Origin of the sequence: Evansella tamaricis (genome assembly GCF_019042215.1) — a bacterium.
Lineage (GTDB): Bacteria > Bacillota > Bacilli > Bacillales > Salisediminibacteriaceae > Evansella > Evansella tamaricis.
On sequence record NZ_JAHQCS010000110.1, the window covers coordinates 1 to 57671 of the forward strand.

At 41.9% G+C, this 57671-nt stretch carries 44 protein-coding genes (1 of these 44 running past the window's edge); 7 read left to right on the top strand and 37 right to left on the bottom strand.

The window, feature by feature from the left end; all coding sequences use genetic code 11:
* Positions 1-243 precede the first annotated feature (243 nt).
* From KS419_RS13610 to secA, 29 genes are all read right to left on the bottom strand, one after another.
* Positions 244-1320 carry a tetratricopeptide repeat protein gene (locus KS419_RS13610; RefSeq protein WP_217066939.1) on the bottom strand — a complete coding sequence of 359 codons (1077 nt, stop codon included), beginning with the start codon at positions 1318-1320 and terminating at the stop codon, positions 244-246.
* A gap of 253 nt (positions 1321-1573) precedes the next feature.
* A complete protein-coding gene (gene hisIE / locus KS419_RS13615; RefSeq protein ID WP_217066940.1) occupies positions 1574-2266 on the bottom strand; it encodes a bifunctional phosphoribosyl-AMP cyclohydrolase/phosphoribosyl-ATP diphosphatase HisIE in 693 nt (230 codons plus the stop codon).
* Positions 2263-3021: an imidazole glycerol phosphate synthase subunit HisF gene (gene hisF, locus KS419_RS13620; RefSeq protein WP_217066941.1), complete on the bottom strand. Its 759-nt coding sequence runs from the start codon at positions 3019-3021 to the stop codon at positions 2263-2265. The genes hisIE and hisF overlap by 4 nt, the downstream gene beginning before the upstream one ends.
* Positions 3022-3765, bottom strand: coding sequence for a 1-(5-phosphoribosyl)-5-[(5-phosphoribosylamino)methylideneamino]imidazole-4-carboxamide isomerase (gene hisA / locus KS419_RS13625; protein WP_217066942.1), 744 nt, complete (start codon positions 3763-3765; stop codon positions 3022-3024).
* 6 nt (positions 3766-3771) lie between these two features.
* A complete protein-coding gene (hisH, locus tag KS419_RS13630; RefSeq protein WP_217066943.1) occupies positions 3772-4398 on the bottom strand; it encodes an imidazole glycerol phosphate synthase subunit HisH in 627 nt (208 codons plus the stop codon).
* Positions 4395-4988 (bottom strand): imidazoleglycerol-phosphate dehydratase HisB, encoded by a 594-nt coding sequence (gene hisB, locus KS419_RS13635; protein WP_217066944.1) that lies wholly within the window; start codon positions 4986-4988, stop codon positions 4395-4397. The genes hisH and hisB overlap by 4 nt, the downstream gene beginning before the upstream one ends.
* On the bottom strand, positions 4981-6273 hold the full coding sequence (hisD, locus tag KS419_RS13640) for a histidinol dehydrogenase (RefSeq protein WP_217066945.1): 1293 nt from the start codon (positions 6271-6273) through the stop codon (positions 4981-4983). Before hisD ends, hisB begins: the two co-directional genes overlap by 8 nt.
* The gene (hisG, locus tag KS419_RS13645) at positions 6270-6926 is read right to left on the bottom strand and encodes an ATP phosphoribosyltransferase (protein ID WP_246594068.1); all 657 of its coding nucleotides are present in this window, start codon (positions 6924-6926) and stop codon (positions 6270-6272) included. Before hisG ends, hisD begins: the two co-directional genes overlap by 4 nt.
* A complete protein-coding gene (locus KS419_RS13650; protein WP_217066946.1) occupies positions 6923-8113 on the bottom strand; it encodes an ATP phosphoribosyltransferase regulatory subunit in 1191 nt (396 codons plus the stop codon). Before KS419_RS13650 ends, hisG begins: the two co-directional genes overlap by 4 nt.
* 593 nt (positions 8114-8706) lie before the next feature.
* The gene (locus KS419_RS13655; protein ID WP_217066947.1) at positions 8707-9231 is read right to left on the bottom strand and encodes an acyltransferase; all 525 of its coding nucleotides are present in this window, start codon (positions 9229-9231) and stop codon (positions 8707-8709) included.
* 53 nt (positions 9232-9284) lie between these two features.
* Positions 9285-9986, bottom strand: coding sequence for a pyrophosphatase PpaX (ppaX, locus tag KS419_RS13660; protein WP_217066948.1), 702 nt, complete (start codon positions 9984-9986; stop codon positions 9285-9287).
* Between the two features lie 502 nt (positions 9987-10488).
* Positions 10489-11472 (bottom strand): nucleoside recognition domain-containing protein, encoded by a 984-nt coding sequence (locus KS419_RS13665; RefSeq protein WP_217066980.1) that lies wholly within the window; start codon positions 11470-11472, stop codon positions 10489-10491.
* Positions 11473-11738: 266 nt separating this feature from the next.
* Positions 11739-12635 (bottom strand): prolipoprotein diacylglyceryl transferase, encoded by an 897-nt coding sequence (lgt, locus tag KS419_RS13670; RefSeq protein WP_246594073.1) that lies wholly within the window; start codon positions 12633-12635, stop codon positions 11739-11741.
* Positions 12636-12810: 175 nt separating this feature from the next.
* Complete coding sequence (gene hprK / locus KS419_RS13675; protein WP_217066949.1) at positions 12811-13749, bottom strand: HPr(Ser) kinase/phosphatase; 939 nt, start codon at positions 13747-13749, stop codon at positions 12811-12813.
* A 322-nt stretch (positions 13750-14071) separates the two neighbouring features.
* A complete protein-coding gene (locus KS419_RS13680) occupies positions 14072-14428 on the bottom strand; it encodes a phage holin family protein (protein WP_217066950.1) in 357 nt (118 codons plus the stop codon).
* A complete protein-coding gene (locus KS419_RS13685; protein WP_217066951.1) occupies positions 14428-14622 on the bottom strand; it encodes a PspC domain-containing protein in 195 nt (64 codons plus the stop codon). Before KS419_RS13685 ends, KS419_RS13680 begins: the two co-directional genes overlap by 1 nt.
* A 128-nt stretch (positions 14623-14750) precedes the next feature.
* Complete coding sequence (locus KS419_RS13690) at positions 14751-15863, bottom strand: DUF4097 family beta strand repeat-containing protein (protein WP_217066952.1); 1113 nt, start codon at positions 15861-15863, stop codon at positions 14751-14753.
* 314 nt (positions 15864-16177) lie between these two features.
* Positions 16178-16429 (bottom strand): hypothetical protein, encoded by a 252-nt coding sequence (locus tag KS419_RS13695; protein WP_217066953.1) that lies wholly within the window; start codon positions 16427-16429, stop codon positions 16178-16180.
* 352 nt (positions 16430-16781) lie between these two features.
* The gene (gene uvrA / locus KS419_RS13700; protein WP_217066954.1) at positions 16782-19667 is read right to left on the bottom strand and encodes an excinuclease ABC subunit UvrA; all 2886 of its coding nucleotides are present in this window, start codon (positions 19665-19667) and stop codon (positions 16782-16784) included.
* A gap of 7 nt (positions 19668-19674) precedes the next feature.
* On the bottom strand, positions 19675-21678 hold the full coding sequence (gene uvrB, locus KS419_RS13705) for an excinuclease ABC subunit UvrB (protein ID WP_217066982.1): 2004 nt from the start codon (positions 21676-21678) through the stop codon (positions 19675-19677).
* 504 nt (positions 21679-22182) lie between these two features.
* A complete protein-coding gene (locus KS419_RS13710; RefSeq protein ID WP_217066955.1) occupies positions 22183-24576 on the bottom strand; it encodes a PDZ domain-containing protein in 2394 nt (797 codons plus the stop codon).
* Positions 24577-25343: 767 nt separating this feature from the next.
* Positions 25344-26837, bottom strand: a complete 1494-nt coding sequence (locus KS419_RS13715) for a S41 family peptidase (protein ID WP_281419807.1) — start codon at positions 26835-26837, stop codon at positions 25344-25346.
* Between the two features lie 601 nt (positions 26838-27438).
* Positions 27439-28797: a murein hydrolase activator EnvC family protein gene (locus tag KS419_RS13720; RefSeq protein WP_217066956.1), complete on the bottom strand. Its 1359-nt coding sequence runs from the start codon at positions 28795-28797 to the stop codon at positions 27439-27441.
* A gap of 138 nt (positions 28798-28935) precedes the next feature.
* A complete protein-coding gene (gene ftsX / locus KS419_RS13725; protein ID WP_217066957.1) occupies positions 28936-29829 on the bottom strand; it encodes a permease-like cell division protein FtsX in 894 nt (297 codons plus the stop codon).
* A complete protein-coding gene (ftsE, locus tag KS419_RS13730; RefSeq protein WP_217066958.1) occupies positions 29819-30505 on the bottom strand; it encodes a cell division ATP-binding protein FtsE in 687 nt (228 codons plus the stop codon). The genes ftsX and ftsE overlap by 11 nt, the downstream gene beginning before the upstream one ends.
* Positions 30506-30976: 471 nt before the next feature.
* A complete protein-coding gene (locus KS419_RS13735; RefSeq protein WP_217066959.1) occupies positions 30977-31318 on the bottom strand; it encodes a c-type cytochrome in 342 nt (113 codons plus the stop codon).
* A 78-nt stretch (positions 31319-31396) separates the two neighbouring features.
* Entirely contained in the window at positions 31397-32254 is an 858-nt protein-coding gene (locus KS419_RS13740) for a YitT family protein (protein WP_380087686.1), read from the bottom strand.
* Positions 32255-33858: 1604 nt separating this feature from the next.
* A protein-coding gene (prfB, locus tag KS419_RS13745; RefSeq protein ID WP_217066961.1) for a peptide chain release factor 2 occupies positions 33859-34960 on the bottom strand; the annotation gives its coding sequence in 2 pieces (ribosomal slippage) (positions 33859-34887 and positions 34889-34960; 1101 coding nt in all).
* A gap of 216 nt (positions 34961-35176) precedes the next feature.
* Positions 35177-37690 carry a preprotein translocase subunit SecA gene (gene secA, locus KS419_RS13750; protein ID WP_217066962.1) on the bottom strand — a complete coding sequence of 838 codons (2514 nt, stop codon included), beginning with the start codon at positions 37688-37690 and terminating at the stop codon, positions 35177-35179.
* Positions 37691-39289: 1599 nt separating this feature from the next.
* On the opposite strand from secA, the gene glcT reads away from it, so the two are divergent.
* Both glcT and ptsG read left to right on the top strand, forming a co-directional pair.
* Positions 39290-40123, top strand: a complete 834-nt coding sequence (gene glcT / locus KS419_RS13755) for a glucose PTS transporter transcription antiterminator GlcT (RefSeq protein ID WP_217066963.1) — start codon at positions 39290-39292, stop codon at positions 40121-40123.
* Between the two features lie 277 nt (positions 40124-40400).
* On the top strand, positions 40401-42482 hold the full coding sequence (gene ptsG, locus KS419_RS13760) for a glucose-specific PTS transporter subunit IIBC (RefSeq protein WP_217066964.1): 2082 nt from the start codon (positions 40401-40403) through the stop codon (positions 42480-42482).
* A gap of 339 nt (positions 42483-42821) precedes the next feature.
* On the opposite strand, the gene hpf is transcribed toward ptsG, so the two are convergent.
* Positions 42822-43376, bottom strand: a complete 555-nt coding sequence (gene hpf / locus KS419_RS13765) for a ribosome hibernation-promoting factor, HPF/YfiA family (RefSeq protein ID WP_217066965.1) — start codon at positions 43374-43376, stop codon at positions 42822-42824.
* 458 nt (positions 43377-43834) lie between these two features.
* A complete protein-coding gene (gene cspD / locus KS419_RS13770) occupies positions 43835-44032 on the bottom strand; it encodes a cold-shock protein CspD (protein WP_217066966.1) in 198 nt (65 codons plus the stop codon).
* A 467-nt stretch (positions 44033-44499) separates the two neighbouring features.
* Between cspD and asnB the strand changes: the two genes are divergently transcribed.
* The 5 genes from asnB to KS419_RS13795 all read left to right on the top strand — a co-directional run bounded on the left by asnB (position 44500) and on the right by KS419_RS13795 (position 51216).
* A complete protein-coding gene (asnB, locus tag KS419_RS13775; RefSeq protein ID WP_217066967.1) occupies positions 44500-46440 on the top strand; it encodes an asparagine synthase (glutamine-hydrolyzing) in 1941 nt (646 codons plus the stop codon).
* An 821-nt stretch (positions 46441-47261) separates the two neighbouring features.
* Entirely contained in the window at positions 47262-48005 is a 744-nt protein-coding gene (locus tag KS419_RS13780; RefSeq protein WP_217066968.1) for a transposase, read from the top strand.
* Positions 48006-48018: 13 nt separating this feature from the next.
* Positions 48019-48594 (top strand): single-stranded DNA-binding protein, encoded by a 576-nt coding sequence (locus KS419_RS13785; RefSeq protein ID WP_217066969.1) that lies wholly within the window; start codon positions 48019-48021, stop codon positions 48592-48594.
* Positions 48595-48700: 106 nt separating this feature from the next.
* Positions 48701-48940 (top strand): hypothetical protein, encoded by a 240-nt coding sequence (locus tag KS419_RS13790; protein ID WP_217066970.1) that lies wholly within the window; start codon positions 48701-48703, stop codon positions 48938-48940.
* A gap of 497 nt (positions 48941-49437) precedes the next feature.
* Positions 49438-51216, top strand: a complete 1779-nt coding sequence (locus tag KS419_RS13795; RefSeq protein WP_217066971.1) for an alpha amylase N-terminal ig-like domain-containing protein — start codon at positions 49438-49440, stop codon at positions 51214-51216.
* A 287-nt stretch (positions 51217-51503) separates the two neighbouring features.
* Here the strand turns inward: KS419_RS13795 and KS419_RS13800 are convergent, their stop codons facing one another.
* The 6 genes from KS419_RS13800 to fliD all read right to left on the bottom strand — a co-directional run.
* Positions 51504-52715 (bottom strand): AGE family epimerase/isomerase, encoded by a 1212-nt coding sequence (locus KS419_RS13800; protein WP_217066972.1) that lies wholly within the window; start codon positions 52713-52715, stop codon positions 51504-51506.
* A gap of 1586 nt (positions 52716-54301) precedes the next feature.
* Entirely contained in the window at positions 54302-54748 is a 447-nt protein-coding gene (locus KS419_RS13805) for a DUF8042 domain-containing protein (protein ID WP_217066973.1), read from the bottom strand.
* Positions 54749-55290: 542 nt separating this feature from the next.
* Positions 55291-55422 carry a hypothetical protein gene (locus KS419_RS25250; protein ID WP_281419808.1) on the bottom strand — a complete coding sequence of 44 codons (132 nt, stop codon included), beginning with the start codon at positions 55420-55422 and terminating at the stop codon, positions 55291-55293.
* A 543-nt stretch (positions 55423-55965) separates the two neighbouring features.
* A complete protein-coding gene (fliT, locus tag KS419_RS13810) occupies positions 55966-56334 on the bottom strand; it encodes a flagellar protein FliT (protein WP_217066974.1) in 369 nt (122 codons plus the stop codon).
* A gap of 5 nt (positions 56335-56339) precedes the next feature.
* Positions 56340-56846 (bottom strand): flagellar export chaperone FliS, encoded by a 507-nt coding sequence (fliS, locus tag KS419_RS13815; RefSeq protein WP_217066975.1) that lies wholly within the window; start codon positions 56844-56846, stop codon positions 56340-56342.
* Between the two features lie 204 nt (positions 56847-57050).
* Positions 57051-57671, bottom strand: partial view of a flagellar filament capping protein FliD gene (gene fliD, locus KS419_RS13820; protein ID WP_217066976.1) — the 3' portion only. Its footprint extends 1221 nt past the window's final position; 621 of the gene's 1842 nt are visible here — the last part of the coding sequence; the start codon falls outside the window, past its right edge — the gene reads right to left on this strand; the stop codon is at positions 57051-57053.

Consider the following 57671-nt stretch of genomic DNA (forward strand, 5'->3'; position numbering starts at 1 on the left):
ACCTGAAGTCCGCTCTTTGACTTCAGTTGTCACTTCCGAAGTGCCCCGCAGCGAGTAGGCGCTGGAGCTAGACAACTTGCCCGAAGGTGCAAAAACTTTCTTACCTTTCAAATAAGAAAAAGGAAAGAATCATTTTCCTTTCCTTTGTTTTTACTCTATTATTAACTTTTACATTCTTCTTCATTCTGCCTATACACATAAACAAGGGAAGTGTCTGGTTGCTCCAAGCTAAGTCCCCCATTGTTATTCAATAGGTTTTGCGACTAAGGAAGGGGCAGAGTATATAAACCAGCCATCTTCAGGGATTACTCCGTCTTTAGCCGCAGATAAAACTTTTAAATACTCCGATGCTATTTCCTCGTTTTCATGATCAATAGATCGTGTTTTTTCCCATAGGTACTTCGCCTTCGTCCTATTCCCATTCTTCCATGCGGCAATGGCCATCTGATGGAAATAGGGTGGTGTTTTCCGAAAGTCGCTCCCACGGTAAAGCTTCTGATACCATTTATAAGCGATAGAATACTCCCCTGAAAAAAACAGCGTTTTTGCTAAGTAATAACAGTGCCAATCTTTCATCGGTCTTAAATTCTTAAGGTTTTTACTCCAGATCTCTTTATCAGGATTTCCTTCCAAGAAGAGAAGCGTTGTCATTAAACACTGGGCTAAGAAGTTCGGTTCTTCCTTAAGAAGGAGATCCTGCAAGATTTTTTTTGCCTGGTCAAGTTCCCCTTGATACATAAGGGATTCTGCCAGATAGGCATAGACATCCCACTCTTTAGGCTTTTCTAGAAGGTATCCCCTCGCCTCTTTTTCAGCACCATCATAATTTCCTTTATTTAGTAAATCCACAATTGAGTCTAGTGGGGTAGGCTTCAATGTATATTCAAAGTCCTCTCCTAACTCTAAGTCCTCTTCTTCCAATATAAACATGAGAGAATGAGCGTCCTCTACAAACTCCCCCTCGGGGTCCATTTCGATATATTTCTTCAAATGTGTAATCGCCATATCAAAGTGACCCATATGAGCAAGGTTGTTTGCCATAAAGAAGTAACATTCCGCCATGGAATCATCCACCTCTGAGAGAACCTTTTCCAACCATTTATTTGCTTCTTCAAAATTCCCTTTTTCCGATAAAATAATAGCCAGTTGACAAAGAAAAACCGGTTCTTCCGGCTCCATTTGAATGGCTCGCTCTATATAATTGATTCCCTGGTCTAATTGATGATTTTTATAGGCTTCAATTCCCTTTTTGTAAAAATAAGACCCGTCTTTCATAAAAGGGATAATCTGCCCCTTCTTTTGTGAATTAAGTTCTCGCATGTTGTAAACCTCCAATCCCAAGAAAAACAATAATAACTCAGCGACAGTAAAAAGTAAACTAATGAAATAATGAGAACATTTCATTAACACATTTTACGCTCATAATATATGCAGTATAACATGGGAGTCCTCCATCAAACAACGATGGAAAGCTTTGGAAAGGGCCAGGTCTCGAAAAAATCGAAACCCTGGCCCCTTTACAATTCCCTTTGCAGTTTGTCCAAAAAGTAGAGGGGACAACTCGGAATCGACTTTATTTTCCCTTTGCTCCCCCGTGTCTTTCCCCCAAACGTTCTAATACAGCATCTATTGGTAGTCCTTGCTCCCGGAGTAACACGAGCATATGAAAAAGTAAATCGGCACTTTCCCACGTTAACTCTTCCTTATCCCGATTCTTTGCGGCTATGATCACTTCTGATGCTTCCTCGCCAACTTTTTTTAGTATCTTATCCACGCCTTCTTCAAATAAATACGTTGTATAAGATCCTTCTGGTCGTTCTGCATCTCGCTCTGCAATGACTTGTTCCAACCGGTTAATTATCGCAAATCGATCCCCGTGAGAAGCAACCTGATGCGTGTCCTCACCGGTCACTTTCGTAAAACAACTATACGTTCCCGTGTGACAGGCAGGTCCCGCCGGTTCAACGAGTACCACCAACGCATCCTGGTCACAGTCTAATCGCATTTCCACAATTCGTTGTGTATTACCAGAGGTTGCCCCCTTATGCCAAAGTTCCTGTCTTGAACGACTGTAAAACCACGTTTCCCCGGACTTCAAACTCTGTTCCAGCGATTCACGGTTCATATAAGCGAGTGTAATCACTTCTTTACTTTGATAATCCTGAACCACTGCTGGAATTAAACCAGCATGATCAAACTTCACCGTCTCTAGCTGAAAGTTTACATCCAACCCATTTTCGTCATCCACATACTTTTCGTCACTCATCGCACTTCAAGCCCCCTTTGCTTTAAAAAAACTTTCACTTCTTCAACAGATGTTTCCCGATAGTGAAAAATAGAAGCTGCGAGTGCTGCATCGGCTCGGGCCTCTTCAAAGACATCATAAAAATGTTCCTTTGCCCCGGCGCCGCCCGATGCGATGACTGGAACCGAAACGGCTTCGCTGACAGCTTTCGTGAGACTTATATTAAAACCAGTTTTTTCCCCATCCTGATCCATACTTGTGAGAAGAATTTCTCCGGCTCCAAGGGCCACGGCCTCCTGAGCCCATTTCACTGCATCCCGCTCTGTCGGTTTCCGGCCGCCATGGGTATAAACACGCCACGAACCAAGCTCTTCATCCCACTTGGCATCAATAGCGAGGACGATACATTGCGAGCCAAAAAAGTCAGCACCTTCCTGGATTAATGGAGGACGCAGCACGGCTGCTGTATTTACGGAAACTTTATCAGCACCTGCCCGCAAAATCCGCTTCATATCTTCCAATGAATTGATTCCACCTCCAACGGTAAAGGGAATCGCCAGTTTTCCTGCCACTTCTTCAACGACGTCTACCATCGTTTCCCGGCCTTCATGGGAGGCGGATATATCGAGGAAAACGAGTTCATCTGCCCCTTGCTCATCATAAAATGCCGCCAATTCCACAGGGTCACCTGCATCCCGAAGACTGACAAACTGTATCCCTTTTACGACACGGCCTTCTTTCACATCTAAACAGGGAATGATTCGTTTCGTCAGCATCTATCCCTTCACCTCCCGTAACGCCTCTTCCAGTGATACCCGGCCAGTATATAATGCTTTGCCGATGATGGCCCCTGCGACACCTTCACCGGAATGATATCGCCTCACAAGTTCTCGGACATCATCCATGTCCTTCACGCCCCCGGACGCAATCACTTGTTTTCCCGTTACTTTACCAAGGTTAGCGATCGCTTCCACATTCGGTCCAGACAACATCCCATCCCGTGAAATGTCCGTCATGATGAATGTTTCCGCCCCAAATCGCGCTAATTCTTCTGCCAATTCTTCCGCTTTGACCGTCGACGTTTCCAACCATCCGTGAGTGGCCACATAACCGTCCCTCGCGTCAATCCCGATGGCAACCCGATCTCCCCCATACTCAGAAAGCATCTCTTTCACAAACTCGGGATGAGAGATGGCAGCACTACCTAAGATTACCCGCGCCACTCCTCCGTCTAAGTAAGACTGCACCGATTCTTTTGTCCGGATGCCCCCACCTACCTGCACTTGTGCACGCCCATGGAGGGCTTTTGCCGTTTTCAGGACAACCTCATGATTCACTGGCTCCCCAGCTTTAGCCCCGTCCAAATCCACCATGTGGATCCAGTTTGCCCCTTTCTCTGCAAAACCCGCCGCCATGTCATAGGGAGAATCACCGTACACTGTTTCCTGATTATAGTCACCTTGGATAAGGCGGACACATTTTCCGCCACGAATATCGATTGCTGGATAAATGGTAAACATTACAGATCACTCCCCTTTCCCTGATGTGAAATTCGTTAGCATTTGCATGCCGAGAGTACTGCTTTTTTCCGGATGAAACTGCGTTCCCCAGACAGAACCCTTCGCAACGACTGCCGGAACGACCACATCATAATCCGCCGATGCGACGATTACCTCTTCCGCCTCCGTCTTTACCACATAAGAATGAACAAAATAGACGTGACCGTCAGAAACATCCTTTAAGATCTCATGACTTTCTTGGTGAAAACGGAGTCGGTTCCATCCCATGTGTGGTACTTTGTAGCGTTCCCCCTCACTAGTGATGCCAGGGAACCGTTCCACTCGACCTGGAAGAAGGCCTAATCCCTCCGTATCTCCATTTTCTTCACTTTGTTCAAACAGTAATTGCATCCCTAGACAGATTCCCAATAATGGCCGGTTATTCTCTGCCCATTCCTGAAGGAAAACATCCAAACCCCGATCCTTCAATTCGCGCATTCCATCTCGGAACGATCCCACACCAGGGAGGATTAATTTATCTGCTTTTGCCAGTTCGTCTATATTTTCAGAAAGAAATGGGGTATAGCCAATCCGTTCCAATGCTTTCGTGACACTGTGAAGATTCCCCATTCCATAATCAACAATTCCTATCATGTTAAGCTTCCTTTCGTAGATGGAACTCCTGTTACTCTTGGGTCAATTTGAGTGGCTTCGTCCAAAGCACGACCAAGGGCTTTAAAGATTGCTTCAATAATATGATGTGTATTTTGTCCGTAATGAACGATGACGTGCAGGTTCATTCTTGCTTCAAGGGCAAACTTCCAAAGGAACTCATGCACGAGCTCGGTGTCAAAGGTACCGACTTTTTGCGATGGGAGTTCTCCTTTGAATTCCAGATGAGGCCGATTGGAGAGGTCCACAACCACTTGGGCTAATGCCTCATCCATAGGCACAAACGCGTTGCCGTAACGACGAATCCCTTTTTTATCCCCAAGGGCGGCCTTAAGTGCTTCTCCTAAGACAATGCCGATATCTTCGGTCGTATGGTGGTCGTCGATTTCGGTGTCCCCTTTCGCCACGATTTTGGTGTTAAATAGTCCGTGTTTTGTGAAGAGGTCGAGCATATGTGTCATGAATGGGACGTCGGTATCGAGCTGTGCCTTCCCTTCCCCATCGAGATTGAGCATGGCTATTATTTCTGTTTCGTTTGTTTTACGGTGGATCGTCGCTTCACGGCTACTCATTTTTGGGTTCCTCCAATCGTTTTTCCACAGCTCGGGCATGGGCTTCTAATCCCTCTAGTCGCGCGAAGGCTGCAATTTTCGATGCGTTTTGTTGAATTGCTTGTTTGCTATAGGATATGATGCTTGATTTTTTAGTGAAGTCTTCTACGGTAAGGGGGCTGGAAAACCTCGCTGTTCCGTTAGTTGGCAAGACATGGTTCGGTCCGGCAAAGTAATCACCTACAGGCTCAGAGCTGTTTTCACCGAGGAAAATAGCTCCTGCATGGCGAATTTGCGGGAGAATCGCCCAAGGGTCAGCTACTAGTACTTCGAGGTGTTCTGCTGCCAGTTCGTTAATAGCCTGGATTGCTTCGGGCAAGGATGCTGCCAAGTAGATCGCTCCGAAATCCTGGATAGAGGCGGTGGCGATTTCTTCTTTCGGTAGTGTTTGAAGTTGTTCTGTTACTTCTTTTGCCACTGCTTCTGCTAGTGTTTCGTCTGTCGTCACGAGAACGGCTGATGACAGGGGATCGTGCTCTGCCTGGGACAGCAGGTCTGCAGCGATGTAAGCTGGATTGGCAGTGCTGTCTGCCAGGATGGCTATTTCGCTCGGTCCTGCAATCATATCGATGGCGACGGTTCCGAAAACTTGCTGCTTTGCTAAAGCAACATAAATATTTCCTGGTCCGACGATTTTATCTACGGGAGCAATGGTTTTCGTTCCGTATGCAAGGGCTGCGACAGCCTGTGCTCCACCTACTTTATAAATTTCGGTAATTCCAAGTTCTGCTGCAGTGACGAGAACGGTGTTATTCAGTGTAGAATCCTTCTGCGGTGGGGAAACCATCACGATCCGTTGGACACCGGCAACTTGTGCTGGAATCACATTCATGAGTATCGTTGATGGATAGGCAGCACGGCCTCCTGGTACGTATATACCAACGGCATCGAGTGGTGTAACTTTCTGCCCGAGGATCGTTCCGTCAGGCTTGGTTGTCATCCAAGATTGTTGTACTTGCCGTGCATGGAAGTCGCGGATATTAGCTGCAGCTTCACGGATGATAGCGATGGTTTCGTTGGTTGTATTGGCATAGGCTGTATCAATTTCCTCCTGGGTTACTAAGAGCTGGTTCGTCTTAGGATCGAGATCCACACCGTCAAATTGGTTTGTATATTGACGGACTGCGTTATCTCCGTTTTTCCTGACGGTTTGAACGATCTCTTCCACTGCTTTCCTCTGTTCTCCAGTTCCTTGATCAATGGATCGTCTCAATGTGATGTTTTCCGTTAATGGAATGATCTTCACTGGTTTTTCTCCCCTTCCACGACTGCTGCTATCCGTTCTACCATATCATCAATTTGCTCTGATTTTGTACGGTAACTCACAGGATTAACAATAAATCGCGATGTAATTGGCATCATCGTTTCAATTTCCACGAGGCCGTTTTCCTTCAATGTCCTTCCAGTGGAGACGATATCCACGATCCGGTCCGCAAGACCAATGATTGGCGCCAGTTCAATGGAGCCGTTTAGCTTGATGATTTCCACTTGTTCTCCCTGCTCCCGGAAGTACGATGACGCGAGGTTTGGATATTTGGACGCTATTTTAGGCGCGATGTCTGCTTTCGGATTATACGTGGGGAGTGCGGCTACGGCCATATAGCAGGCACTTATTTTTAAGTCAAGTACTTCATACACATCCCGTTTTTCTTCTAATAGCACATCTTTTCCAGCCACACCAACGTCGGCTACGCCGTGTTCCACGTATGTGGGAACATCCATCGGTTTGGCAAGGATAAAACGCATCCCCGCTTCTGGAGAATCAATGATAAGTTTTCGGGATTCATCAAATTCTGGTGGCAATGGATAATCGGCTTTCCTTAATAATGCAACTGCCTCATCAAAAATACGGCCCTTGGGCATTGCAACGGTTAATAGTTTCGAATCGGGTGTCATCATTTGGCATGCCCCCCATTTCCATTGGATCCAACGAAATAAGTTACGTTATTGAATTGGGCAGAATAAGCATCCACATCGCTGATACCAATTAGGTCTTGCATGACAACGGTATGCCCTTCCTCTCTCCATTGTTTCGCTTTTTCCATTGCTTCTTTGCGTCTTTCATTACTAAAGATAATACACATGTCGTTACGGATAGCTTCTTTTGTTTTTCCCAGCGCTTCTGTCAGCCGGTCCAGTCGCAGGCCAAAACCAGTTGCCGGTTCCGGATCATGAAATTTTTCCAGAAGGCCGTCATAACGTCCTCCGCTCCCTATAGGAAACCCAAGTCCTTCGCTGTATGCTTCAAAGACAACACCGGTATAATAGCTAATATGCATCACGAGGTTTAAATCGAGCAAGATATTGTCTTTCAAATTATAGGCTTCCAGTACTTCTATTAATTGCTCCAGTTGTTGAAGGGATTTAATTGTCGGTTCACTTTCAGCAAGCTGGCGTGCTTTATTGATAATATCCGGTCCCCCTTTTAATGTGAGGAGTTCCTTTAACCGGCGCTGATCAATGGAAGAAAGGGGAAGCTGATCCACTTCCTTTCTAAACCCAACATAGTTTTTCTCAAACAAATATCTCCGAAACACTTCCACTCGTGCTTCGTTTCCAAGAATTTCAAATAGATAGGCATTTACAAAGCCTATATGCCCTACTGCAATTTGATAGTTTTCTAGTCCGGCTTTTTCGATCGACGACATCATGAGCGCAATCACTTCTCCATCGGCACTGTTCGATCCATCTCCAATGAGTTCAACACCAATTTGTTCAAATTCGGCAGGTTTCCCTCCCTCACGCTGCTGAGAACGGAATACTGGAGCATCGTATGTTAACCTAAGCGGCCGTTGGGTATTTTTTAAGGTGGATGCTGAAATTCTGGCAATCGGCGCTGTCATATCCGGACGGAGCACTAATGTATTCCCCTCTTGATCTAATAGTTTAAACAGTTGTTGATCTGTAATCGCAGATACAGAGCCTACTGTTTCGTAATATTCGAGTGTCGGGGTCTCGATTGCGGCATACCCCCATTGTGTCACCTCTTTTGCGATGGCATCTTTTACTTCTTTTTTCAGTTGGTACAGTTCCGGGAGGGTATCTTTCATTCCCACCGGTTTTTCAAACATGAATAACTTTGTCATCGTCCTAAACACCTCAATTGGTTTTTGTCACATAATTGTCGGGGACCTGCTCCCGCACAATTTTGTGACAGATTGTCACATAAAGTTCGGGGACCAGGTCCCGGTATTTTTTGTGAACGGTTATGGTTTATATGAAAAGACTGATTGAATGATATTTGACGTACAGACTTACAGGAAAAACGGCTAAATCCAATTAATGAACTGTAGGCTATCATTCCATTATAATTTTAAGCTATGTTAAAGGCTAATGTTGATCTTTTATAAGGCTAAATTTTAAAATTGAACCTTGATTGTAAAGGAAGAGAAAACGACGAAATCCTGTAGTAATAATCAACTTTGAACAGTTGAGAGCCTACATTTATCCTTCTCCTTCGATCACCTTTGTTTTACGCTTTAGTTCACTAATGTGCTAATGAAATAAAGATGTTAGTTAGTAGTTTACATGTGGATGACACGATCGTCAATAAAAAAAGTACATTAAATTATATTTTTATTTGCATTTTAGTGTGACCAGATCCTAATAAGGTCATTACTATCGTTTCCCAATGGTTCCAACACCAATAAATTCTATCTTTGAAGAAAAACCTCGAGACTCACTTCGTCTCGAGGTTGTCCACTTCTTCCTTTTCCCGTTCCTCTTTTGTTTTAATAATTCGCATCGGGTTTCCTCCCACGAAGGAACCTGCCGGTACATCTTTATGTACTAAAGTGCCTGCAGAAACAATGGCATCATTACCAATTTCAACACCTGGTAAAATGGTTGTATTAGCTCCGACCATGACATTATCACCAATGATTACTTCTCCAAGGCGATACTCTTTAATTAAGTACTCATGGGCAAGAATGGTTGTGTTATAGCCGATCACCGTATTTTTCCCAATTTTTATTTTTTCCGGGAACATTATATCCATCATCACCATTAAAGCAACCGCTGCCTTATCACCAACATCCATTCTTAAGAATGTACGGTACAGCCAATTTTTCATTGAAAGTACTGGAGTATATCTGGCCACTTGAATCACGATGAAGTTTTTAACAACTTTCAAAAAGGAGACGGTTTTATAAACTTGCCATAGGGAGTTTGCTTCTTCTACTTGGTAACGCGTCGTTCGTCTCATTCTAATACACCCACTTTCATCGTTCTCCGCTTACATCCATATTACCCGTTTTGTTATGAAATTCCTAAATGAAATAGTAAATCTTTCATGTTTTCCAACATAATGTCAGGATCATATTGGTTCAAAAACTCAGACCCCTTAACGCTCCACGCAACACCTGCTGTTTTTGTTCCTGCATTTTTACCACCAAGTATGTCATGTTGGCTATCACCAACCATCAACGTTTTTCCAGGAGTTGAACCTAACGCAGCCATCGCCTTTTCTAGTGGTTCTGGGTGTGGTTTATAGTCTGTCACTTCGTCCAAAGAGATGACCACGTCAAAAAAACGGTCGATTCCCATTAATTTTAAACCTTTCAAAGCCGTTTCCCTTCGCTTCGTTGTTACAATTGCCATTTTAAAATGATTTTTTTCTAATTCTTCCAACGTCTCCATAACACCTTCATACTCTGTTACAAGTTCATCATGCTTTTCTAGATTAAACGAGCGGTAAGTCTGCGTCATCTCATTTACTTTTTCCTGATCTAATAGTTCAAATGTTTCTGATAAAGGTGGGCCGATAAATGAGATCACATCTTCCCTTTTGTATTTTCCAGGGTAATACACCTCCATCGTATGTAAAAAGGAAGCGATAATTAAATCAATTGTATTAATCAGTGTACCATCCAAATCAAACAGGATCGTATCAATATCATTTAAAACTCCTACTGAATTTTCCTGTGAGGATCCCGCAAAACCATTTTGTCGATCTGACATTAACATCACTACTCCTTTCGCTTAATAACGAATTATACGTTCGGTGGAACGTTGCTGATACAATCTATCCTGTCATAAGAAAAGCGCAACCGCCTTTGGTCACGAACGTAGGGCAGTGGAGGAATGACAACCTGAAGTCCGCTCTTTGACTTCAGTTGTCACTTCCGAAGTGCCCCGTAGTAATTAAGAAGTAACTGAAAAAGTTTAAAACCACTTTTTCAGTTTCTTTTATTTGTATGGCAATGGCTGCGCTCGTCGCTCGCCTGATAGGAGAAAACCACTCCTATCAAGCTTTTAAAGATTGCGACGGCTACGCTCATTGCTTTGGGACTGTAAAAGTGGAAAAGCACCACTTTTTCAGTTCCCATGCGAGTAGGCGGTGGAGCTAGACAACTTGCCCGAAGGTGCCGAAACTTATCTTATTTTTCAAAATAGTCGGGGACCTGGTCCCTGAATATTTTGTGACAACTTAGCCCACTACAACTAGCAGATTTTTTCCTACTTATGAGCTTTTTTCTGCAGGATAGTCTTCACTTTCCAGAACGGAATCACCATCCCCATATTCCTTTTTATTCTTCTCCAGTCGATTCCAAATAACCGCTACGGCTATCGTTAAGATTATTGCCGTTAACAGTCGGATTAGAAGTAACGGCCATAAGGGAATGCCTAATGGTGCAAATAAGAGGGTATCTTCAATGACTGCATGACAAGCCACTAAGAAAATCATAACAAGGTAAATGTCCTTTTTACTGACACCATCCTCCTTTACTGCTTGAATCATAACCCCTGCACCGTATGCGAGCCCAAATACAATCCCTGCAGCAAGCGTGGTGGATGTGTTTTCCCTTATACCTAATACTCTTGTAAAAGGAGACATCCATTTGGAGAATATAGTAAGCCACTTGAGATCCTTCATTACTTGTATAAAGATCATTATTGGGATAACAATGAGCGCTAACTGAAAAATTCCAAAAAAGGCGCTTTCTATTCCCTGCAAAACAACTGGCCAAATACCAGTCACTTCTTCTCCACTATTGGAAGGTACGAGACCATACTTTGCCAGGTCCCCTCCCCCTTGCCAAGTGAGATTTATCAACCATGCAGAAAACAATGCTAAACCAATTCTCACTAGTAAAACGACCCAAATTTTTACCCCAACTTGTTTAGCCACTGCCGATTCCACAAATAAATTATGGGAAAAGGACAGCATGACTGCTAAAATGAATACTTGTTTAACCGTTAAATCCATCGTCAGCATGGCTCCGATGGCAGCGTAAAGGTTTAATACATTACCTAAAACGAGAGGAATTGCCGCCTCTCCACTCAATCCAATAAACCCCATTAACGGTGCTAAAAGTTTTGTAAGCCAGCCCATCAAAGGAGTAGCTCCCAGGATAGTGACTATTAACGTAATTGGAAAGATAATTTTTCCTAACGTCCATGTGGTATGGAGACCCACTTTAAGTCCTTCTCTTAATGTCTTTATCATTTCAATGGGTACCTCCTGCGAGAAAAGATTCCGTCCTTAAATTGTCACAAAATATTCGGGGACCTGGTCCCCGAATATTTTGTGACCGTTACTCATTCATTATTTGCGAAAATAAAGATGGCGTCAAGGAACAGATTCCAGGACGCCATCTTTTATAACTCTTTATAAAAGGTAATTAATAAGTTTTGGAACCTTCGGCCATTGTCTGGTTCCACTGCCCTAAGCTCGTAACCTTAGCCGCTTCAGCTTTTCTTGTTTCGATTCTATTTCTTTTTCTTCTTTTTTCCTCCAGATTTAGAACCGCCTTTTTTATTGCCAGGCTTATTATTACCCTTAACTGGTTCTTCATCTAAATATCTTGCATCTGCCATGCCCTTTTTTCGGCGATAGATTATCAGGATAATACCACCTACAACCGTCAGTATTGACACAACCTGAGCAGTCCGTAAGAAATCACCGATTAATAGATAATCAGTCCGTATTCCCTCAATGAAGAATCGGCCCACAGAATACCAGATCGCATATGTGATAAACATTTCGCCCCGTCTCATATTGACACGACGTAAGTATAGTAGAATGGCAACCCCTATTAAATTCCAGATCGATTCGTATAAAAACGTTGGGTGATGGTATGCACCATTAATATACATTTGATTAATGATAAATTCCGGTAACATCATGTTTTCCAGAAAACTTCGGGATACTTCCCCCCCATAAACTTCCTGATTCATGAAATTTCCCCAGCGCCCTACCGCTTGACCTAGAAGAATACTAGGCGCTGCAATATCGGCAATTTTCCAAAAGGAATATCCTCTTTTTTTCGCAAAGATAAGGGCTGTTAGAACAGACGCTATCAAGGCACCATGGATAGCTAAACCGCCTTCCCAAATGGCAAAAGCCCTCGCCGGATTATCAGCGAACTGCTCCCAGCGGAAGATTACGTAATACAATCTCGCTCCAATTACCGCTAATGGCAGAGCATAGAGAAGTAAGTCTGCGAATAATTCCTTCGGTAATCCCCGTTTTGTTGCTTCTCTTGTGGCTAAAACATATCCTAAAAATGCACCTAAACCAATTAATAATCCATACCAATAAACTGTAATGGGCCCTAGTTCTAAAGCTACCGGGTTTAATGGTTGAATTGTTCCGATTGTAATCAACGGGCATACACCTCTTTTTAAAAAATCCAGGATGGGAAATTCCCACCCTAACATATCTAACTTTATCATAATAAACAGAACGACTCTTGTATTTTCTCTTAAATATTCTAAACATGAAGCGTATCATGTTTTTATAAAAATTTCATTGAAATTCTTTAACAATTATTCATTAACCTTAGTAATCGTCCCGATCTCCTTCTTCAATAACATTTGCTAGCTTTTCCGTAAACTGCTCTGCCGCATTAATCCCCATTCTTTTTAAACGGAAATTCATTGCCGCAACTTCTATAATAACAGCAAGGTTACGGCCAGGACGAACAGGAACCGTCATTTTGGGCAAATTCGTGTCAAAAATTCGAATCGTATCCTCATCGAGACCTAAACGATCATATTGTTTTTTCTGATCCCAAAGTTCTAAGTGAATCGCTAACCCGATCCGCTTATAGTTTCGAACCGACCCTGCTCCAAACAGAGTCATGACATTGATAATACCTAACCCTCGAATTTCAAGGAGATGCTTAATAAGGTCCGGAGCTTGTCCCACTAAAACTCCGTCATGTTCCTGACGAATTTCTACCGAGTCATCCGCAACTAAACGATGTCCCCTGCGAACAAGGTCCAGGGCTGTTTCACTTTTACCCACTCCGCTGGATCCCGTAATGAGAACACCAACACCATAAATGTCCACTAAAACACCGTGCATCGCTGTCATTGGAGCTAATTGACCTTCTAAAAAGTTAGTAACTTGAGAACTTAATCTTGTGGTTTTCATATCAGATCGTAGTATTGGAACACCCACTTCATCTGCAGCGTCCAATAAATAAGTAGGCGCCTCTAATCCCCGGGATAAAATGACACCTGGTGTATCATATGTACAAAGCCGAACCATTCGATCCTTTTTTTCATCTTCGGAAAGTGTGTCGTAAAAGGACATTTCCGTTCTTCCAAGGAGCTGAATTCGTTTGGCAGGATAATACGTAAAAAAACCTGCCATTTCCATCCCAGGTCTTGAGATATCGCTTGTTGTAATAGGACGAAACGCAACATCCTCTTCATTATTAAGAAGTTCCAGTTTAAACTCGTCTATTAAATTTTTCGCAGTTACTTTTGCCATTTTAGGCTAACCTCCTTTAGAAAGACACTTATCATTTTATCATACCCAAAGCACCACAATACAATAAATATTACAGAGTTCCTAAGGGAGGGAGTTGTTTTATATTAGGGAACCGTCCATTTAGCAATTTGGTTCAAAAAAAAGAATGGGAGGTTTCCATGTGGTTGAAAACCTCCTCATCTTTTTTATATAGTGAACTAATATTAAGGGGTGAGCCAGTTAGGCTCCCTATAGTTAGCTTACTGGCATCTATATTAGTTACAAACAAGGGAATATTGCCCTAAATATCCGTATTCCGAGAATACACCAACCGTTTTCTCAGCTATCTTTTAGAAACTGGATCGACGATCGTCGAGTGAATCAATGCGCTTAATACTGCAAAGATGATCGCTGACACAATTGCCATTCCGAAACCGTCAATGATAAAATTACTTCCCATCATTAGTGATGTAATCCAAAGTGTGATTGCATTGATGACGAACAGAAACAATCCGAGAGATAGAATGGTGATTGGCAATGTGAGAACGATTAGAATTGGTTTCACAATGACGTTGACCAATGCAAGGATAAAACTAGCTAACAAGGCTGTTGCAATTCCCGACACTTCAAACCCTGCAAAAAAATGGGAAATGATTAGCAAAACAACGGCATTGACAACAATTTGTACTGCCCAACTCATTAATAAACATCCGTTTCATTAGGGATGATGATCGTCCCGATAATATATGCAAGTAGTACTGTTCCAAAGGACATAAAGAGCAGAATAACGGCTAGAATTCGTATTACTGTCGGGTCAATATTAAAATACTTCCCTAACCCTCCACATACACCTGCAATTTTCCGATCATCTACTGAACGATATAATCGTCTCATGAAGATCCATCTCCTTTCCATCCGATCTTACGAGTGCTGCATTTAAGTTGCATAGTTTACTACTACATCTAGAGATAGTGGGTCATGTATCTATTAAAAATCCATTTAGTTACTTAAATTCTAGGAAATTAATTGCGAACAGTGATAGAGCCTGTTGTTGCCTCCGCTTCCACGTAGAAGGAGTATTCCCCATTCTTATTTGATAAAAACGACATTTTCTTATTACCGAATTCTTTCGTTTCATCGATTACTGTAAGTTGTGGAAGATCACAATTAATGCCACCCACCGTTGATTTTACTTCTCCTTCTGTTTTAACCCCATCAGGAACATGGACTGTGACACTGCCAGTAGTTGTTTTCATATATGCACGGCTGTTTGCCGGTTCTAATAATGTATAATGAATCGTTCCATTCAGCGTTTCCGCTTCTAACTCCCCTTTAGCAGAAGAGATGGCAATCGTTCCGTTAACTGTCTTAGCATCACAATTATCAGAAATCAGCTTACTAACTGAAATAGTTCCATTGACAGTTTCTAGACGGACGACTTTACCTTCCAGTTCTTCAAAACCGATACGGCCGTTAACCGTTTGTGCTTCAAACTTATCGAAGGCTACGTTTTCACCGCTAATTTTCCCATTAAACGTATATAATTTTATTTTTTCTAAGTCCTTACGTGGTACGTAAACGACAGCATTCACTTTCATTGTTTTCTTACGGGATTCAAACCGCATTCTTCCGTTAGCTGTATCAAATAATACTTCATCTAAAAAATACTTACGGGCTTCATCAGTATCACGGACTTTGTATACTTTAACGCCACACTCAATCCGAATATCATTTTCGTCCCACGGTTGGAAAGTGATGCTTCCATTTTCTACGGAGATATCTACATCCTTAATCAAGGCATTCCGATGTTGGAATACATGTTGTATCTCCACAGAGGAACCAAAGTTGAAATCAAGATCAAACTCTTTTATTTTTTGAACCGCATCTTCGATAAATTCAGAAAACCTTGTTGCAAAGGAGCTTACTTTTCGTTCTGTTTTTCGATAGTCGGAACCGCTCTCCCAATCAACATCCCTAGAAACGGAACGCTCTGTATTTTCATGCTGACTTTGTTCTTCAGTTTGAGAAGCTTTTCCAGATTCATTCTTTAAGGCGTTTAATAATTGTAAACCCTCTTCAGCAGTAATCTTCCCATCTTCAATCATCTTTAATATCATCTTACGTTCTTCTTGCATAGGTTTTACCTCCCCTAATAGAATTCGATTATGACGACATCATTTGAAACCTCACTATTTTGTGTTTTCATGTGTGGCTGTCCATTGACTTCTCTAGTGTTCCATACAAAGGTTACACTATATTGTAACGTTTTACTTTAAAAAAGGTTTCATCGAATGTCATTGTTTTATCGGTATTTTTAATGCCTTAATGATATTTTAATCGTTCGTCGAAAAATGTAATACAGACGGAGGTCCGTTTTTATCTACGCCTCAAGTCTTATTTTATTTCCCCCTATCCTTTTGGTCGTAAGACGACTGTTCGAAAAGAAAACTCAGAGTATGATTATTCCATAAGAAAAGCGCAAGCGCCTAGGCTCACGAGCGTAGGGCAGTGCCTCTTCCTCTACTAGCATCGCTCTGAAGTTTATCCGTCCATCGGGCAGAACGCCACGTCCTGTGGCATGCCCGATATTAGGACGTCCTGTCCGTTGAGGCAACTCGAAGCATACTCGTGAAGTAAACGCTCGTTGGACAGCGAATTCGAAGAAGTAGCTAGAAGTTCGCTCTTTGACTTCGGTTGTCACTTCCGAAGTGCCCCGCAGCGATTAGGAAGGAACTGAAAAAGTTAAAACCACTTTTTCAGTTCCTTTTATTTGTATGGCAATGGCTGCGCTCGTCGCTCGCCTGATAGGAGAAAACCACTCCAATCAAGCTTTTAAAGATTGCGACGGCTACGCTCATTGCTTAGGGACTGTAAAAGTGGAAAAGCACCACTTTTTCAGTTCCCATGCGAGTAGGCGCTGGAGCTAGACAATGCCCGAAGGTGCCAAAACTTATACATTCTTATCTTTTCAAAAAAACTAGCAGATGAATGAACATCCACTAGTTTCCCATAAACATATTTTTTTAATTACCTTTCCTACTGTAGCGATCTGATTAGGAGTGGGTTCCCGTTACTACTTTTTCCATCTGATCCATACGTGTTGCCATTCGTTCCCTTTCTCTCACAAGGATCGGCTTCAAAAACTCTCCGGTATACGATCCTTTCACTTCAGCAACCTTTTCAGGAGTACCTTGGGCAACAATTTTGCCCCCCTTGTCTCCCCCTTCAGGACCGAGGTCAATGATGTAATCCACTGTCTTAATAACATCAAGATTATGTTCAATTACTAAAACAGTATCACCATTTTCGACTAATCGCTGAAGAACCTTCAGCAACCGGTCAATATCTGCCACATGAAGACCAGTCGTCGGTTCATCTAGAATATAGAGAGTTCTGCCAGTGGAACGACGGTGAAGCTGAGACGCCAATTTTACCCGTTGTGCTTCCCCACCGGATAATGTCGTTGCAGGTTGTCCAAGCTTCATATATCCTAGACCCACATCAAATAACGTTTCAATTTTCCGTTTAATTCTAGGGATATTTTCGAAAAATTCCACTGCGTCTTCCACAGTCATATCAAGTACATCAGCAATTGTTTTTCCTTTATATTTCACTTCCAGTGTCTCACGGTTGTATCTTTTTCCATGGCACTCTTCACAAGGCACATAGACATCAGGAAGGAAGTGCATTTCTATTTTGATGATTCCATCCCCACGGCATGCTTCACAACGGCCACCTTTAACATTAAAGCTAAATCGGCCTTTCTTATATCCACGAACTTTTGCCTCATTCGTCATGGCATAGACATCACGGATCTGATCAAAAACACCTGTATAAGTGGCTGGGTTAGACCTTGGTGTTCTACCAATAGGAGACTGATCAATATCAACCACTTTTTCCAGATGCTCGATACCTTCAATGTTTTTGTGCTGACCAGGCTTATCTTTAGCCGTCGTTAATTTTTGCGCGATCGCTTTAAACAAAATATCATTGATTAACGTACTTTTTCCAGAACCGGAAACTCCAGTAACTGCCACGAACACTCCTAACGGAATATCCACACTAGTACCTTTTAAGTTATTTTCCTTGGCTCCGATAATCGATAACTTTCTTCCATCGGATTTCCTTCGTTCCACAGGGAGTGGGATGAATTTTTTCCCGGACAAGTACTGACCTGTCAATGAGGCGTCATCTTGACAAATCTCTTCCGGAGTTCCAGCAGCAGTTACTTCCCCCCCGTGAACTCCAGCTCCAGGACCGATGTCGATAATATGATCAGCTGCAATCATTGTATCCTCGTCATGTTCCACAACGATCAGTGTATTACCCAGGTCCCGCATCTTTTTCAATGTTTCAATGAGACGATTATTGTCACGCTGATGAAGGCCAATTGAAGGCTCGTCCAGAATATACAAAACACCCATTAACGAAGAACCGATCTGTGTTGCCAATCGGATCCGTTGTGCCTCGCCTCCGGATAACGTACCTGCAGAACGGGACAGACTTAAATAATCTAAACCTACATTAATAAGAAATCCTAGGCGTTCGTCAATTTCCCTAAGGATCATTCGTGCAATCGTCATTTCCTTCGGGGATAATTGCAGTGTGGAAAAAAATTGTTTAGCCTCTATTATCGATAGTCCCGTAATTTCACCAATATGTTTTTCCTGTATTTTTACCGCAAGGGTTTCCTTACGGAGACGGTTCCCTTTACACGTTGGACAAGGCTTTTGTGCCATATATCCTTCCATTTGCTCACGGATATAGTCCGAACTCGTTTCTGTATATCGTCGGGAAAGATTTTGAATAACCCCTTCAAAATAAATTTCCTTTTCCCGAACCGTCCCAAATTCGTTTTCATAATAAAAATAGATTTTTTCATTACCACTTCCATACAGGATCTTGTCCATCTGATGGGTAGGAAGCTGCTCCACTGGGGCATCCATATCGATCCCAAAGTGGTCGCAGACACTCTTTAATAGTTGCGGGTAGTATTGAGAACTGGTGGGTTCCCAAGCACTGATAGCTCCTTCCTTCAGAGACTTGCTCCAATCTGGTACTACCAGTTCCAGATCCACTTCAAGTTTACTCCCTAAACCATCACAGGATGTACATGCCCCAAAGGGACTGTTGAAGGAAAACATTCTTGGTTCCAGTTCTCCAATGGAAAAACCACAGTGAGGGCATGCATGCTTTTGACTAAAGAGAAGTTCCTCTTCGCCAATAACATCGACCATAGCCCTGCCATCTGCCAATTCCAGTGCAGATTCCAGAGAATCCGCAAGACGGGCTTCAATCCCTTCCTTAATAACAATTCGATCAATGACAACTTCAATATTATGTTTCTTATTTTTATCCAATTCAATTTCTTCTGCCACTTCCCGCATTTCCCCATCGACACGTATCCGGACATAGCCCTGCTTTTTAATATCGTCCAATACCTTCACATGTGTTCCCTTCCGTCCAGAAACGATCGGTGCGAGAATTTGCATCTTCGTTCGCTCAGGATAGGATAACATTCGGTCCACCATATTCTGGACCGTTTGTGAAGTGATTTCAATGCCATGTGTGGGACAGATTGGTCTTCCAACCCGTGCAAAAAGGAGGCGGAGATAATCATAGATTTCCGTAACTGTCCCTACCGTTGATCTTGGGTTTCTACTCGTGGTTTTCTGATCAATGGAAATGGCCGGAGATAAACCTTCAATCGTATCCACATCTGGCTTATCCATCTGCCCTAAAAATTGACGGGCATAGGCCGATAAAGATTCCACATACCGGCGTTGCCCTTCTGCATAAATGGTGTCGAAGGCTAGAGACGATTTCCCAGATCCCGATAATCCTGTTAATACGACCAGCTTATTCCTTGGTATCGTCACATCAATATTTTTTAAATTATGGGAGCGTGCTCCCTTAACAACGATGTTTTCTAAAGACATGCATCGTTCACCCTTCCGATTTCAATTCAAGGATGATATCCCGGAGTTCTGCTGCACGTTCAAAGTTCAGACTCTTCGCAGCGTCCTTCATCTCCGTTTCCATCCGCTCAATTACTTTTTCCCGTTCTTTCTTACTCATCTTCTGTTTAGGTGCTGCAAATACTGTTTCTTTTGTTTCATAGCCTTCTTCCGTTTCTGCCGCATAAGTGGCTTGAATAAGGTCAGGGACTGCTTTTTGTATTGTCTTTGGAGTTATTCCGTGTTTTTCATTATGTTGCTTTTGTATATTACGACGACGTTTCGTTTCTTCTATGGCTATTTCCATGGACTTGGTCATCTTATCGGCATACATAATAACGTGTCCGTTTGCGTTTCTTGCCGCCCGGCCCATCGTTTGGATCAAGGACCGTTCTGCCCGTAAGAAACCTTCTTTATCCGCATCTAGGATGGCGACGAGGGACACTTCGGGTATATCCAACCCTTCCCGAAGAAGATTGATTCCAACAAGAACATCAAAATGTCCAAGACGGAGTTCCCTAATGATTTGTATACGCTCCAGCGTTTTAATATCAGAATGGAGATAACGGACTTTAATCCCAATTTCCTTTAAGTAATCGGTGAGATCCTCCGACATTTTTTTTGTAAGAGTCGTAATTAGCACTCGTTCATTCCGCTCTTTACGGACATGAATTTCTTCCAGGAGGTCATCAATTTGTCCCTCGATCGGACGAACATCAATCGTGGGATCAAGTAGACCTGTGGGACGGATGATCTGCTCCACCATCGTTGGACATGCTTCTAATTCATAAGGTCCAGGGGTAGCGGATACAAAAATAGTCTGGTGAATATGTTTCTCGAACTCTTCAAAGCGAAGCGGCCGATTATCCTTTGCAGATGGAAGGCGAAAACCGTGATCCACAAGAACACCTTTCCTCGCCTGGTCCCCGTTATACATTCCACGCACTTGGGGGAGAGTCACATGGGATTCATCCACCACAATGAGAAAATCTTCCGGGAAGTAATCCAGTAATGTATAAGGAGTTGCTCCTGATTCTCGGAATGTTAAATGCCGGGAGTAGTTTTCAATCCCCGAGCAATAACCCATTTCGTGCATCATCTCTATATCATATCTAGTCCGCTGCTCAAGGCGTTGTGCCTCCAGAAGTTTTCCCTTTTCATTCAAGTCTTTTAACGTCTCTTCCAGTTCTTTCTCAATATTAACGATCGCCCGTTTTAATTTTTCTTCACGGGTAACGAAGTGAGATGCCGGGTAGATGGCCACATGGTTTCTCTCCCCTAGAATTTCACCAGTCAGGGCATCCACTTCCGTGATCCGGTCGATTTCATCTCCGAAGAATTCCACTCGGAGACAATGCTCGTCCCTTGATGCGGGGAAGATTTCCACCACATCTCCCCGTACACGGAAAGTTCCCCGTGTAAAATTAATATCGTTTCGGTCATACTGAATGTCCACTAAGTCTCTCAACAGTTGATTCCGTTCCTTTTCCATTCCTGTACGCAGTGAGACAACAAGTTCACTATACTCCGTTGGAGAACCAAGACCATATATACATGACACACTGGCAACGATAATGACATCTTTCCGTTCAAATAAAGAACTGGTGGCAGAATGTCGTAGTTTATCAATTTCATCATTGATGCTTGCGTCTTTTTCAATGTAAGTGTCGGAGTGTGCGATATAGGCCTCAGGCTGATAGTAATCGTAGTAGCTGACGAAGTATTCCACAGCATTGTTTGGGAAAAATTCTTTGAACTCGCTGTAAAGTTGTCCTGCAAGTGTCTTGTTGTGGGCAATAACTAATGTGGGCTTGTTTATTTCTTTGATGACATTGGAAATGGTGAACGTTTTTCCTGTTCCCGTTGCCCCAAGGAGTGTCTGAAACTTTTTCCCTTCGTTTATCCCATTGACCAATTCCTTTATGGCTCTCGGTTGATCCCCTTGAGGGTCATAGTGGGACACAAGTTCAAATGTATTTCCCGAGTCTTGCATCATCAATTCGGCTACCTCCTCTTTTGGAAAAATAAATTGATCTATTGAAGCAGTTTTTTATGTGATCTTCTTTTAGTTGTATATTAATATGGATCTTCTTTGCATTATTGTGAGTGTTCAGTTCAGTTAGTGTTGAAAGGGATAAGATTGCTATCCTTTATCATTACGAAAATTAGAGTGAAATGCAACTTTTTCGCTTTCAATTTAGTCTATCAACTTTTACCAATCCATTCGGTTGATTTTAAGGAAAACGCCTCTCTTAATCCATTCTTAACAATTCTGACTCATTATAACACAAGATCACACCGAAGCGAACATATATTCGTTTAAATATTGTCACGATATTGTCACGGACCTGGTCCCCGAATTATCTGTGAACTTTCACAAAATTGTGCGGGACCAGGTCCGTGACAAAAAAAGCAAAAAAACTTTCACAAACGTATAGAGTTTGTGAAAGTTTTTGGGTTTGCTAATATTTATGGGTAAGGTCGTATGGAATGGAAGTTACTTCTTGTCTTTACCTTCGTCATCCTTTTCTAACGTTGGTCTCCACTTGTTTCGTTGTGGCTGCGTCTTTCTAAATTCATCATAAAACGCGGAAAGTCCTGCAGCTTGACCATATGGAAGATCCCCACGTTCTGGTCTCCGTTCCATTTGGTCTAATTTCCCTTGCTCTCCGTAAGCAGATTCATTTTTCAGCTTGGTAGAATCATCTTCTTCTTCAACATTTGCATTATTTTGATCCTGATCCAATTCCCATTCTTCCGTGGCAGATGCTGACTCCCTGAACCCCTTTAATTTAGCAAAGAAATCATCTTCTGAATCTGTTCCATCTTTTCCATCTTCCATGGATTCATCATCGTCTAAGACGTCCCAGAGCGTTTCTTCATTAGGTGCTCTTGAAGATACCGATTCTTGTCTCTTCACCTCATCCCAATGCCCTGTTTTTGTTGCCTCACTATCATTTAAAACAGTTGGACGAGAAGCTGTTGCATCACTATTTTTATCTGCTTGTCTTCCATAACCTTTTTCATTTGCATTAAACTCAAATTCATCCGAGGCATTTTCATTTGCATTAAGCCCAGTTTGATCATCTTGATCATTTTCATTCTCGCTAGATTCGGTTTCATCATGATTTATTCCATTTATATTAAACTCGGTTTCTTCATGATTAATTTCACGTGCAGATAACTCTGGGTCATCTGGGTCATCTTCATTTTCAGAAGATGCATTATCAGTTTCCGAATAAACTTTATAATCATTTTGTGAATAAATTTCAGAATCATATTCAGTTTCGAATTCAGTATCATTTTCAGTATCGTTTTCAGTATCATATCCAGTATCGTTTTCAGTATCATATCCAGTATCGTTTTCAGTATCATATCCAGTATCGTTTTCAGTATCATTTTCAATCAATTCAGTTTCATCAAATGTAAATTCCGGTCTTGCTCCGCTTACATTTGAATCAGCTTCATTCATACCATCTGTTTTATTATCATTTAAGTCGTCTTCCCCTGTAGAGTCAATTTCACCTTGGTGGTGAGGAGTAAGCTCTGCGTCAGCAGGGGCGTCGTGATTTTCTGTCTCCCACAAAGTCCCCTGTTCGATTACGCCATCCCCAGTTCCATCCACGACACTTTGTTTTTCCGTATCAGGGGTCTTCGCCACATTCCGGTCTTGATGGATCACAACGGAGGAACGGAGTCCGCGGGCAGACAGGTTGTTCCCTTCCCCATCATCAGGGACGAAGAGGAGTCCAATTTGATAATGATCCCCCTCAAAGATAGATGATTGGGCAAATCGAATTTCTCCTGCGTAATCCAGTACTTCCAGTTTACAATAGGCGGAATTTTTCTGTAAGGCTTCGTAAACGTCTCTTTGGGTGTAAACTTCTAAGCCATTCACTTTGGTGATGATTTCCCCAACTTCTATTCCCATCTTCTCTGCTGTAGAGTGGGGAAGGATACCGAGAACAACAAGTCCTTGTTGCCTTTGGCTAAAAATACTGTTTTGTTTACTTTCCGATGAGCGTTGTGAGTAATAAACGATTTCCCGTCCAAGAATAATAAATCCGGCCACTGCTGGGAATAGGAATGTCCAATACGTGGCGGCACCAGCAATCAGTGCTGCCAATATTCCTAACAGCAGCAGGCGTTTTCCGATCAATTTTATAGCATAAGAAGGATAGTCACTTTTAATAATGGCATGGATTCCAATTACAAATGGTACAAACATAAATCCGTTGGCCGCACTGCCCGAGGACGGAAACAGAGGCCACCAGCTATCTAAGCTGATTGTACCCATAGGAATTAAAACAAAGATTGGTAAGAACCATAAGCGATTTACCTTATGGGCTCCAACTGTTTTTCCCCGTTTACTTTTATAGAGCATTGGAGATGTTTTTTTCCAGCCGTTTGTTAGGATCAAAAGAGATTCGGTTAGGAGAAGGATTACTAACAGCCATACAAAACCTATTGGATTCATGCCGCTAAGTTCAAACAGGAAATCATTCAGCCAAGGATAGTCTGTCCCCCCTTGTGGTAAAAAGAGGGCGATGATAAGGGCAATGGATCCGACCATTGTCATGCTTAGCAATCTGGCGTTTTTAAAAGGCAAAAACAGGATCCATATGACAGCTAATAGTATCATCATGCTAAATGGAATTTCGATACCGATTCCCGCGACGATCAAGGAAATGACAATGATAAAACCGAGACTTATTAATAATGGATAGGTCAATTCATGGATAACATCGTATACTCTTGTATGGAAATCTTTTCTCTCCCGTTTCACACGGGCTAACCCAATCCAAATGGCCGCAAGAAAAAAGAGATAGGTTAAGGGGTGTAACCACAACCGTCCCAATGCTTTTAATAATTCTAAGGCAACGATATCCATAAAAATTCCTCCTCTATTATTAAGTTTCGTAGTCTAATTAGTAGTTGATAGTAGTAGTATCGGTCAAAATTTAATTCCTGTAAGAGATAATATAGATTTATATGTAAGAGAATCAATTTCATCATTCAATATTTCACTATAAAAACGAACGTTATTCTTAATACAGGATAATCTCGTTCGATTTCCGCTGCAGCTGCAGACGGACGCTTAACCACGGTAAGTTTTAAGATTCATATGATTCATCCAATTAATACGATTCGTTGATTCGTTGATGATAAAAAAATTGTTTAGCAGAAGATTTTGATATTTGTTACTTATACGTTCAGTGCAGTTGTTTGTGATGAAACAGACAGTTGAAGCGAGTATAGTATAATTAAAAAAATATCCTTCTCTTCATTGTAATTCAATTTGTGTAAAAAAAAAGTACTTTTTACACAATCAGTGGAAATTTACCTCACCAATATTACCCATCTGGCCATTTTGTGATGGGATTTGGCTTCGGTTTCATTTCCGAATTACCAAAAGTCATATATTGCGACCGGATGAATGTAACTTCCTATCTTTTAAGGCCATAGCTCCGGTACCGACCGAACGAATATGAATTGCTCTCTTCCCGATACTATCTAGCTGCCATTACGACCAACCGGATGAAGTGGACGGAGTGAAGAGGAAAAAGGAGCCTCATCATGTCAGAGAAATCTCTAACCTCCTGAGGCCCCTTGTAAAAATTTATTTTAATATCTCAATACTCTACATTAATATATTTTTTATTCGGTCAATAATTCCAAGGCCTTCTTAAGTTGAAGGTCGTGTTCCCGTCCTTGGATTGTATTAATAAGTTCCACTTGAAGGAGTTCAGCGGTTTTATGATCTATTTCTCCTGTCACATCAATGCCCATTTCAGTTTGAAATTCTCTCACTGCCGCTTCCGTTTCTTGGCTGAAGTATCCGTCTTCTCTTCCTGGATTAAAACCAAGTCCTCCCAGCATAATCTGGGCATTACCAATGTGATCGCTGGTCATATCAAGAGTTAACGATTCCTCTTCATTTACAACAATAGGTGAGACGTAAAAGTACTCCGGTTGTGAGACTTCTACGGTTGGTTCTACCCCTTCTTCATTGATGTTATTCCCTGCTGAGGTTAACCAACGATATAATGTCAATTTTATTTCACTTCCGTCACCCATACGTAGGCTTTGTTGCACAGTTCCTTTGCCAAAGGTTGTTTTCCCAACGATATCATAGCCTCCTGCCTCTTTTAAAGCAGCTGCTAAAATCTCTGATGCTGAGGCACTCCCTTCATTAATTAAACCAACAATAGGATACGGTTTAACTTCTTCTAAATTAGAGATATGTCGCATCCGTTCCCCATTACGGTTTTCAATCTGAACAACTGGTTCCCCGCCTGGAATGATTAAATTACCTATATCTTCGACACTTTGTAAAAACCCGCCTGGATTTCCACGGACATCAATGATCAATCCTTCAATCCCCTGTTCCTCTAATGCCACTAACTCTTCTTCAAACCTTTGTGCTGTATTCTCAGAAAAGGATCTTAATTCAATGATACCAATTGTCTTACCGTTTTCTTCCACTACTTCACTTAGAACAGTTTCAATTGGGATCGTATCTCGTACGACATCCAATTCCAAAAGCTCATTCACACCTGGACGCTGAATCGTAAGGGTAACGGTTGTCCCCTTTTCCCCACGAATTTTTAGAACTGCTTCATATAAAGAAAGTCCTTCTATATCTTCCCCATCTACTTCAATAACTTGATCATTAGGTCTAATTCCTGCCCTCTCTGCCGGTGAATCACGGAAAGGTGCCACAATGGTAACTCTTCCATTGGTCATACTTACTTCCGCACCAATTCCTTCGAAAGATGAATCCAGTGATTCCATAAACTCTTGAGCTGTCGATTCATCCATATAAACAGAGTAAGGGTCTTCGAGAGTTCCAAGCATTCCGGAGATAGCACCTTCCACCAACTTTTGACTGTCAATTTCTTCCACGTATCTCTCTAGAATGATTTCGTAGGCAGCAGTGAATTTTTCAATATCACTTTGGTTGACATCAGCGATTGTGGGTTGTTCGTCCACTTCATCACTGTATGTCCCATCATCATTTGTTTGTTCGATAACTGGTGCGGCTTCCCCATTACCTATAAGATTCATTCCAACATACATCCCGCTTGCACCTAAGAGGATTGAAAGTCCAATTATTACCGGCACTAACGCTTTATTCATATTAACATTCATGTCTTCACCTCTTCTGAGCGTCTTTAATTCTAGATGCATTTTCTATAAAATATTCGTTTATGTTAGAGACTGTTTTGTTCCAAGACTGATAATTGTTCCTAGAACGATTTATGACTAAATCTGATCATATTCTGTGTCAAATGTCAATGTCACTGACAGTAGTCTTATACATTAGTATATAAAGCACAGCATGATAAAAAAACTTGACTTTAATATACGTAATCGCACTTTCATCATAACAAAAATTAGTATTTAATTAAAACCTTATCCCTTGTCTATTTAAAGAAAACTTGGCTTATTATATGCAATCCTCCTTTAATTATGTATTCATGGGATTTTTATGAAATGTCATTTAGTAGGACAATACGTTTAAAATCATTCATTATTCATTATTCATTATGAAGTAATTTCGAATAGGCACCTTCTTAAGCTACCAAAATCTTAGCCATTTTACTAAACGATTTCCGTGGCGTGGGTGGATCCATGAATATCACACACATGGCATTCCGATTCTAGTTCGTAAAATATAAGAAAAAGATCACCTGCTATACTTATACAGATGATCTTATGCTAAATTTAGTTGAAAATTATCATATGTTTATTAGTTCAAATATGGTGCAGGGTTAACGGCAGAACTTCTGCCAGAATACCCGCCCGGGTGCAATTCAAAGTGTAAATGTACCCCAGTAGAATCCCCTGTCGTACCCATTACCCCGATAACTTGTCCACGACTTACCCGTTGCCCTGGAGAAACATTAAAGGATGCTAAATGGGCATATAATGTAGTATATGGTTTTCCGTCAATGATGTGTGAAATCATGATCGTATTACCGAACCCACCCATCCAGCTCGTCTGAATAACCGTACCTGCTTCAGCAGCATATATTGGTGGGTTTCTTACCCCTCCATGTCCAAAATCTATCCCGTTGTGTGGGCGAACCACCCTATAAATCGGGTGAAGTCGATTTGGATTGAAAGGAGATGTAACGCCTCCATTTGCAGGTCTAAAGAGTTTTCCTGCATTATTATTAGATTCACCGCCACTACCTTGACTAGTATCAGTGTTATTGTTATTCCCAGTTTGTTGCTGCTGTTGTTCTTGTTGCCGTTGGCGCTCCAGTTCTTCCTGCTTTTTTCGTTCCTCTTCCTGGCGCCGCTTTTCCTCTTCGATTCGGCGCTGTTCCTCTTCCCACAGCTTTAACTCTTTTTTCGCTGCTTCTTCTTGCGCCTTTAAAAACTGCTGTTCTTCTTCAATGGACATGATCTGTTCTTGAAGAGAATAGCCTTTTTTCACTAATCTTTCAATAATCTTATCCTTTTCTTCCTTTTGTTCTTCCAATTCAGCCATAAGAATCTCTAACTCTTCCATTTGAGTTTCAAGACCTTCGAGTTCTCCCTCTAACATCGTTTTCGCCAATTCTAACGCTTCTTTATCAAGAACGTGTTGCTCTAAAATATGACGATCCTGCTGAGCGATTGTACTTAATGCGGATACCCGTTCAATTAAATCTCCGAAACTTTGAGCCCCTAGAATTACTTCTATGTAATTGATGACTCCGCCCGTTTTGTACATGTTGCGGACACGATCTTTCAATAGTGCATCCCGTTGGGCAATTCGCTCTTCCAACTCAACAATATCTTCCCTAAGTAACTCAATTCTTGTTTTCGTTTCGTCTATCTCAGCTTGTTTTTCATCAATTCTCTCATTAGTGACTGCCATACTTTCATCTAACCGACGAATTTCACTCTCTAAAGCTTGAATCTCACTTTCTACTTCCTGCAACTCTTGTTCTGCCTGATTTGCCTCATTGCGGAGTTCACTTTGCTGTTCCTGGTAGGAATCTATTTGTTCTTCCAAATCCCTGCCTGTATTCGCCTCAGCAGAAGTTAATAAATCTCCTGTAAATGGCATCAATACTAACAATAACGCCAAACTTACAAATATGAGTCTACGGTTCATAGATTTCCCCCCCTTAAGTACTGTTAACTTCTCATTTCTACGCTGTCACATAAACATTATTGTTCTATATAGTTAACCGTTTGGTGAGACTATAGAACAGCCTGTAAAAGCTGTTCTATAGTATTAATAAAACACCTATTAAACTCTTAAGAACTTACGAACACTCATCATGCTACCCCAAATACCTACAAATGCACCGATAGCCATTAATAGGGATCCCATTTGGAATACTAATGGGGTGGTCGGTAAGAATTGGAAGAAATCAAGTCCTGTTTGCACTCCTATGCTATTGTAAAAACTTGCGTATCCATAAGACAAAATAGTGACTGGCACAACCGCACCAAGTACACCAAGAAGGAGACCTTCTACAAAGAACGGCCAGCGTATAAATCCATTTGTTGCACCAACCAGTTTCATAATTTGAATCTCGCGTTTTCGAGCAATAATCGTAAGTTTAATTGTATTTGCAATTAAAAACATGGCTGTAAACATTAATCCAAGAATAAGAATTAAGCCAACAGTACGAATTAAATCCGTCGCTGTGAATAATTGATCGAAGATATCTTTTCCATATTCCACATTTTCCACATGGGGAAGTTCCTCAATATCCAATGCAATGAGATCTGTTTCCTGTGGATCCTCTGCTTGTACAACAAAAACATCATTTAAAGGATTTTCATCACGTAATGTTTCAAAAATATCTCCTTGTTCTCCCAAACTTTCAATTAAAGTATCAAGTCCTTCTTCTTTTGGAACAAATTCGACATTCTCCACACCTTCAAGACTTTCCAATTCAGTAAGCAATTCCTCTTGTTGATCTCCCGTTGCAGTAATGTCTATAAAAACACGAACTTCCACATCTTCTTCTAAAGACTTTGCAAAGTGATTAACATTCATAATAAGAAGCAAGAAGGCACCTACAACGAATAACATGACCGTCACTGCGCTGATGGAAGCAAACGTCATCCAGCCATTCCTTACAATATTCTTTCCGCCTTCTTTTATATGTCTAGCTAAAGATCTACCTTTCATAGCCGTAATCCCCCTTCACTTCATCTCGAGCGATTCGACCATCCTCAATGGCAATAACACGTTTTCGTAATGTGTTTACAATCTCCTTATTATGGGTAGCCATAACTATAGTGGTTCCCCGTTCATTAATTTCTTCAAGAATATGCATGATTTCCCAAGACGTTTCTGGGTCGAGGTTACCGGTAGGTTCGTCCGCAATTAAGACAGACGGATTGTTTACGATAGCCCGGGCAATCGCTACTCGCTGTTGCTCCCCACCTGAGATTTCATGTGGAAAAAAGCGAGCTTTATTTTTCAAACGCACAATTTCTAACACCTTCATAACTCTTCTGCGAATATTACTTTTACTCTCTTCAATAACTTCCATGGCAAATGCCACATTTTCATAAACTGATAGGTTTGGAAGTAGTTTAAAGTCTTGGAAAATAACTCCGATATTTCTTCGGATATAAGGTATATGACGTTCTTTCACTTTCACTAAATTGTTACGGTTTATAATGATATCACCTCGGGTTGGTTTTTCTTCCCGATACATCATTTTAATAAATGTAGATTTCCCGGCACCACTTGGACCGACAACATATACAAATTCCCCTTTGTCAATATCAACATTAATCCCATTAATAGCCATCACGCCATTAGGATATGTTTTCCAAACGTCCTTCATATGAATCATTTAGCATCCCATCCTAATATCTGATTTAAAACTGAGCAAAAAATAACATCAGTTGATTTTCTAAATTATACTTATATTCTTATCGATGTCGTATCGTTGTTTATTTTGTCGCAAACATTTTATAATTCTCCTATAACAACGAAAAAACAACAAATCTCTCACATTAAATATTATAGCATCATTATTTGACGTGTTAAGTTTATTTTTTTTACAGTTTCATTTCAATCATGATATATTTTTGCCATTTTTGAAATGTATTGGTACTATTGTTGGGAAATCTAGGTATATATTTACAATTTAAGTATTACTTATCTATTTTTTTCCATAAAAAAAGATAGGAGTAACAAGGCAAGAAAAAGTTGTTACAGATATGTGAAAAAGTCGAATCGTGTCATTAAGTTAATAAATAAAAACAGCAGCGATCTCTCAAGCGAGTTTCGCTGCTGTTAAAGTTTAACGTATGCTATGAAGTTATTGGCCTGCTACCCATGTAGCAACATCTTGTGCATCATCACCTGTAACCATGTCTTCAGGCATTGTCCCGGGTCCTTCCTGAATAGCTGTTAATACTTCATCATAAGAATTCCCTGCAATTCCTGGTCCCGAAGCGCCTGATGCATCCCCGCCATGACATCCAGCACAGTTAGCCATATATTTTTGTTCCCCGTTTGTCAGATCGTACGAACCACCATCTCCAGCAGTTTCTTGTGTGTCCCCAGTATCTTGTGCAGGTTCGTCCGCGTCATCGCCCCCGCATGCTGCTAAACCTAGCACTAGCATTGCCCCCAACATTGCAACTAGTAACTTTTTCATTTGATTACCTCCTCCATAAGATATCCATAGTATGATGACGGAAAGTTTCCAAAACCTTCCTACGCAATTATAACCTATTTACTTGCTCTTGAAACCCTTTCCAAGTACCTCAGAAGCGTTACTAACGATAACAAACGCTGATGGGTCAATTGTTTGAACGACTTGTGTCAATTTTGTGACTTCGTTTCTCCCTACAACACACATGAGTACTGGGCGTTCATGATTGGTATATCCGCCATATCCGACTAATTTTGTTACTCCCCTGTCTACCTTAGTTAGCAATCCCTGTTTTACCTCTTCTTCATAATCGGAAATAATAATGGCCATTTTCGAATACCCTAATCCAGTTTGGACAAGATCAATTGTTTTTCCTGTAATGAACAGTCCAATTAACGCATATAAGGCAAATTCAAATCCAAAGATGAAAGCAGATGATGCAACTACAAGACCATCCATGATAAACACACATGCCCCAAGGGACATACCCGTATATTTCCCGATAATCTGTGCTGCCAAATCCGTTCCCCCTGTGGAGGAATTAGACCGGAATACTATACCTAAACCAAGACCTACACCAATTCCGCCAAAAATAGCAGCTAATAATGGATCAGAGGTAGCAGGCTCCCAATGACTTGTTAATAAAACAACCAGCGGGAGAAATAGTGTCCCCACAAATGTTTTCACACCGTACATGATACTTCCAACGAGACTTCCTCCCAATAGAAGGACACCTGCAAAAAACAAAGGAACGTTAAGTCCCCATTGCGTAAATGCCGGTTCGATTCCAAGTGTATATCTCACTAGAATGGAGATACCTGACACCCCGCCTGAGGCGATTTGGTTTGGCAAAAGGAAAATATTGAAGGCAATCGCCACAATGGCCGAGCCCAATAAAACATGTCCAAAATCAACGATCGTTTTGCTGACAGGACCCATCGGTTCTTTATGAAGTCGTCTTTTCATTTGTTTCATCATATTAAGCATCACCTTTATGCGAAAAATTATGTATTACTGCCCAGGATAATTGTTAGTGTTTTTTTGATTTTGTGTTTTGTTCATTTTGTGTTTTGTTCATTTTGTGTTTGTTCTACTAGTATGTGGAAGTTCACTGCTCCTGTTCTATTAGTATGTGAACTTAATTGCTACTGTTTCATTAGAACGTCGAACTTCACCGCATCTCTTCTAATAGTACGTCGATAGTCATTTTGCAAAAACTCCTAAAATCCTAAAGTAGTATATCACCATGGAAGATTCCTGTAAATGGTATCCCATTAGTCCGGTGATGCTTTACATTAGTGCTATCCTAATTTCCATTTTAGAATGGAATATGCTGTAGGTTTGGACAATTCAAACGCTTCCTCTCCTTCAACTGTCCGAACTTCCCTTCAGTTCGGACAATTCATTTCGCTCCTCTCCTCCAACTGTCCGAACTAACCTCCAGCTCGGACAATTCATTTCGCTCCTCTTCTTCAACTGTCCGAACTTGCCTCCAGTTCGGACAATTCATTTCGCTCCTCTCCTCCAACTGTCCGAACTAACCTCCAGTTCGGACAATTCATTTCGCTCCTCTCCTCCAACTGTCCGAACTAACCTCCAGTTCGGACAATTCATACTCTATCTCTCCCTCATTTGTCCGAACTAACCTCCAGCTCGGACAATTCTTCCTCTATCTCTCCTTCAACTGTCCGAACTTGCCTCCAGTTCGGACAATTCAGACGCTTTCTCTCCCTCAATTGTCCGAACTAACCTCCAGTTCGGACAATTCTTCCTCCATCTCTTCCTCAACTGTCCGAACTTGCCTCCAGTTCGGACAATTCAGACGCTTCCTCTCCTCCAACTGTCCGAACTTCCCTTCAGTTCGGACAATTCTTCCTCCATCTCTCCCTCATTTGTCCGAACTTGCCTTCAGTTCGGACAATTCATTTCGCTCATCTCCTTCAACTGTCCGAACTAACCTCCAGCTCGGACAATTCTTCCTTCAGAAAACTAAAAAGACTGCTCCTGAAGGATAAGTTTCATCATAAAACGATAAACTTAACCCATCAAGAACAGCCAACACTTTCAACATGCTACTTACACTTACACATTGCACTTACACAGTTACAGCCTACAATTTCAACATACTAAACACTTACACACTACAATTACCCTTGTAATTCAACAGTCACAATTACTAGATTGGATTCAAACTACCGATAGATAACTACCAGCTTACATTCAAGTTACTAGGAACCGCCAACAAGAACTCACACACCATTATGCAAACAACACATAACACATAATAACATACAACATATTACACATAACATACTATTACACACTCTTCGCAACCATCAGCATGCACTCCAGCAACTACCTCAAACATATTCACCAAGCTGTATATATTCACCAAGCAGCACATATCCACCAAGCAGCATGTATTCAATAATCAAGCTTACTCAGCTTATATATTCCACTTACCAATTCTCGCTAGTACCATTGCTACCAGACCGTTTACTCACTCAAAATCTGAACGTTTACTCAACACTCAAGCAACATGATTACTTAATCTGTGAACGCAAGTAGGAATCAATGAACGGATTCAGTTCCCCGTCCATGACTGCTTGGGTATTCCCTGTCTCATGATTCGTACGATGATCCTTCACCATATTATAAGGATGGAACACATACGACCTTATCTGACTTCCCCAACCAATTTCCGATTGCTCCCCACGAATTTCATCTAACTCCCGCTGTTGTTTTTCCAACTCCAGCTGGAACAACTTCGCCTTCAGCATCTTCATCGCCTGCTCCCGGTTTTTAATTTGAGAACGCTCCGACTGACAGGTAACCACCGTTCCCGTCGGCGTATGTGTAATCCGAACCGCTGAATCCGTCGTGTTGATGTGCTGACCGCCTGCACCACTCGCCCGGTACGTGTCCACCTTAATCTGATCAGGAGAAATATCAATTTCCACATTATCATCCAGCTCAGGCATTACCTCACACGAAACGAATGATGTGTGACGGCGCCCAGAAGAATCGAACGGGGAAATCCGCACAAGACGATGAACCCCTTTTTCCGCCTTCAAATATCCGTAAGCATTATGCCCTTTAATCATTAAAGTAACACTCTTCACGCCAGCCTCATCACCAGGCAAATAATCCAACGTCTCTACCTTAAAACCCTTACCCTCGGCCCATCGGGTATACATCCGTAGTAGCATCGATGCCCAGTCTTGCGATTCCGTCCCCCCCGCACCAGGATGAAGTTCAAGAATCGCATTGTTTGCGTCATACGGAGAACTCAATAACAACTGAAGCTCAAAATCATTCACTTGCCGGGAAAGCTCCTTCACACCACTTTCCAAATCCTCCGCAAGCTCCTCGTCCCCCTCTTCCTTGACGAGCTCGTAGGAAACCTCAAGATCCTCATGAGCCGAAACAAGCGCATGATACGAATCCACCATTTCCTTTAACCCATTATTTTCCGCTATAACCTTCTGCGCCTTATCCTGATCATCCCAGAACGACGGCTCAGACATAATATCCTCCAACTCCGCAATCCGCGCCTCCTTCTCCTCTAAGTCAAAGAGACCCCCTAAAGTCCGCTAAACGTCTAGCCATACTTGCCAACTCATGCTTCAATTCCACTAATTCCATTATCCTTCACCTCTGAATGAATTAACTTCCTATTTTTGAAAAAAAAGCGTAACTGTTCTGCTCAAACCGTTCTTCCCCCGTCCCCTCACTCAAACATAGGAGAAGGCGCACTTTCAAGCGCCTTCTCCTAATCGGGACAGGAGTTTATCCAATTTTAAACTGACACAACCACGCTCGTTCCATCTACATAAATGACAGAAACCACATTCTTATTTCCTATCTTCCGTGGCACTGTTTATATTTTTTCCCAGATCCGCAAGGGCAAGGGTCATTCCGGCCCACCGTGCTGCTCTTACGGAAAGGGGTACGGCGCTTTTCTTGAGCCTCATTGGCGCTGCGGTGAACGGCCTTCCCTTCTGCCACTTGCTTACGTTCCAGGTTCGTTTCAATCTGAGCGTTCATAATATATCGTGTCACGTCTTCTTCAATGGATGCCACCATCTGCTCAAACATTTGGAATCCTTCGAACTTGTACTCCCGTAACGGGTCGTTTTGACCGTAAGCACGGAGGTGAATTCCTTGGCGGAGCTGATCCATCTGGTCGATGTGGCTCATCCACTTCGTATCTACCATACGTAGGACGATAACTTTCTCGAATTCACGCATTCTTTCTGGAGTAAATTCCCCTTCGCGGCGATCATACTCTTCTGTCACGCGATCGATGATTAATTCGGTGATTTCCTCCGGTTCCAAGCCGCTGATATCTTTTAACGTAATTTCTTTATCGTTTAAAACATTCGCGTTGATGTAATCCACGATTCCTTGAAGGTTCCAGTCCTCGGGAACTTCGTCCGCAGGTGTATACGCGGATACCGTTCTTTCAATCGTTGATTCAATCATTTTTTCAACCACTTCACGGAGGTTTTGCGATTCGAGTACTTCCATTCGCTGCTCGTAGATAATGTCACGTTGTTCACGCATGACATCGTCATATTGAAGGATTTGTTTACGGGCATCGAAGTTGTTTCCTTCCACTCGTTTTTGTGCTTGCTCCACAGCACGGGAAACGAGTTTGGATTCAATCGGCTGGTCTTCGTCCAACCCGAGTTTTTCCATCATATTACTCATGTTCTCTGAACCAAATCGGCGCATTAACGTATCTTCCAGAGACAGATAGAATCGAGATTCCCCTGGGTCCCCTTGACGACCAGAACGTCCACGTAACTGATTATCAATCCGGCGGGATTCATGGCGTTCCGTACCTAGTACGAATAGACCGCCCAGTTCTCTTACGCCTTCACCAAGTTTAATATCAGTACCACGACCGGCCATGTTAGTGGCGATGGTAACGGCTTTGCGCTGGCCAGCATCTTCAATGATCTGTGCTTCCTTTTCGTGTTGCTTCGCATTTAGCACGTTGTGAGCAATCCGCTTCTTTTTCAGCATATTGGACAGGAGTTCTGACGTATCCACGTTTACCGTACCAACTAAAACTGGCTGACCTTTTTCATATAGTTCGGCGATCAAATCCACGATAGCGCGGAATTTCCCTTCCGTGGATTTGAAAATTAAATCTGGGTTATCGATACGGACGACTGGCTCATTCGTTGGAATAGCATAAACATTCATATTATAAATGTTGCGGAATTCCTCTTCCTCTGTTTTTGCCGTACCTGTCATCCCCGCAAGTTTTTTGTACATACGGAAGTAGTTCTGGAACGTGATAGATGCCAGTGTCATACTTTCCCGCTTGATCTCTAAACCTTCCTTCGCCTCAATCGCCTGATGGAGACCATCGCTATAACGGCGCCCTTTCATGAGACGTCCAGTAAACTGGTCTACGATGACCACTTCCCCATCCTCTACTACATAATCCTCATCAAGGATCATGACTTTATAGGCTTTCAACGCCTGATTAATGTGATGGTTTAACTGAACATGTTCGGAATTAAAGAGGTTTTCAATGTTAAATGCACGTTCCGCTTTACTGACCCCTTCATCTGTCAGCTGGACATTCTTCGTTTTCTCATCATACGTAAAATCTTCCTCTTCCTTTAACATACGTACAAACGAGTTGGCAGCTGTATATAACTGAGTGGAACGCTCCGCCGAACCGGAAATAATCAAAGGTGTTCTTGCTTCATCAATTAAGATCGAGTCGACCTCATCCACAATCGCATAATAAAGGGGACGTTGAACCATGTCCTTTTTGTACAAGACCATGTTGTCACGGAGATAATCAAATCCGAACTCGTTATTCGTACCATAAGTAATATCGCTATTATACGCTTCACGCTTTTCTTCTTTCGAAAGACCTGCTACATTCAAACCAACCGATAAACCAAGGAAATTATAGAGTTTTCCCATTTCCGTGGCGTCACGTCGCGCCAAGTATTCGTTTACGGTAATAACATGAACGCCTTTTTCTGTAATGGCATTTAAATAAACTGCTAGAGTTGCCACGAGGGTTTTACCTTCCCCTGTTTTCATCTCGGAAATATCCCCATGATGGAGAATGATACCACCGAGCAACTGAACAGGATAGTGTGTCATTTTTAATGCTCGTGTAGCACCTTCGCGAACAACTGCAAAGGCTTCCGGTAATAGATCCTCTAAAGATTCCCCATTTCGGTGACGCTCCTTGAACTCTTCTGTTTTCTGACGGAGACCGTCATCACTAAGTTTTTTCATATCTTCACTTAATGATTCGATCAGATCCACATGTTTTTGTAATTTCTTTAAGTGTCTAGCATCCGTATCTCCAATGACCTTTTTTAATAGACCTAACATTGGACATTGCTCCCTTATCAATTTTTTCATTAAAGGCGAAACCTAATAATCATCTCAGGAAGGCTCATATGGTGAAATTCCCGCGGGCTCTGGTTCCTCCAACTTGTGGAAAAATAGATTAGATTGGTTAACGCTCTTTTTTCTATTTATTTCATAAGTAATTAAATCAAACATTATGACAGCTAACTTACATTTTAACAGTTTGACCATTCCCTTACAAGAACAAGCCATACGCAAGCTGTATGCAATTACTATGCAAGCACTATATAAGCACTACAGAGGCTTTACGCAAACTCTAAGGAGGCTTCTACAGAGGCTTTATGCAAGCTCTATGTAAGCTTCTATAGAGGCTTTACGCAAGCTCTTAGCAAGCACTACACAGGCTTTATGCAAGCTCTAAGCAGGGAGGTTTTTCGGATTAGATTTTACCAAAAACTTTAACATTGATGTTCTAAAAAGGTTTGACTATACTAATCATACTGACAACTGACATTTTATTCATTGTTGGACGGCGATACGGTCATCGGGGCCTCTATGATTATGATTAAATAATGAATATAAGGTGATTTTTTCGTTTCGGTACGATTCATTATATGTAGGATGATGATCTTGTTACCTTGTGACCTGACTAGCGTTGGGCGACACGTCTTTCGGGTACAACCTTGCTCTTCTTGCGACCAAACTGGCGTGGTCGCGCACCTTTCGGGTACAAGTTCGGGCTTCTTGTGACCGAACCAACAGAGCTCGCACCTTTTCGGGAACAACTTCGCCTATCTTGTGACCGAACCGGCGTGCTGACGCGTCTTTCGGGAACAAGTTCGCACATCTTGTGACCGAACCAACTTGACGACGCGTCTTTCGGTCACAAGTTCGCACATCTTGTGACCGAACCAACTGGGCGACGCGTCTTTCGGGTACAACTTCGCCTATCTTGTGACCGAACCAACTTGACGACACGTCTTTCGGGTACAAGTTCGCCTATCTTGTGACCGAACCAACTTGACGACACGTCTTTCGGGTACAAGTTCGGGCTTCTTGTGACCGAACCAACAGAGCTCGCACCTTTTCGGGAACAAGTTTGCACATCTTATGACCGAACCAACTTGGCGACGCGCCTTTCGGGTACAACTTCGCCTATCTTGTGACCGAACCAACTTGACGACACGTCTTTCGGGTACAAGTTCGCACATCTTGTGACCGAACCAACTTGACGACACGTCTTTCGGGTACAAGTTCGCACATCTTGTGACCGAACCAACAGAGCTCGCACCTTTTCGGGAACAAGTTCGCCTATCTTGTGACCGAACCGGCGTGCTGACGCGTCTTTCGGGAACAAGTTCTCACATCTTGTGACCGAACCAACTTGACGACACGTCTTTCGGGAACAAGTTCGCCTATCTTGTGACCGAACCGGCGTGCTGACGCGTCTTTCGGGTACAACTTCGCCTATCTTGTGACCGAACCAACTTGGCGACGCGTCTTTCGGGAACAACTTCGCCTATCTTGTGACCGAACCAACCTGGCGGCGGGCGATTCAACCGCTAACATTAAATACAGCATTTATCTATTACATCTTATTCATGAAAGGGGGAAGTGTGGATGCTAACCGTAAAAAAGGTCCTCAACAATAACGTCATCATCGCCCAACATCCAAGTTACGAAGAAGTGGTGTTGATCGGAAAAGGCATTGGATTCGGAAAGAAACCAGGTGATGAAGTTGCCGGGGATCGGGCAGAAAAATTCTTTGTTCTCCGGGATGCGGAAGAACAGGAGCAATATATCAATTTATTAAACTATGTGGATGAGTCCTTTATTGGATTGATGAACGATTTTTTGGAGCGTATTGAAGCGCGGTTAGGGGTTCGGTTAAATGAACATATTCACGTTGGGTTAACAGACCACCTGTTTTTTGCCGTCAAACGTATTCAACAGGGCATGGATATAAAAAACCCCTTTTCAAAAGAGACAGAACTCGCATATCCAAAAGAATACGCCATCGCAACGGAAATTGTGGCATGGTTGAACGGGGAACTGAATGTTTCCATTCCAGATGGGGAAATTGGATTCATTGCCCTTCATATTCATAGTGCATTAACAAACCGGGATCTGGCAGAGATTAATAAACACACGCAACTCGTTGCAGATCTCATCCAAGTCATTGAAGAAAACCTAAAGATTCCCATTGACAGAAAAGACATTAATTACCTACGTCTTGTGAGACACTTGCACCATGCGATAGAACGTGTTCGATCTGGAAATTATATGGAAGAACAAGAGGCGTTGAAAAAAGTATTGCAGACGGAATATCCTGTATGTTACACTCTTTCATGGAAATTAATGAAGATTATGCAACAAAAATTAAAACGACCTGTTCCAGATGCAGAATCTGTTTATCTGACTTTGCATTTGCAGCGCCTTAACAAGTCCATATAAGGCTTAGGTTCTTTCTTTATTGGTTTAGCCAAAGCACCCAAACCAATAGGACCGGACCGAATAGCCACCCATACACGCACTAATTTTTTTCCGTGTTACTGGTCATGCAGGCATGAGCGAGAAAGATTGTATAGCGAATCACATTAGGGGAAATCTATCCCTATGTTGAATGCTATATTTCTTTGTCTCTCATGCCTTTTTTGTTGTATCTAATCGGTATTTTCCGTTTCACGAAACCATACTACGGTTAAATAAAAGTTAAAGGAGGATGAAATGTATGTTTAAAAACGCATTTGGACACTTACAAAAAATTGGTAAATCTCTAATGCTACCTGTTGCAATCTTACCCGCTGCCGGTTTATTACTAGCTATAGGTAATGCCATGGGTAATCCAAATATGATTAACCTCATGCCTTTCCTGGGAAATGATTTTTTCCAAAATCTAGGGACGATGATGGAGTCTGCAGGTGGAATTATATTTGATAACTTAGCACTCATCTTTGCTCTTGGGGTTGCTGTGGGATTAGCAAACGGAGCTGGGGTTGCTGCCCTTGCTGCGTTAGTCGGCTTCCTCGTCATGAACGTTACGATGAGTGTCATGGGAGGTATAACCCTTGAAACGGTGGTAGGCGGTGACAATCCTGCCTATGCTCTAGTTCTCGGTATCCCAACCCTCCAAACAGGTGTATTTGGTGGTATTATCATCGGGGCCCTCGCTGCTTGGGCTTATAACCGATATTTTAATATTGAACTGCCACAGTTTTTAGGTTTCTTTGCTGGAAAACGTTTTGTTCCTATCGTCACAGCGTTCGCGGCCTTTTTCGTTGGGGTAGCCATGTTCTTCGTGTGGCCTCCAATTCAAAGTGGAATGAATGCAGCGTCTCAATTTTTAATGGAAGAAGCAATGACCGTTTCCGTATTCTTTTTCGGATTCATAAAACGACTACTAATTCCATTCGGTTTACATCATATTTACCATGCACCATTCTGGTTTGAGTTTGGACAATATACAACAGCTGCTGGTGATATCGTCCGCGGTGACATGAACATCTTTTTCGCACAATTACGGGATAATGTGGAATTAACAGCCGGTCACTTTATGGCTGGGGAATTCCCAATCATGATGTTCGGTTTACCTGCTGCTGCACTTGCCATGTATCATCAAGCTAGACCGGAGAACAAAAAAATCGTAGGTGGTTTATTAGGATCTGCCGCCTTAACGTCTTTCTTAACAGGGATAACAGAACCGATTGAATTCTCTTTCTTGTTCTTATCACCGTTACTGTTTTTCATTCATGCGGTATTGGACGGAATATCTTTCGTGATCTTATACTGGTTGAATATCAATATGGGGTACACCTTCTCCGGCGGTGCCATCGACTTCTTCCTATTCGGTGTCGTACCAGGCAGGGAACCTTGGTGGATCGTCATCTTGGTAGGTCTAGTGTTTGCGGTCATTTACTATACGCTATTTACCTTTATGATTAAGAAATTCAACCTCTTGACCCCAGGTCGTGAAGAGACGGTTGGTGTGACAGATGAAGGAGATGGAACGTCTAAGGGCCGTGGGAAAAATACGGACCTTCCATACAACATTTTAAAAGCTCTCGGTGGTAAAGAGAATCTGAAGGATTTAGATGCATGTATTACACGATTAAGAGTAAGTGTTTACGACATTAAACAAGTGGACAAGGATCGTATTAAAGCTCTCGGTGCATCTGGAGTCATGCAAGTTGAAAATAATATTCAAGCCATTTTTGGGCCCCGTTCAGAAAATATTAAAGGACAAATTGAAGATATTATTGCCGGAAAAACACCAGTACCGGCAGAAGAATTGCAAGAATCTAGTTCGGTAAATACGAAAGATGGGGCGATTGCAGACGCTGCTACCTCGGCAACAGAATTGTCCATTGCAACTCCAATGCAAGGAACAATCAAACCAATTACGGAAGTTCCAGACCAAATGTTTGCAGAAAAAATGATGGGTGATGGATTTGCAATTGAACCAACAAGTGGAAACGTCGTTTCTCCTGTGGCAGGTACCATCGTCAATTTGTTCCCAACGAAACATGCCATCGGTCTTCAAACAAAAGAAGGAAAAGAAGTACTTGTTCACGTAGGAATTGATACGGTAAAACTGAAAGGGGAAGGCTTTGAAACATTTGTTTCCCAAGGGGACCAAGTGGAGCAAGGTCAAACGTTATTAAAAGTGGACCTTGAATCTGTTAAAAAGGGAGCACCATCCCTAATGACCCCAATAGTCTTCACTAATCTGCAGGATGATGAATTTGTTGTAATCGAAAAAGGTGGCGCAACATTAGCAGGTGAAGTGGGACGAATCAAAATAGCGAAGAAATAATAAAGGATTTTTGGTGAAACTCCATTCTCCATATTCCAGCTCCAAATACAAAGCACCATGCTTTGTATTTGGAGCTTTTTTTATTTTTCCATCGCATCGATATTTCCCTTCACGACATATCATGATAATCATGATCCAGACAACATGTCTTGTTGTCCCAATTTGCTGGTGAGTACGGTAGATTTAGTTATGTAGTATTAAGACAAGATTTAGAGGTGAAAAACGCCTCTTGCGACCTTTAAAAAAAGAGAGGCTGTCCCCCCTCCAGATTACATCGTAACCTGATGGGATTGCCTCTCTTTACATTGATACTCAATCAATTTTAATTTTATTTAGTTTTTATTCTGGCTCGATCAGACCGTAGCGTCCGTCTTTACGCTTGTATACAACGTTAGTGGTGCCACTTACGGAATCTGAGAATACGAAGAAGTTATGTCCCAGCATATCCATTTGCAAGATCGCTTCTTCTGCGTCCATCGGTTTTAAATCGAATTTCTTCACACGAACCACTTGAATTTCATCATCATCCATATCAGGTACTTCTTCAGCTAGTGGTTCCAGTTCATTTTTAAACATATATTTTAAACTATCATCTTGTCTGAATTTTCGATTAACCTTTGTTTTGTGCTTACGGATTTGGCGCTCTAATTTTTCGATTACTAGGTCAATCGCCGCATACATATCAATGTGTTTTTCCTCAGCACGTAACAGTAACTTCGGCATTGGGATCGTAATCTCTACCTTTTGGTCTGTGTTTAAAACACTCATTTTTACATTCACTTCTGATGCAGGGGCCATATCAAAATATTTTTCCAGTTTCCCTACTTTTTTCTCAACATAATCTCTTAAGGCTGCTGTAATTTCAAGGTTTTCGCCACGAATATTAAAATTCATAAGCAAACTCCTCCTTTCAGTTATGTATGTACTATTCTTCATACCCGGTTCATATTCCTTCAAAAACATGAAGAAATGTAAAAAAGATTTTCTTAATGTAAATTTTATAATTAAATCTTTTCAAAACATAATCTTCAATACTTATGATTGCGATATTAGGAATTTCCCCATCTACTATTTTAGCTAAAAATTAGGAATATATCCCTATGTTCACAAAAACGTCAAGGACCAGGTCCCCGAATTTTTATTCGGGGACCTGGTCCTTGACAATTCAGTGACTAACCATTCGTCACTCCACTCCATGTTGATAAAAATTCAGAAAAATCCCGTCTCTGCGGAGAGACGGGATTTTAAAACTTCACTCTGATTCAATTCCTATCATAAGTTATCCTGCAAATGACACCTTACTTGCATGTATGCTTTAGATGTATGATTCATGTTAAGGAGTTCGAATTGAATTAAAGCTTTACTACGTTTGCTGCTTGTGGTCCCCGTGCACCTTCAACAATCTCAAATTGCACCGCTTGGCCCTCTTCTAATGATTTGAAACCTTCTTCTTCAATTGCGGAGAAATGAACGAATACGTCATCTCCACCTTCTCTTTCAATAAATCCAAATCCCTTTTCTGCGTTAAACCACTTTACTTTACCTTGCATCTTACGAACCACGTTCCCTTCATTTTCAAGATCATGTAGTAATTACTACTACAATTCCACTATAGCAACCGTCAAAAACATAGTCAAACCATTTTAAACTGATTATTTCGACAAATTTCCGCACTCGTTTTTTTCATCCAAAATAAGATTTTTCCCAATAAAATCTTTAGTGAAACTTTCCAAGAAAATCGAGCGTCAAACACTATGAAAAATGGACAATACAGCATTTTACAAATTTCTTCAATAGTGAACACAAACAATTATTATTCTCGTCATATACGATAGGATCAACCGTCAAGGGTTCCAACCTTCGACTGATCTAATGAGAGAAAAACTAACATTAACTTCTATCTCATAATTTTTAGAAGGAATCGTTTCAAATAAATCAAGAAACAAAACAAAATGTTGACCTTAACCTTTTTTTATCAAATGAACTCGATGTAAATCGATTGAGAGGAGTAAAAAAAATGTGTGGATTTATAGGTATGGTATCAAACAATCCCGACAGTTTGTTGCAGCAGCCATTAAAGGAAATGATGAATGTCATCACCCACCGGGGTCCAAATGACTCAGGGGTATATGAAGAAGATCACGTTAGATTAGGCTTCCAGCGATTAAGCATCGTAGATATTGAAGGTGGCCACCAGCCGATGGGATATTTTTACGGGAGGTATAACATTGTCTTTAACGGGGAGATTTATAACGCCCCTGAGCTCCGGGAAGAACTTCGTGCAAACGGAGCAAGATTTGACACCCATTCTGATACGGAAGTCATTTTGGCACTGTATCATTATGAAGGTAAAGCTTGTGTTAACCGTTTAAAAGGAATGTTTTCCTTTATGATTTGGGATCGAATCGAACGACGACTTTTCGGAGCAAGGGATCCCTTTGGAATTAAACCACTATTCTATCGGACATTAAGGGACAACACCATTGTTTTTGCATCAGAAAAAAAATCATTATTCTATATTAATGAGCCAACCTACATCGACGGGGAAGGGGCCTTCCACTACATGACGTTTCAGTATATCCCGGAACCGAATACAGCTACTAGCCAAATTAAAAAGGTTCCCCCTGGACATTCCTTTGTATGGAATCTTGAGGAAGAATTTAAAATCAGTGCTTACTGGAGACCTGAATTTTTACCGACAGAAACAATTGGAAAAAAAGTTGTGAATTTCCTGTTGGCACCAATCAAGAAAAAAGAACTGCTAGCGGAAAAGGAGCGCTTCCTAACAGATATTCGAGATACATTAACCGAATCAGTGAAGCGACATATGCGTTCCGATGTTCCAGTTGGGGCATTCTTATCCGGTGGAATCGATTCTTCCGCCATCGTCGCCCTCGCCCGCCAGTTCCATCCAAGCTTAAATACATTCACAGCAGAGTTTAAACGAGAAGGCTATAGTGAAGGAGATGTGGCAGAGGAAACTGCGAAGGCTCTCGATGTAAATCATACCCGTGTTACTATTTCGGTGGAGGACGTCATGAAGGAGTTTCCAAAGATCGTTTGGCATATGGACGAACCGGTGGCAGATCCGGCAGCGATTCCACTCTACTTCGTCGCCAAAGAAGCAAGCAAACACGTAACCGTTGTCCTCTCCGGTGAAGGGGCCGATGAACTTTTTGGGGGATATAATATTTACCGGGAACCACAATCCCTTCTTCCGTTTAAAGCAATCCCGAATGCGTGTAAACCTTTCATTCGCGGACTGGCAGAACAACTTCCTGTTGGTATGAAAGGAAGGAGCTTTTTCATTAGGGGATGTACGGATATAGAGGACCGGTTTGTTGGAAATGCAAAGATTTTTACAGACAGTGAAAAGGGAAAGATTTTAATACCAGGCTGTCCAGAATGGAAAACAAATGACATTACTCAGCAAATTTATAAGAATACTTCCCACTATGATGATGTGACAAAAATGCAGTATATAGATCTTCATACATGGCTTCGGGGTGATATTCTTGTGAAGGCCGATAAAATGACAATGGCCCATTCTTTAGAACTTCGTGTTCCTTTCTTAGATCGGGATGTCTTCGATGTGGCGTCGCAGCTGCCTTTGCGGGGGAAAATTCATGGTCGTCAGACAAAAGTTTGGCTCAGGGAGGCACTCACCGAAGTAGTGCCAGCACACGTATTACACCGTAAAAAACTTGGTTTTCCAGTTCCAATTCGTCACTGGCTTAAAGATGAGATGTACGATTGGGCAAGGAATTGGATTATGGAGAGTCAGACAGAGCATCTGTTTAATAAAGCGGCCTGTCTGGAGTTGTTGGAGAATCACCGTGTGGGTAAAATCGATGCAAGTCGTAAAATATGGACCATTTTAACATATATGATTTGGCACTCTCAGTATATGGAAAATAATCACCTCACTGAACGAAATTACTTACACCAGATAATCTAAATGTTCACAAAACTGTGCGGGACCTGGTCCCGCACAGTTTTGTGTAATGAATATGTGACGTTTTTGTGGACAGAGAAAATCCCGCTTGTATTTTTACAATTCTTCCAATAAAATGAAGCTTGACTAACAACAAGTGGAAGTTACCACTTACATTACGACCTCTTTCGACATCACTCTAGTAATTATTAACGCTAAACATTATTTTATTCAATTCATCTAGTATCCAATCAACTAGTTATCATCTAGATTGTCGAATGGAAACTACTTCCTATCTTCTTCCCGCATATAAACTCCATTCACATTTATCTCAATTATTTTTTCCAAGTTTCATCTCTTCACTTTATGGAACCCCATGAATCACAACATAGAGTTTTGGTCATTTTTTTAACAAACCACTAAAAAGCCCCTACCATCCCAACTCTCAGTGGAATGTTTTCCCCGTTCTGTTGTGACAAGGAGTGCTTATTGACTTCTGGCCTGGGAAGAAAAAGGAATCCATATTTATGATACATACAATCATACAGATTCCTACATCAATAAGTATATGTTAAGTGTGAAAGTTAGCTTTTGTTAGACACTACTTCTTGATGATACATATTACTAAAACTAATTTCATGACAATAATTTAATAACTTTCACACTTTTTTAAACATATTTCTATTCCAGTTTTCCTAATAAGTTCATTGGATAGAAGAAGAAACTAATAAGACAGGAGGGACAAACCATTTTATTAACCAAATCTAGAACTTAAGACTAAATGATGCAGGGATGCTTTGCCTCTATCTATTTTGTTTCTGTATCTAAAAGGAGGAACTCATGATATGCCGATACCAAAACGACAGTGGTATCCCGGTGCTATTTATCATGTAATCAGCCGTGGAATACGAAGATCACCAATTTTCCTTTGTCCTGGTGACTTTATAAAGTTTAATAGAGTCCTTGATAACACGCTTCAATATACACCATATCATCTTCATGCCTATTGCCTGATGACAAATCATTACCATTTACTGGTTGGCACAAAGAGCGACCCCCTCCATAAGATCATGCATTCGATAAACGGTTCCTATGCCACTTGGTTTAATAAGAAGTATAAGCTCAGTGGGCACGTATTCGAAAACCGTTATTCTTCCCACCCGGTCCCCTCTGATTATGGCCTAATGGCTGTAAGTGCTTATATCCATAACAACCCACTTGCTGCAAATATGATTGACGATCCAATTTATTATCCTTGGAGCAGTTTGCAATATTATGTCAATCCTGAATTAACAGCAGGATCACCACATTTTTCCCAAAGTATCTCGGAAAGGAAGACTTTTAACCTTAGTTTGAATATTAAAGAATCGGTACCAGTAAATAGTTTGGTGGATACATATCCAAACCCTTCCGAATGGAGCTCATTTATCGTTCCAAATCCACCTTCTGGATCACCTCCACCAAAGGCGTTCACAAGAGAGCGAATTCGGCAATTATTCCCGGTTCCTCTTCACATTTATTACAAAAAATATGTTGAGAGAGAATGGAAACTTCATTGTATTCAAAAATCTATGAAAACCAAATCTTAGAGGAGTGAAAGAAATGTTAAATCAAGTTATTCTGATCGGTCGTATTGTTAAAGATCCTGTGGTGAACAACACAAAAGAAGGGACTGCTGTTACTCGATTGACACTAGCTGTGCGCCGCCCATTCAAAAACCACGAAGGTAATTATGATACGGATTTTGTAACATGTACAGCTTGGAAAAAGCTAGCAGAGACTTCCGCAGACTATTGCACAAAAGGGTCACTCGTGTGTGTAACTGGCCGGGTTCAAGTACGGACCTATGACATCATGGAAAATAAGCGGATGACCATTTCTGAAATTGTAGCCGAAAATATTACATTTCTTCAGTTAAAACGGAATCAATCTTCAACTGAAATTGTAGTCCCTATTCCCGGCCAGGATTCTTCCCATACTCCAAGTCAGGCAACCAAAGGTAACTCTGCTCCACCATCTCATCCTGACGAAATACGTAACCCTAATCAAACACCTCCCTCGGGAGATGCCTCAAAACCAGTACAATCGAGTACTACTACCAGCCAAACTGTTTCATCAGCACATGGAACAACTAATCAAAAGGAATCACCAGCTTCAACTGCCACATTACCTTTTTAAAGTATTTATTTTCAGGATCATTTTTTCACCATCATTTTAAATAATACGGCTAGTCCCATCACTTATGTTCTAGCTTTTATCATTGAATATTGGAGGAACATCAACAATGACTGAATTGGAGCTGCTTAAAGTAATCCTGCATAAACTGGCAAGGATTGAAAAAGAAATGGTTAAAACAAGTGAACTGGATGGTTTGATCCAACAGATGATTTGTCAAGAAGAAAATCTAGAATCTGTGCATTGTCTTTTAGACGATTTAAAAACCAGTATTGAAATTAAGCACCTGGAAAATATCAATTCCGATGAGTTTCTACTTCGCTCCATTCGTGAGCCTGTTGAATTGTAGTGAGATACTCAGTAGATTTAAAATTATCGGCACTGGTCACTTGCTTTGGGCTTATCAACACACGTTAATTTTTTCAGTTTGATAAACGATGTAACACGGGATCCCCATATCTCATTTGGGTGATCTCGTTTTTTGTTTTCGTTTATTCCCAAATCAAACTTCTCCCACTGCAAACAGCTCATATGAGCAAGTAAGTGGCGGTTTATTTAATGAAGTTTTGAGATTTTAATTTATGGCATTCGGTTGAAGAAATATTGATTAATGATAAATTCATTGGATTTATTTACCGGGAAATACGAAATACCACGGGGAAGGCTGCTATCCGTAAGATTCGTGAAAACAATGGACGCGCTTTCATACCCGTGATATACTAATTTCAAGGGAAAGGTTCTTTTTTTATACTCCATAGTGCAATCGTTTGCACAAAATGAACTAGGTGTTCACAAAATTGTGCGGGACCTGGTCCCTGAACTTTATATGAATAAGGAGGATGCTACATGTTATTGGAAGCCATTTATCATCAATCAAAATCTCATTATGCCTATGCTTACAATCCTACCACGCTGCACATTCGTGTCCGGACAAAGAGAAACGACATGGACAATGTCTATCTTATCCATGGGGACAAGTACAAATTTCAGCCGGACTACATAAACACAACAAAGATGAAAAAATTCGCAAGCGACACACTATTTGATTACTACCACGCGGAAGTGAAACCACCGTATCGACGTTTCGCCTATTGTTTTCGATTTGAGAGTGGCGATGAAGTGATGCATTATAACGAAGTTGGATTTCAGGAGGAAGGTTTTGACTCTAAAGAAGGAATTGGTATGCTCGACTCTCCTTCTGGTATGTTTGAATTCCCATTCCTTAACCCAATTGATGTAAACACACCTCCCGAATGGGTGAAAGACGCTATTTTTTACCAAATTTTCCCTGAAAGGTTCGGGAATGGAGATCCATCTCTTAATCCAACAAACGTAGAACCTTGGTCTGAGGACGTGGATCCAACTCCACAAAACTTCTTTGGTGGTGACCTTCAAGGGGTTATTGACCACCTGGATTACTTGGTGGAACTTGGAATCAACGCCATTTACTTCACACCTATCTTCGAAGCGACGACGAACCATAAGTACGATACGATCGATTATTTAAAGGTAGACCCTCACTTTGGTGACAATGCTTTGGCGAAAAAAATGGTGGATGAGGCTCACAAACGGGGAATAAAAATCATGTTAGACGCTGTTTTTAATCATTCCGGCTTCTTTTTTCCTCCGTTCCAGGATGTGTTAAAGCACGGGGAAAAATCGAAATACACAGACTGGTTCCACCTCAGGGAATTTCCGGTGAAAACAGAACCAGTTCCTAACTATGATGCATTCGCCTTTGTGTCCCATATGCCAAAGTTGAATACAGAACACCCGGAAGTAAAAGCTTACTTATTGGAAGTTGCCCGTTATTGGATCGAAGACATTGGTGCAGACGGGTGGCGGCTAGATGTGGCAAATGAAGTGGACCATCAATTTTGGCGTGAATTCCGCCAAGTAGTAAAAAAAGCCAATCCTGAAGCCTATATTCTAGGGGAAGTATGGCATAATTCCATGCCTTGGTTACAAGGAGACCAATTTGATGCAGTCATGAACTACCCTGTGACGAACAGCATTCTTGAGTTTTTCTGCAAAGGATCCATCGATGCGCAGCAGTTTATGGGACGACTGGATCAAATGCAGATTGCCTATCCTAAACAAGTCAACGAAGTGGCGTTTAATTTGCTTGATTCCCATGACACACCACGCTTATTAACTATCGCCGGAAACGATAAAAACCGAATGAAGCTTGCGGCCACATTCCAATTAACCTACATGGGATCTCCATGTATTTACTATGGGGACGAAATTGGCATGGACGGCGGGCAAGATCCAGGTTGTCGAAAACCGATGGTCTGGGAGGAAAATAAGCAAGATAAAGATCTTTTCACTTTTTATCAGCAACTAATTTCTTTACGGAAAGAACATCGGGCATTGCGGGACGGATCATTCCAGTTCCTATCAGCCGAAACAGGACAAAGATACGTAGCATATGAACGTTCAGACGACAAAGACAGATTCCTTATTATTCTAAACAGTGACGAAAAGGAACAGGTTATTACTCTAACTGGAGTAAAAGATGGGGCATTCCGAGATGTGGTAGCAAATGAACGATACCAAGTATCCGGTGGCACATTAGAAGTAAACGTCCCAGCCTTATCCTCCCTTATACTAAAGGACCAATAACCCAAAGTACTAACGTCATAAAATTGTCGGGGACCTGGTCCCCGACAATTTTGTGACATTTTAATTATTGGCATGATACTTGCAAAAACGTTATAATATGAGTAATCTAAAAAGATCTTTAACCGACCATACATATAACGCAACACCCATATATCCGATATAATAAGAGTCCATAGGAAAAAGTTAGCCCCTTTCGCTTGTGAGACTCTTATTATTTTTGATCTGTTCACAAAAAGTTCGGGGACCTGGTCCCCGAACTTTTATTGCGGGACCAGGTCCCGCACAATTTAGTGAACAATCCGACTGACTCGTTCAATGACCTCCATACAAGCACGGCTATTATGGTCCGGTCCTTTCCAAGGTTCCACAATCGGCTTCGAAGTATCGATCTCATTGTCACGTGTCAATTGCCAGTACCATTCCCCGTGCTTTGGATCAACATAATAATCCCTTATATAATCCCATGAATTATTAAAATGGGTTAAGTATTTCTCCTCCCCTGTCACCTCATAGGCATTCAAAAACGCAACCATCGCCTCAGATTGCACCCACCAAACCCGCGCACCATCGAGTACTTCCCCGTTCACCGATTCGTGAACCAGGCTGCCATCGTCCTCTATCCCTTCCTCAATACAAGTATCCACAATACTCATTGTCACATTTTTCATTTTCTCAACTCTCTTCTCACAATCCAACGCCTGTGCAGCAGCTGTCATTATCCAACTAAACTCCATATCACGGCCGTAAACCACGCGCGAAGACTCCTGACCCCACTTTTCATCAAAAAATAAAGTTACATGGCCTGTTTCATTGTTCATCCCTTTTTCCAATAGGAGATCAAACAATGCCTTCAACTTATCTTCCACAACCTCGTCTTCCATCACACTATATAAATTCAAGTAGGCTTGTAATATTAGAAGATGGGTTTTCATCGTTTTTGCCACATGTAAATCATTTTCCCGAAGTCTCAAATCCCCATCTTGTTCCCAATCCCTAGTGAAGGATTCGTAATAACCCCCGTTCTTCTTATCAGCACCATGTTTTTCCATCACCCGAAATAGCTCCTTCGCTAAATTAAGCACATCCCCATTTCCAGTTACTTTGAAAAACTCAGTTATCCCATACAAAGCAAATGCCTGATTATACATATGTTTATGGGTATCTTTTGCTAATCCATTATCTTCATCTAGCGACCAATAAAAGCCCCCGTATTCCTTATCGAGAAAATGTTCGATCATGTAATCATAAGCCCGCTCTGCAACCTTCACATCATCTTCATGATTATACATGCGATAGGCTGCGGAAAAACTCCATAAAATTTTCGAATAGAGGATGCAGATCTTATCACTTTCTTTATCAATTGATAAGTCAAAAAACATATAACCATGGAAACCATCGCCGTATTCATCCACAACATGCGTCTTCCAAAATGGCAAAATATGGTCTACCAGTTCCTTTTCAATCTCGTCTTTCACACCTAAGAGATGATTCTGTTCCATAATAGTAACTCACCCTTTCCCGTCAAAGTATGTATTGAAAAGTTCTCGAATATAATGGACAAAAATTAGGCAGGAAATCTTTTACCCCTTAGTTTCTCTTTTTGAGATAGAACCATTCATTAAATTGACGTTAATTAATTTGTCACGAATTCTCGAACAGTTCAGTCAGTCCAACTAATTAACAGAACCTATCATGGGTTCGGACAATTCTTCTGCTTGTCCTCTTCCAACTGTCCGAACTCACCTCCAGTTCGGACAATTCATCAACTGCTCGTATTCCATTTGTCCGAATCTGGCTCCAGTTCGGACAACTCATCAACTTCTCCTTCTCCATTTGTCCGAACCAAGCCCAAGTTCGGACAACTCATCAACTTCTCCTTCTCCAACTGTCCGAACTAGCCTCCAGTTCGGACAACTCATCAGCTACTTCTTCTCCAACTGTCCGAACTCACTTCCAGTTCGGACAACTCATCAACATCTCCTTCTCCAACTGTCCGAACTCACCTCCAGTTCGGACAATTCACCAGCTTCTCCTTCTCCATTTGTCCGAATCTGCCTCCAGTTCGGACAATTCATCAACTTCTCCTCTTCCAATTGTCCGAACCAAGCTCCAGTTCGGACAATTCATCAGCTTCTCCTTCTCCATTTGTCCGAACCAAGCCCCAGTTCGGACAACTCATCAACTTCTCCTTCTCCAACTGTCCGAACTCAGCCCCAGTTCGGACAATTCACCAGCTTCTCCTTCTCCATTTGTCCGAACCAAGCCCCAGTTCGGACAACTCACCAGCTTCTCCTTCTTCAATTGTCCGAACCTAGCCCAAATTCGGACAACTCATCAACTTCTCCTTCTCCAACTGTCCGAACTCAGCCCCAGTTCGGACAACTCATCAGCTACTTCTTCTCCAACTGTCCGAAATTCACCCCCAGTTCGGACAATTCATCAACTTCTCCTATTCCAATTGTCCGAATCTGGCTCCAGTTCGGACAATTCATCAACTGCTCGTATTCCATTTGTCCGAACTCACCTCCAGTTCGGACAATTCACCAGCTTCTCCTTCTCCATTTGTCCGAACCAAGCCCAAGTTCGGACAACTCATCAACTTCTCCTTCTCCATTTGTCCGAACTAGCCTCCAGCTCGGACAACTCATCAGCTACTTCTTCTCCAACTGTCCGAACTCACTTCCAGTTCGGACAACTCATCAACTTCTCCTTCTCCAACTGTCCGAACTCACCTCCAGTTCGGACAATTCACCTACTGCTCCTCTTCCAACTGTCCGAACCAAGCTCCAGTTCGGACAATTCACCAGCTTCTCCTTCTCCATTTGTCCGAACTAGCCTCCAGTTCGGACAATTCACCAGCTTCTCCTTCTCCATTTGTCCGAACTAGCCTCCAGTTCGGACAATTCACCAGCTTCTCCTTCTCCATTTGTCCTAACTCAGCTCCAGTTCGGACAATTCAACCAAATACTGTACTCGCTCGCTCCTATCCCACCAAATCACTATTCTCTCATTGTTTCCGATCCTTATTGTTTCCGATCCTTTTTATTCCCGCTCCCTCATCCTTCTTAAATCACTATTCCCCATATTATTCCCCCTTCCCCTCCTCTTCCTTCTGCAATTGCAAATGCTCAACATTCAACTTTAATTCCCCTATTTTCCGTTGCACGACCGCCAACCACTTTTCATACTCAGGAATATATCGATCTTTCAAAAATTCAATCCTCTCCTCCACAATCGGAATACTTTCTTCTATATTTTTCGCCGTCTTAACAACTCCATTAAAAACTTTCAGGCTATCCATCCCCCCATCATCCTTACTAAAAATCGAAACCATCGTGACATTATCCGTAGAATATGGGTCCAACCCCTCCAGCGTTCCAGACAACAATCGATTACCGATGTCAGCATCCCCGATACGATAGGATTCCATTACAAATTCGACATTCGATTCGATTTTTTCTAAATATTCCTTGTACATGACTAAAAAACGCAACTTAGATTCCTCTAACGCCAAAATTGCTGTCACTTTCATCACTCCTTCCCCTAGAATGAACGAAGATCATCTACTCTTTTTTTGAAAAAAATCGTCACCTGTTATTTTCCATTTATTTTACACTACCTTGCTAACCGATAAAAACGATAGGAAAAAAGGAAATCGAAAGTCCATACGAAAAAACATATAAGAGAAGCCCTCGAACAAGACAACTTCTCCGAAGGTACCAAAAGCTAATACTTTCTTTTAAAAAACTAAGATCAGTCCCTTTTGCTCAAAACACCAATGGGTGAAAACTCCATCTAGAATCTTCGATTTAGGTGGTGAGATTCACCAAAGAAAAATAATCTGCTCTGCACTACCCCCACCCTTACCCTTGATAAATTTAAATGTAAATCTACAGAAAAAAATAGAAACCTTCTAATCCATACACAAAATAAGGGAACCTCCACAAATCCGAGGCCCCCACCATTCCATACTAAAACTATCCAAATTCAAAATCTCATATCTGTAGTGCCTTACAACATTCCTAAAATAACAAACTAAAGAAAGCTAAGGACTTACTCCCCTTACATACTTCCTCACTTAAGCCTATTTTTTATTTGTATCAATGTGATCAATATTGCCACATTTACCACAGCCAAAAACGGAATTCCAAAATAAAGGACATACAAGATCCAGTTCAGCGAATCCTTCTCCGATAATAGCTCCATACCATTCCCCTCCTACCCTATTGAGATACACTTTACATCCCGCAACCATAAGACGACAGATCACCTAAAATGTTTCATCCACTTCTTCCACCCTCCTATTCCATCTCCCCCATCCAGTACATCCGCACCACCTATTCCACCTATTCCATCTCCCCCATCAACTTCATCCACTCCATCCACCCCATTCTTTCCACCTACTCGCCCCACCCCAAAAAAACACCGATTCCCAACCAACACAAAAAAGACCAAACCGTCACCCGATGATTTGGTCTTACCTCTCGAACTAACTTTATTACCATTTACACCCAAAATAACAATCCACATTCAAAATTAACTGACCGTTAAGAATTTACCAATATCGTCGAACCCCATCCAATAGCCAATAGCCAACAGCCAATAGCCAACAGCTTTTGCCCTGGAAATAGCCTACCTTTCTTCATCTCACAAACGCTAGACGATATACTAGCAAAAAAAACCAATCCCAATCCTTACTAGCATCCTTATACTAAAAAACTAACACCCAAACTTCACAATGACCGTTCATCAATTTTTCTTATCAATAAACGACCCGTCCAGCGGCCCATAATCATAAGGATTCTCATAACGCCGACCAGATTCCTTCTTCTTCTTCAACTCAAACATATCCCGCTTGATCCGATTTAACTCCGCCCCAAGCCGGGGTGCCATCGCCTCATTCAGCCGCACCGATTGCTCGAGCAAAACCTTATCCCCGTCATCAGGCTCCACCTTAATCGAACGAATAATCAAGCCTCGCTCCTCCGTCAAAGAAGTCAACCGCTCAATATACTCGTCCCGGACCTCCGAAGCGGGCGGTACCTCCACCAACTCATACAGCTCCTTCGTCACCGCAAACAGCTGCTCAAACGAATTCCCTTCCCTGCCAGTAACCATCACCACTATCTCCCCGCTCCAGAAGCCCTGCCAGCCCTATCCGCACCAATCGCCCCAGAACCATTCCCAGCACCAGCACTCGAACCAGCACCAACAGCCACTCCACTATTGCCGGCCCCGGCACCAACACCATGACGCCGCTGACGATCCAACAACACAACCTGCTTCCAAGTATCACAGAAATCCGCCACAAACTCCTCCGCTTCCTTCAGCGCCGCACGATCATTATTCATATTCGCATCCACCATTCGGCTCAAAATAAAATCATATAACTGCATCATATTTTTCCCAAGCTCCGTGTCGGTCTTAAGCGTCACCATCAACTCTCTGATAATATCCTGCGCCTTGATCAGATTCTTGTTACGCTCCTCCACCTGCCCCTCATCCATCGCCTTCTCCGCCCGCTTCAAAAACTTCAAACAACCCTCATATAACATCAACGTCAACTCACCCGGCGACTTCGTCTGCACCGTATTCTGCTTATAATTCGCGTATGGATTATTAACCGCCATCCTCAAAATCCCCCTTTAAAATAAACACCAAAACCACTACTACAGCCACGGGAAAACCACAACCTCTGATTAATCCCAAGTGACCTTTCCTTGAAGCAAACACTCCTCATGGAGTCAAATTATATGAAGTTGCCACATAAAAACCCAATCCATAACCAAAATCCTAGTTAGTCACTGTTTATCTAAATAACCCTTACTTCCATCCTACCCTTGCGGCATCAACATGGACCAAATCTGGTCCGCTTGAGAATTCAGTTCCGCCATCGCTTTTTCCATCGCAGAAAACTGTCTCCAATACCGGTCCTCGGTCTGCTGCATCCGCCGTTCAAAGTTCGAAATTTGATCCTCTAATGTATTCAGTTGCCGTCCGATCGTAAACTGATGATTTGTCCTGCCTTCCCGTCCGGCCCTGGTAGTAATTTGATTAATTGCTGTATCCAACGTTCCTCGTAGTTGACGGATGACCCCTTGTCCCGAACGGTCATCACTATTACCGTTAAACAGCTGGTGGACTTCTTCCCCATGGTTTTCGATATAATATCGCATCCGGTCCTCCCCATTCAGCCGTGCCCCATTCGGCATCGTCCGGCTGTTTGGATCTAGGATGATTTTCCCTCCGTCCATATAATCAGGAGATGTCACAAGTCCAAACGCTGACAGATCCTTTAAGATTCGATCAGGATTTTCGTCCGAAATACCAGAAAACATCGCCATTCTCATTTGGCCCAGTGTTGAGCTAAGTGTGGAGTCATTACGTAACAGACCACTTCGGGCCCTTTCCTCCCACATTTCAATTTCCTTCTCGCTCATGGCTTCCTTTTGATC

What these genes read in the sequence shown, in the direction of transcription:
- KS419_RS13610 (WP_217066939.1), bottom strand. Translation starts at nt 1,320, where the DNA reads ATGCGAGAACTTAATTCACAAAAGAAGGGGCAGATTATCCCTTTTATG.
- hisIE (WP_217066940.1), bottom strand. Translation starts at nt 2,266, where the DNA reads ATGAGTGACGAAAAGTATGTGGATGACGAAAATGGGTTGGATGTAAAC.
- hisF (WP_217066941.1), bottom strand. Translation starts at nt 3,021, where the DNA reads ATGCTGACGAAACGAATCATTCCCTGTTTAGATGTGAAAGAAGGCCGT.
- hisA (WP_217066942.1), bottom strand. Translation starts at nt 3,765, where the DNA reads ATGTTTACCATTTATCCAGCAATCGATATTCGTGGCGGAAAATGTGTC.
- hisH (WP_217066943.1), bottom strand. Translation starts at nt 4,398, where the DNA reads ATGATAGGAATTGTTGATTATGGAATGGGGAATCTTCACAGTGTCACG.
- hisB (WP_217066944.1), bottom strand. Translation starts at nt 4,988, where the DNA reads ATGAGTAGCCGTGAAGCGACGATCCACCGTAAAACAAACGAAACAGAA.
- hisG (WP_246594068.1), bottom strand. Translation starts at nt 6,926, where the DNA reads ATGATGACACCCGATTCGAAACTATTAACCGTTGCAATGCCCAAGGGC.
- KS419_RS13650 (WP_217066946.1), bottom strand. Translation starts at nt 8,113, where the DNA reads ATGACAAAGTTATTCATGTTTGAAAAACCGGTGGGAATGAAAGATACC.
- KS419_RS13655 (WP_217066947.1), bottom strand. Translation starts at nt 9,231, where the DNA reads ATGAGACGAACGACGCGTTACCAAGTAGAAGAAGCAAACTCCCTATGG.
- ppaX (WP_217066948.1), bottom strand. Translation starts at nt 9,986, where the DNA reads ATGTCAGATCGACAAAATGGTTTTGCGGGATCCTCACAGGAAAATTCA.
- hprK (WP_217066949.1), bottom strand. Translation starts at nt 13,749, where the DNA reads ATGGCAAAAGTAACTGCGAAAAATTTAATAGACGAGTTTAAACTGGAA.
- KS419_RS13680 (WP_217066950.1), bottom strand. Translation starts at nt 14,428, where the DNA reads ATGAGTTGGGCAGTACAAATTGTTGTCAATGCCGTTGTTTTGCTAATC.
- KS419_RS13685 (WP_217066951.1), bottom strand. Translation starts at nt 14,622, where the DNA reads ATGAGACGATTATATCGTTCAGTAGATGATCGGAAAATTGCAGGTGTA.
- KS419_RS13690 (WP_217066952.1), bottom strand. Translation starts at nt 15,863, where the DNA reads ATGCAAGAAGAACGTAAGATGATATTAAAGATGATTGAAGATGGGAAG.
- uvrA (WP_217066954.1), bottom strand. Translation starts at nt 19,667, where the DNA reads ATGTCTTTAGAAAACATCGTTGTTAAGGGAGCACGCTCCCATAATTTA.
- uvrB (WP_217066982.1), bottom strand. Translation starts at nt 21,678, where the DNA reads ATGCAAGACTCGGGAAATACATTTGAACTTGTGTCCCACTATGACCCT.
- KS419_RS13710 (WP_217066955.1), bottom strand. Translation starts at nt 24,576, where the DNA reads ATGGATATCGTTGCCTTAGAATTATTAAAAGCATTGGGACGGTTGTGG.
- KS419_RS13715 (WP_281419807.1), bottom strand. Translation starts at nt 26,837, where the DNA reads ATGAATGTTAATATGAATAAAGCGTTAGTGCCGGTAATAATTGGACTT.
- KS419_RS13720 (WP_217066956.1), bottom strand. Translation starts at nt 28,797, where the DNA reads ATGAACCGTAGACTCATATTTGTAAGTTTGGCGTTATTGTTAGTATTG.
- ftsX (WP_217066957.1), bottom strand. Translation starts at nt 29,829, where the DNA reads ATGAAAGGTAGATCTTTAGCTAGACATATAAAAGAAGGCGGAAAGAAT.
- ftsE (WP_217066958.1), bottom strand. Translation starts at nt 30,505, where the DNA reads ATGATTCATATGAAGGACGTTTGGAAAACATATCCTAATGGCGTGATG.
- KS419_RS13735 (WP_217066959.1), bottom strand. Translation starts at nt 31,318, where the DNA reads ATGAAAAAGTTACTAGTTGCAATGTTGGGGGCAATGCTAGTGCTAGGT.
- KS419_RS13740 (WP_380087686.1), bottom strand. Translation starts at nt 32,254, where the DNA reads ATGGGTCCTGTCAGCAAAACGATCGTTGATTTTGGACATGTTTTATTG.
- secA (WP_217066962.1), bottom strand. Translation starts at nt 37,690, where the DNA reads ATGTTAGGTCTATTAAAAAAGGTCATTGGAGATACGGATGCTAGACAC.
- glcT (WP_217066963.1), top strand. Translation starts at nt 39,290, where the DNA reads ATGCTAACCGTAAAAAAGGTCCTCAACAATAACGTCATCATCGCCCAA.
- ptsG (WP_217066964.1), top strand. Translation starts at nt 40,401, where the DNA reads ATGTTTAAAAACGCATTTGGACACTTACAAAAAATTGGTAAATCTCTA.
- hpf (WP_217066965.1), bottom strand. Translation starts at nt 43,376, where the DNA reads ATGAATTTTAATATTCGTGGCGAAAACCTTGAAATTACAGCAGCCTTA.
- cspD (WP_217066966.1), bottom strand. Translation starts at nt 44,032, where the DNA reads ATGCAAGGTAAAGTAAAGTGGTTTAACGCAGAAAAGGGATTTGGATTT.
- asnB (WP_217066967.1), top strand. Translation starts at nt 44,500, where the DNA reads ATGTGTGGATTTATAGGTATGGTATCAAACAATCCCGACAGTTTGTTG.
- KS419_RS13780 (WP_217066968.1), top strand. Translation starts at nt 47,262, where the DNA reads ATGCCGATACCAAAACGACAGTGGTATCCCGGTGCTATTTATCATGTA.
- KS419_RS13785 (WP_217066969.1), top strand. Translation starts at nt 48,019, where the DNA reads ATGTTAAATCAAGTTATTCTGATCGGTCGTATTGTTAAAGATCCTGTG.
- KS419_RS13790 (WP_217066970.1), top strand. Translation starts at nt 48,701, where the DNA reads ATGACTGAATTGGAGCTGCTTAAAGTAATCCTGCATAAACTGGCAAGG.
- KS419_RS13795 (WP_217066971.1), top strand. Translation starts at nt 49,438, where the DNA reads ATGTTATTGGAAGCCATTTATCATCAATCAAAATCTCATTATGCCTAT.
- KS419_RS13800 (WP_217066972.1), bottom strand. Translation starts at nt 52,715, where the DNA reads ATGGAACAGAATCATCTCTTAGGTGTGAAAGACGAGATTGAAAAGGAA.
- KS419_RS13805 (WP_217066973.1), bottom strand. Translation starts at nt 54,748, where the DNA reads ATGAAAGTGACAGCAATTTTGGCGTTAGAGGAATCTAAGTTGCGTTTT.
- KS419_RS25250 (WP_281419808.1), bottom strand. Translation starts at nt 55,422, where the DNA reads ATGGAGCTATTATCGGAGAAGGATTCGCTGAACTGGATCTTGTATGTC.
- fliT (WP_217066974.1), bottom strand. Translation starts at nt 56,334, where the DNA reads ATGGTTACTGGCAGGGAAGGGAATTCGTTTGAGCAGCTGTTTGCGGTG.
- fliS (WP_217066975.1), bottom strand. Translation starts at nt 56,846, where the DNA reads ATGGCGGTTAATAATCCATACGCGAATTATAAGCAGAATACGGTGCAG.